At 34.0% G+C, this 56,777-nt stretch carries 55 protein-coding genes and 2 pseudogenes; 24 read left to right on the top strand and 33 right to left on the bottom strand.

Features of this window, described 5'->3' with window-relative positions; genetic code table 11:
* Nucleotides 1-130: 130 nt before the first annotated feature.
* Nucleotides 131-298, top strand: a pseudogene (locus tag BAQ44_RS31905) (hypothetical protein); the annotation flags it as partial.
* Nucleotides 299-327: 29 nt separating this feature from the next.
* On the opposite strand, the gene BAQ44_RS01285 reads toward BAQ44_RS31905, so the two are convergent.
* Complete coding sequence (locus BAQ44_RS01285) at nucleotides 328-609, bottom strand: hypothetical protein (RefSeq protein ID WP_071720387.1); 282 nt, start codon at nucleotides 607-609, stop codon at nucleotides 328-330.
* Between the two features lie 133 nt (nucleotides 610-742).
* On the opposite strand from BAQ44_RS01285, the gene BAQ44_RS01280 reads away from it, so the two are divergent.
* Together BAQ44_RS01280 and BAQ44_RS01275 are read left to right on the top strand one after the other, a co-directional pair.
* Complete coding sequence (locus BAQ44_RS01280; protein ID WP_071720385.1) at nucleotides 743-937, top strand: hypothetical protein; 195 nt, start codon at nucleotides 743-745, stop codon at nucleotides 935-937.
* A 110-nt stretch (nucleotides 938-1,047) separates the two neighbouring features.
* Nucleotides 1,048-2,085, top strand: a complete 1,038-nt coding sequence (locus BAQ44_RS01275; RefSeq protein WP_071720383.1) for a serine hydrolase domain-containing protein — start codon at nucleotides 1,048-1,050, stop codon at nucleotides 2,083-2,085.
* 36 nt (nucleotides 2,086-2,121) lie between these two features.
* Here the strand turns inward: BAQ44_RS01275 and BAQ44_RS01270 are convergent, their stop codons facing one another.
* The 3 genes from BAQ44_RS01270 to yeiL form a co-directional block, all read right to left on the bottom strand.
* Nucleotides 2,122-2,370, bottom strand: a complete 249-nt coding sequence (locus tag BAQ44_RS01270; RefSeq protein WP_061677634.1) for a hypothetical protein — start codon at nucleotides 2,368-2,370, stop codon at nucleotides 2,122-2,124.
* A 490-nt stretch (nucleotides 2,371-2,860) separates the two neighbouring features.
* Nucleotides 2,861-3,214, bottom strand: coding sequence for a glyoxalase superfamily protein (locus BAQ44_RS01265; protein WP_071720381.1), 354 nt, complete (start codon nucleotides 3,212-3,214; stop codon nucleotides 2,861-2,863).
* Nucleotides 3,215-3,227: 13 nt separating this feature from the next.
* On the bottom strand, nucleotides 3,228-3,920 hold the full coding sequence (gene yeiL, locus BAQ44_RS01260; protein ID WP_071720379.1) for a transcriptional regulator YeiL: 693 nt from the start codon (nucleotides 3,918-3,920) through the stop codon (nucleotides 3,228-3,230).
* 109 nt (nucleotides 3,921-4,029) lie between these two features.
* Here yeiL and BAQ44_RS01255 point away from each other — a divergent pair, with 109 nt between their 5' ends.
* The 3 genes from BAQ44_RS01255 (at nucleotide 4,030) to BAQ44_RS01245 (ending at nucleotide 5,538) form a co-directional block, all read left to right on the top strand.
* Complete coding sequence (locus BAQ44_RS01255) at nucleotides 4,030-4,476, top strand: DMT family transporter (protein ID WP_061677643.1); 447 nt, start codon at nucleotides 4,030-4,032, stop codon at nucleotides 4,474-4,476.
* A 13-nt stretch (nucleotides 4,477-4,489) separates the two neighbouring features.
* The gene (locus BAQ44_RS01250; protein WP_071720378.1) at nucleotides 4,490-4,954 is read left to right on the top strand and encodes a DMT family transporter; all 465 of its coding nucleotides are present in this window, start codon (nucleotides 4,490-4,492) and stop codon (nucleotides 4,952-4,954) included.
* An 89-nt stretch (nucleotides 4,955-5,043) separates the two neighbouring features.
* Nucleotides 5,044-5,538, top strand: coding sequence for a hypothetical protein (locus BAQ44_RS01245; RefSeq protein ID WP_073515767.1), 495 nt, complete (start codon nucleotides 5,044-5,046; stop codon nucleotides 5,536-5,538).
* A gap of 17 nt (nucleotides 5,539-5,555) precedes the next feature.
* Here the strand turns inward: BAQ44_RS01245 and BAQ44_RS01240 are convergent, their stop codons facing one another.
* The gene (locus tag BAQ44_RS01240) at nucleotides 5,556-5,774 is read right to left on the bottom strand and encodes a hypothetical protein (RefSeq protein WP_071720374.1); all 219 of its coding nucleotides are present in this window, start codon (nucleotides 5,772-5,774) and stop codon (nucleotides 5,556-5,558) included.
* Nucleotides 5,775-5,942: 168 nt separating this feature from the next.
* Between BAQ44_RS01240 and BAQ44_RS01235 the strand changes: the two genes are divergently transcribed.
* Nucleotides 5,943-6,962, top strand: a complete 1,020-nt coding sequence (locus tag BAQ44_RS01235; RefSeq protein ID WP_071720372.1) for a zinc-binding alcohol dehydrogenase family protein — start codon at nucleotides 5,943-5,945, stop codon at nucleotides 6,960-6,962.
* Between the two features lie 49 nt (nucleotides 6,963-7,011).
* Here BAQ44_RS01235 and BAQ44_RS01230 read toward each other — a convergent pair whose 3' ends face one another.
* Both BAQ44_RS01230 and BAQ44_RS01225 read right to left on the bottom strand, forming a co-directional pair.
* On the bottom strand, nucleotides 7,012-8,403 hold the full coding sequence (locus tag BAQ44_RS01230) for an amino acid permease (protein ID WP_071720370.1): 1,392 nt from the start codon (nucleotides 8,401-8,403) through the stop codon (nucleotides 7,012-7,014).
* A gap of 630 nt (nucleotides 8,404-9,033) precedes the next feature.
* Nucleotides 9,034-10,233, bottom strand: a complete 1,200-nt coding sequence (locus BAQ44_RS01225; protein ID WP_071720368.1) for a multidrug effflux MFS transporter — start codon at nucleotides 10,231-10,233, stop codon at nucleotides 9,034-9,036.
* 409 nt (nucleotides 10,234-10,642) lie between these two features.
* Here BAQ44_RS01225 and BAQ44_RS01220 point away from each other — a divergent pair, with 409 nt between their 5' ends.
* Nucleotides 10,643-11,071 (top strand): cytidine deaminase, encoded by a 429-nt coding sequence (locus BAQ44_RS01220; protein WP_063262568.1) that lies wholly within the window; start codon nucleotides 10,643-10,645, stop codon nucleotides 11,069-11,071.
* A 112-nt stretch (nucleotides 11,072-11,183) separates the two neighbouring features.
* Here BAQ44_RS01220 and bshB2 read toward each other — a convergent pair whose 3' ends face one another.
* Nucleotides 11,184-11,846: a bacillithiol biosynthesis deacetylase BshB2 gene (bshB2, locus tag BAQ44_RS01215; RefSeq protein WP_063262567.1), complete on the bottom strand. Its 663-nt coding sequence runs from the start codon at nucleotides 11,844-11,846 to the stop codon at nucleotides 11,184-11,186.
* A 15-nt stretch (nucleotides 11,847-11,861) separates the two neighbouring features.
* Complete coding sequence (locus BAQ44_RS01210) at nucleotides 11,862-12,212, bottom strand: YojF family protein (RefSeq protein ID WP_000407039.1); 351 nt, start codon at nucleotides 12,210-12,212, stop codon at nucleotides 11,862-11,864.
* Between the two features lie 262 nt (nucleotides 12,213-12,474).
* On the opposite strand from BAQ44_RS01210, the gene BAQ44_RS01205 reads away from it, so the two are divergent.
* A complete protein-coding gene (locus tag BAQ44_RS01205; RefSeq protein ID WP_071720366.1) occupies nucleotides 12,475-13,800 on the top strand; it encodes an ArsB/NhaD family transporter in 1,326 nt (441 codons plus the stop codon).
* A gap of 171 nt (nucleotides 13,801-13,971) precedes the next feature.
* On the opposite strand, the gene BAQ44_RS01195 is transcribed toward BAQ44_RS01205, so the two are convergent.
* Complete coding sequence (locus tag BAQ44_RS01195) at nucleotides 13,972-14,199, bottom strand: coiled-coil domain-containing protein (protein WP_001047303.1); 228 nt, start codon at nucleotides 14,197-14,199, stop codon at nucleotides 13,972-13,974.
* 230 nt (nucleotides 14,200-14,429) lie between these two features.
* Here BAQ44_RS01195 and BAQ44_RS01190 point away from each other — a divergent pair, with 230 nt between their 5' ends.
* The 3 genes from BAQ44_RS01190 to BAQ44_RS30740 all read left to right on the top strand — a co-directional run bounded on the left by BAQ44_RS01190 (nucleotide 14,430) and on the right by BAQ44_RS30740 (nucleotide 17,711).
* Nucleotides 14,430-15,317, top strand: a complete 888-nt coding sequence (locus BAQ44_RS01190) for an ABC transporter ATP-binding protein (protein WP_071720361.1) — start codon at nucleotides 14,430-14,432, stop codon at nucleotides 15,315-15,317.
* Between the two features lie 125 nt (nucleotides 15,318-15,442).
* Nucleotides 15,443-16,411, top strand: coding sequence for an ABC transporter permease (locus tag BAQ44_RS01185; protein ID WP_249024714.1), 969 nt, complete (start codon nucleotides 15,443-15,445; stop codon nucleotides 16,409-16,411).
* 1 nt (nucleotide 16,412) lies between these two features.
* Nucleotides 16,413-17,711 carry an ABC transporter permease subunit gene (locus tag BAQ44_RS30740; protein ID WP_161491741.1) on the top strand — a complete coding sequence of 433 codons (1,299 nt, stop codon included), beginning with the start codon at nucleotides 16,413-16,415 and terminating at the stop codon, nucleotides 17,709-17,711.
* Nucleotides 17,712-17,803: 92 nt separating this feature from the next.
* Here the strand turns inward: BAQ44_RS30740 and BAQ44_RS01180 are convergent, their stop codons facing one another.
* A complete protein-coding gene (locus BAQ44_RS01180) occupies nucleotides 17,804-18,355 on the bottom strand; it encodes a GNAT family N-acetyltransferase (protein WP_071720357.1) in 552 nt (183 codons plus the stop codon).
* A 259-nt stretch (nucleotides 18,356-18,614) separates the two neighbouring features.
* Here BAQ44_RS01180 and BAQ44_RS01175 point away from each other — a divergent pair, with 259 nt between their 5' ends.
* Entirely contained in the window at nucleotides 18,615-19,379 is a 765-nt protein-coding gene (locus BAQ44_RS01175) for a DUF817 domain-containing protein (RefSeq protein WP_071720356.1), read from the top strand.
* A gap of 83 nt (nucleotides 19,380-19,462) precedes the next feature.
* On the opposite strand, the gene BAQ44_RS01170 is transcribed toward BAQ44_RS01175, so the two are convergent.
* A complete protein-coding gene (locus tag BAQ44_RS01170; protein ID WP_116758346.1) occupies nucleotides 19,463-20,500 on the bottom strand; it encodes a DUF4003 domain-containing protein in 1,038 nt (345 codons plus the stop codon).
* Between the two features lie 240 nt (nucleotides 20,501-20,740).
* Nucleotides 20,741-21,217 carry a DinB family protein gene (locus tag BAQ44_RS01165; protein ID WP_116758345.1) on the bottom strand — a complete coding sequence of 159 codons (477 nt, stop codon included), beginning with the start codon at nucleotides 21,215-21,217 and terminating at the stop codon, nucleotides 20,741-20,743.
* Nucleotides 21,218-21,400: 183 nt separating this feature from the next.
* Here BAQ44_RS01165 and BAQ44_RS01160 point away from each other — a divergent pair, with 183 nt between their 5' ends.
* Nucleotides 21,401-21,889 carry a DinB family protein gene (locus BAQ44_RS01160; RefSeq protein ID WP_071720350.1) on the top strand — a complete coding sequence of 163 codons (489 nt, stop codon included), beginning with the start codon at nucleotides 21,401-21,403 and terminating at the stop codon, nucleotides 21,887-21,889.
* A gap of 215 nt (nucleotides 21,890-22,104) precedes the next feature.
* On the opposite strand, the gene BAQ44_RS01155 is transcribed toward BAQ44_RS01160, so the two are convergent.
* Entirely contained in the window at nucleotides 22,105-22,866 is a 762-nt protein-coding gene (locus BAQ44_RS01155; protein WP_071720348.1) for a CPBP family intramembrane glutamic endopeptidase, read from the bottom strand.
* Between the two features lie 553 nt (nucleotides 22,867-23,419).
* Here BAQ44_RS01155 and BAQ44_RS01150 point away from each other — a divergent pair.
* Nucleotides 23,420-23,956: a GNAT family N-acetyltransferase gene (locus BAQ44_RS01150; RefSeq protein WP_071720346.1), complete on the top strand. Its 537-nt coding sequence runs from the start codon at nucleotides 23,420-23,422 to the stop codon at nucleotides 23,954-23,956.
* 135 nt (nucleotides 23,957-24,091) lie between these two features.
* Here BAQ44_RS01150 and BAQ44_RS01145 read toward each other — a convergent pair whose 3' ends face one another.
* Nucleotides 24,092-24,985 (bottom strand): LysR family transcriptional regulator, encoded by an 894-nt coding sequence (locus BAQ44_RS01145; protein ID WP_071720344.1) that lies wholly within the window; start codon nucleotides 24,983-24,985, stop codon nucleotides 24,092-24,094.
* 123 nt (nucleotides 24,986-25,108) lie between these two features.
* Between BAQ44_RS01145 and BAQ44_RS01140 the strand changes: the two genes are divergently transcribed.
* On the top strand, nucleotides 25,109-26,074 hold the full coding sequence (locus BAQ44_RS01140; protein ID WP_071720340.1) for a quinone oxidoreductase family protein: 966 nt from the start codon (nucleotides 25,109-25,111) through the stop codon (nucleotides 26,072-26,074).
* 165 nt (nucleotides 26,075-26,239) lie between these two features.
* On the opposite strand, the gene BAQ44_RS01135 is transcribed toward BAQ44_RS01140, so the two are convergent.
* The 5 genes from BAQ44_RS01135 to BAQ44_RS01115 form a co-directional block, all read right to left on the bottom strand.
* Complete coding sequence (locus BAQ44_RS01135; RefSeq protein WP_071720338.1) at nucleotides 26,240-27,022, bottom strand: putative protein N(5)-glutamine methyltransferase; 783 nt, start codon at nucleotides 27,020-27,022, stop codon at nucleotides 26,240-26,242.
* Nucleotides 27,023-27,293: 271 nt separating this feature from the next.
* Nucleotides 27,294-28,004 (bottom strand): histidine phosphatase family protein, encoded by a 711-nt coding sequence (locus tag BAQ44_RS01130; protein ID WP_071720337.1) that lies wholly within the window; start codon nucleotides 28,002-28,004, stop codon nucleotides 27,294-27,296.
* Between the two features lie 160 nt (nucleotides 28,005-28,164).
* Complete coding sequence (locus BAQ44_RS01125) at nucleotides 28,165-28,689, bottom strand: GNAT family N-acetyltransferase (protein WP_071720335.1); 525 nt, start codon at nucleotides 28,687-28,689, stop codon at nucleotides 28,165-28,167.
* Between the two features lie 6 nt (nucleotides 28,690-28,695).
* Nucleotides 28,696-30,597: an endonuclease MutS2 gene (locus BAQ44_RS01120; protein WP_071720333.1), complete on the bottom strand. Its 1,902-nt coding sequence runs from the start codon at nucleotides 30,595-30,597 to the stop codon at nucleotides 28,696-28,698.
* A gap of 452 nt (nucleotides 30,598-31,049) precedes the next feature.
* The gene (locus tag BAQ44_RS01115; protein WP_071720331.1) at nucleotides 31,050-31,769 is read right to left on the bottom strand and encodes a hypothetical protein; all 720 of its coding nucleotides are present in this window, start codon (nucleotides 31,767-31,769) and stop codon (nucleotides 31,050-31,052) included.
* A 378-nt stretch (nucleotides 31,770-32,147) separates the two neighbouring features.
* On the opposite strand from BAQ44_RS01115, the gene BAQ44_RS01110 reads away from it, so the two are divergent.
* Nucleotides 32,148-32,903 carry an exosporium leader peptide-containing protein gene (locus tag BAQ44_RS01110; RefSeq protein WP_071720329.1) on the top strand — a complete coding sequence of 252 codons (756 nt, stop codon included), beginning with the start codon at nucleotides 32,148-32,150 and terminating at the stop codon, nucleotides 32,901-32,903.
* A gap of 94 nt (nucleotides 32,904-32,997) precedes the next feature.
* On the opposite strand, the gene amyS is transcribed toward BAQ44_RS01110, so the two are convergent.
* Complete coding sequence (amyS, locus tag BAQ44_RS01105; protein WP_071720328.1) at nucleotides 32,998-34,539, bottom strand: alpha-amylase; 1,542 nt, start codon at nucleotides 34,537-34,539, stop codon at nucleotides 32,998-33,000.
* 216 nt (nucleotides 34,540-34,755) lie between these two features.
* Between amyS and BAQ44_RS01100 the strand changes: the two genes are divergently transcribed.
* Both BAQ44_RS01100 and pepF read left to right on the top strand, forming a co-directional pair.
* Complete coding sequence (locus BAQ44_RS01100) at nucleotides 34,756-35,547, top strand: arylamine N-acetyltransferase family protein (RefSeq protein WP_071720327.1); 792 nt, start codon at nucleotides 34,756-34,758, stop codon at nucleotides 35,545-35,547.
* Nucleotides 35,548-35,663: 116 nt separating this feature from the next.
* Nucleotides 35,664-37,451: an oligoendopeptidase F gene (gene pepF, locus BAQ44_RS01095; protein WP_071720326.1), complete on the top strand. Its 1,788-nt coding sequence runs from the start codon at nucleotides 35,664-35,666 to the stop codon at nucleotides 37,449-37,451.
* A gap of 48 nt (nucleotides 37,452-37,499) precedes the next feature.
* Here the strand turns inward: pepF and BAQ44_RS01090 are convergent, their stop codons facing one another.
* From BAQ44_RS01090 to BAQ44_RS01065, 6 genes are all read right to left on the bottom strand, one after another.
* Complete coding sequence (locus tag BAQ44_RS01090; RefSeq protein ID WP_071720324.1) at nucleotides 37,500-38,546, bottom strand: agmatine deiminase family protein; 1,047 nt, start codon at nucleotides 38,544-38,546, stop codon at nucleotides 37,500-37,502.
* A gap of 84 nt (nucleotides 38,547-38,630) precedes the next feature.
* Nucleotides 38,631-40,370: an amidohydrolase gene (locus tag BAQ44_RS01085; protein WP_071720322.1), complete on the bottom strand. Its 1,740-nt coding sequence runs from the start codon at nucleotides 40,368-40,370 to the stop codon at nucleotides 38,631-38,633.
* Nucleotides 40,371-40,451: 81 nt separating this feature from the next.
* A complete protein-coding gene (locus BAQ44_RS01080) occupies nucleotides 40,452-41,273 on the bottom strand; it encodes a MerR family transcriptional regulator (RefSeq protein ID WP_071720320.1) in 822 nt (273 codons plus the stop codon).
* Between the two features lie 38 nt (nucleotides 41,274-41,311).
* Entirely contained in the window at nucleotides 41,312-42,289 is a 978-nt protein-coding gene (locus tag BAQ44_RS01075; protein WP_071720391.1) for an agmatine deiminase family protein, read from the bottom strand.
* A gap of 380 nt (nucleotides 42,290-42,669) precedes the next feature.
* Nucleotides 42,670-43,827, bottom strand: coding sequence for an agmatine deiminase family protein (locus tag BAQ44_RS01070; RefSeq protein ID WP_071720318.1), 1,158 nt, complete (start codon nucleotides 43,825-43,827; stop codon nucleotides 42,670-42,672).
* Between the two features lie 226 nt (nucleotides 43,828-44,053).
* Nucleotides 44,054-45,184, bottom strand: a complete 1,131-nt coding sequence (locus tag BAQ44_RS01065; protein ID WP_071720316.1) for a serine hydrolase domain-containing protein — start codon at nucleotides 45,182-45,184, stop codon at nucleotides 44,054-44,056.
* 261 nt (nucleotides 45,185-45,445) lie between these two features.
* Between BAQ44_RS01065 and BAQ44_RS01060 the strand changes: the two genes are divergently transcribed.
* A complete protein-coding gene (locus BAQ44_RS01060) occupies nucleotides 45,446-45,676 on the top strand; it encodes a hypothetical protein (protein WP_071720315.1) in 231 nt (76 codons plus the stop codon).
* A gap of 99 nt (nucleotides 45,677-45,775) precedes the next feature.
* Here the strand turns inward: BAQ44_RS01060 and BAQ44_RS01055 are convergent, their stop codons facing one another.
* A complete protein-coding gene (locus BAQ44_RS01055; protein ID WP_071720312.1) occupies nucleotides 45,776-46,996 on the bottom strand; it encodes an MFS transporter in 1,221 nt (406 codons plus the stop codon).
* Nucleotides 46,997-47,103: 107 nt separating this feature from the next.
* On the opposite strand from BAQ44_RS01055, the gene BAQ44_RS01050 reads away from it, so the two are divergent.
* The 3 genes from BAQ44_RS01050 (at nucleotide 47,104) to BAQ44_RS01040 (ending at nucleotide 49,229) form a co-directional block, all read left to right on the top strand.
* Nucleotides 47,104-47,946 carry a LysR family transcriptional regulator gene (locus tag BAQ44_RS01050; RefSeq protein ID WP_071720310.1) on the top strand — a complete coding sequence of 281 codons (843 nt, stop codon included), beginning with the start codon at nucleotides 47,104-47,106 and terminating at the stop codon, nucleotides 47,944-47,946.
* Nucleotides 47,947-47,948: 2 nt separating this feature from the next.
* The gene (locus BAQ44_RS01045; protein ID WP_071720308.1) at nucleotides 47,949-48,458 is read left to right on the top strand and encodes a DUF3916 domain-containing protein; all 510 of its coding nucleotides are present in this window, start codon (nucleotides 47,949-47,951) and stop codon (nucleotides 48,456-48,458) included.
* Between the two features lie 93 nt (nucleotides 48,459-48,551).
* The gene (locus tag BAQ44_RS01040) at nucleotides 48,552-49,229 is read left to right on the top strand and encodes a YdcF family protein (RefSeq protein ID WP_071720306.1); all 678 of its coding nucleotides are present in this window, start codon (nucleotides 48,552-48,554) and stop codon (nucleotides 49,227-49,229) included.
* A gap of 43 nt (nucleotides 49,230-49,272) precedes the next feature.
* On the opposite strand, the pseudogene BAQ44_RS01035 reads toward BAQ44_RS01040, so the two are convergent.
* From BAQ44_RS01035 to BAQ44_RS01015, 5 genes and pseudogenes are all read right to left on the bottom strand, one after another.
* A pseudogene (locus tag BAQ44_RS01035) lies at nucleotides 49,273-50,230 on the bottom strand (glycerophosphodiester phosphodiesterase).
* Between the two features lie 349 nt (nucleotides 50,231-50,579).
* Nucleotides 50,580-51,176, bottom strand: coding sequence for a hypothetical protein (locus BAQ44_RS01030; protein WP_071720304.1), 597 nt, complete (start codon nucleotides 51,174-51,176; stop codon nucleotides 50,580-50,582).
* Nucleotides 51,177-53,483 (bottom strand): RNA polymerase recycling motor HelD, encoded by a 2,307-nt coding sequence (gene helD / locus BAQ44_RS01025; protein ID WP_071720302.1) that lies wholly within the window; start codon nucleotides 53,481-53,483, stop codon nucleotides 51,177-51,179.
* 51 nt (nucleotides 53,484-53,534) lie between these two features.
* Nucleotides 53,535-54,119 carry a TetR/AcrR family transcriptional regulator gene (locus BAQ44_RS01020; protein WP_071720300.1) on the bottom strand — a complete coding sequence of 195 codons (585 nt, stop codon included), beginning with the start codon at nucleotides 54,117-54,119 and terminating at the stop codon, nucleotides 53,535-53,537.
* A gap of 206 nt (nucleotides 54,120-54,325) precedes the next feature.
* Entirely contained in the window at nucleotides 54,326-55,945 is a 1,620-nt protein-coding gene (locus tag BAQ44_RS01015; protein WP_071720298.1) for an FAD-dependent oxidoreductase, read from the bottom strand.
* A 504-nt stretch (nucleotides 55,946-56,449) separates the two neighbouring features.
* Here BAQ44_RS01015 and BAQ44_RS01010 point away from each other — a divergent pair.
* On the top strand, nucleotides 56,450-56,777 hold a 328-nt coding region (locus tag BAQ44_RS01010; protein ID WP_071720297.1), incomplete at its 3' end, for an ArsR/SmtB family transcription factor.

The following is a 56,777-nucleotide window of genomic DNA, read 5'->3' as shown; positions in this document are numbered from 1 at the left end:
TGGGGGTTTTCTTCATCCCCCACTGATTATTAGTTGAACCAATCGGACTTTTATGGGCAGTTGATCCCTCACCTAACTTCTTTGCTTTCGCTGAATTTTAAGGTGGGGGGCTTACTGCTCATTAAAGCGGGATAAAGTTAAGTTATCAAAAATAGTGGGTCTTTATAATTTAATTGCTGGTGCTATTGCCACAATTGGCAGTGTCTTCACTACTCCTAATGGAAAAATCTTATTTCCTATCATTATAATTGGCCATGTTATAATCGCTGCCTATGTAAATACACGCATGGTACAATGAAAAAAGATCACCCAAATGGATGATCTTTTTTATAATTTATCAACATATTGCTTCGCTTCTACTAAGGAAAAACCAAAAGCCTCTCTTACTCTCTTAACTGCTGTAACTGTTTTTCCTTCTTCCATAAGCTGGCGCAACTCTTTATTAATTTCAGGTTCTCTATCTACAATTCCCATTTCTTTCGAAATTAGCTGTAATTTATCTTCCATTCTCTTTAAACGTGCATCCGTTTTCTTTTCGATTTTATTTAATTTTTCAGCAATATAAATAAACCCAAAGACCGCTATCGGTATGATCATCCAAAATTCCATGACTATTCCTCCTCATTAGCTTTCATTTGTTTTATTTCACTAACTTATGTAAATTTTACCACAAGACACATTTAATGTATAATAGTAATATACAACACTGTTGATACAACCTTTTATTTTAGGGGGACACATTATGAAAAGATTTTTTAAGACATTACTACAATTTGTAGTTCTTTCAATTGCACTACATTTATTATTTGATATCGTTGGCTGGCTTGTTTTCAATGCGCCAATTCAAAACAAACAAGTTATCATTTCCTTACTAACAACTTCATGGTTAATGTACATGTACCGAGACAAATTTTTTAAAACAATCACTTCAAATTAACTAAAAAACTTCATCGATAAAAGATGAAGTTTTTTCTTTTTCTCTCATTCTCTCTATTAACTACTGTATAATAGAACTAACATTCTGTCTTTTCGAAGAAAGGAGTCACTATGAACTTAAAAAGTAACAATATATACGAAAAAATGAACCAATATTCCGTTGCAGGTTTAAGCCTTGCCGTTATACGTGACGGCACACTAGACGAAGTCGCTACTTTCGGAACACTTGAATCTGGAACAACTAGAACTGTCACTACGGATTCCATATTCAATTCTTGTTCAATTAGTAAATTCTTCACTACAATGCTTGTATTAACGTTATCAGATCAAGAAATCGTGCATTTAGACGAAGACGTAAATGTTAAACTCACATCTTGGAACATACCTACCAATCTATTTACCTCCCATAAAAAAGTCACATTGCGAAATTTATTAAGTCACCAATCTGGAATTATTGATCCTCCTAATAGTTTTGAACATTATACACTTGTACAAGGGCGACCAAACATGTCTGAAATCCTTGTTGGTAAAACATCCTATTGCCCAGTACCGATAGAGATAACTTATAAACCAGAAAGTGAATTTCACTACTCTGATGCAAACTTTTGTATTATCGAACTACTACTTGAAGATATAACCGGAAAACCATTCAACCTTTTACTTGAAGAATATATCTTTCAGCCACTGCAGCTGAAGAATAGTAGAGTATTCTCTACTGAAGATATAAAAAAAATGGAGGCCTTTGCTTGTGGGCATAATAAAGATGGCACCGTTACAAATGAGAAGTATCCATTTTATCCATTCGCAGCTGCTTCAGGTATTTGGACAACACCAACAGACTTATCAACTTTAGTAATTGAAATCATTCATTCCTTGCAAGGACAGGGCAGACTAAAACTTTCTCAAAGATTAATACAAGATATGATTTCTCCTCAAGGTTGCTCAAAATGGACTGGGTTAGGGGTTTTTCTAGATGATTCGAATGAAGACTTACAAATGTATTCACTTGGATGGGGCGTTGGATTTCAATGTATGATGATATGCTATCCATACCGAGGTAATGGTGCTGTTATTATGACGAATGCTGACTTAGGTGTTCATCAAATGGAAGGGATTATTGGTGACGTCTTAAAAACGTTATCCTTATAATGAAAAGAAAGAAGCTGTTCCTTCCAGCTTCTTTCTTTATATTATATTTTTCGCAACAATTTTTATATGTTCTGGTGCGATAATCTCCGTTATACTTTCTTGGAAATCTTCCTGCAACATTTCTTCAACATGTTCTAACTGCACTTCAACATGTGTGCATTCTAAATTATGTATATTTAATAATGCATAATGATCTTTTTTCTTAATTACTAAATATTGATTTTCCTCTGTTACAAGTACAGAACCTAATCGTACTCCTAGTAGGCGTTGATCATCAAACTTCACAACCATTCCCCCTTACTTTATATGTAATAAAATAACATTTAAGGTAATCTATTCTTTATAAACTATATCACACTTTATTAAAATATAAAGTGAAACTTTAATCAGCCCTCACCAATCGGGCTTTTATGGGCAGCCCGACCCCCACCTAACTTCTTTGCTTTCGCTGGATTTTGAGGTAGGGGTCTTACTGCACGTTAATGCGGGATAAATATCATATTCCTTTTTACTAAAAATCCCTATTCTTTCATATATTTCGATACAAAAAACTTTCTCAACATAAAATTAGAATTTTCAGTTTTTATTCTTATGAAAATCAATTATAATAAAGTTAATAAATGTTTGACCTCTCCTAATTCATGTACATATGGATGATCAGTAGTCGCTGCTACTGATCTATTTTTTTGCTCCATATCTTCAATGATAGTTCTTTATTTTATTCGCCAAGCCATTAACGCAACAATCCAATCTAATAAAGGATTGCTTGGTAAGCCTAAGCCCTCTCCTCATAAAATATAATTCTATTTGAAAACGGATCGATCACAGTTAATTCCATTGTATCCCACGGTGTTCTCTCTATATCAGGTTTTGCATAAGCATAATCTTTACTTGATAAAATAATATAATAACCTTTTAAATCCTCTATTTTCACACGAATCGCACTACCTGGCGAAGCATCCCCATGATGCTCTGATAAATGTATTACAGCATCATGTAACGAAATTTGCATATATAATGGCATATGTTCCTCATACCGATGTTCCCAATCCATTTTAAATCCTAAAAAATCTATGTAAAATAGCTTTGCTTTTTCAATATCAAAAATTCTAAATATAGGTGTAATCATTTATAATCCCCTCCTATTTATAAACATCTGCCGCTAGTTCCCTCAAAACATCCACATTCACTACTTCAAAGCAACCATTGTTCTTTTTTATAATCTCTTTATCACAAAAAATATTTAATGTACGTAGTAGATGCCGATAACTCGTTCCTAACAATTCAGCTGTTTCCGTTAAATTCCCACTAAATACAATTCTATTTCCATGCTGCACCGCTCGTTCTCCTGCCGCTAACATGTAACTCGCAAGTCTGTTTTCAAGTGGATATAATAAATTAATTGTACTATTTTTTGAAAGTCGATTTAACTTATGTGCTAACGATCCGCAAATACATCGTAAAAATTTCGCATCATGAAATAGTTGATTTCTCACCTTGCCTAAAGGTAAACCAACACAATATGAATCTGCCATCACTTGTACGTTTGAAGCTGTCTTTTGAGAATGAATTAACTCCACATCTCCTAACAGCTGCAAACTATCATAAAAGCATAATAATACAGATTTACCGTTACTTAATGTATTAAACGCTTTCGCTTTTCCCTCAACGAAGAAAAATAAATAATCTATCTCTTCATTTTCTCTACAAATAAACTCGTTCTTTTTAAAAAATATGAGTTCCATATATGGTTTCATATCATTACTAAAAAAGGAGTCAATATTATTTTGTTTCATATACTCTGTTAATTTAATAGAATTACATACTTTCTTCATAGTTCTCCCACCTTTACAACTACTCCCCATTGTAATCAAAATTTTCTTCTTTCACTATGACATATGTCATAGTAATACACAATTTCAGCATGATACAGTCATTACAAATATGAAAATTAAAGGGGATATTACATTGTATAACTTTCTTTCTGTCTTTATTGGTGTGCTCATCGCCGTTATGCTGCCATTGAATGGGATTTTATCTGAGTTAATTGGCAAGTATACAGCGAGCGTTGTCATTCACCTTGTCGGTTTAATTGCAGTTATTTTCGTTTTAATTATAAACAAAAATAAAATCCGTTTTGATAAAAGCATTCCACTTTTTCTATATAGTGCTGGAGCGATTGGGGTATTCACTGTTCTTTTTAATAATATAAGTTTCTCCGTCCTTGGTGCCTCTATTACGATCGCATTAAGTTTACTTGGTCAATCCATTGCTTCCATCGTTATTGATCATTTCGGCTTATTAGGAATGAAAGTTGCAAAGTTTGAAAAGAAAAAACTAATTGGATTATGTTTCATCTCTTCCGGAATTATAATCATGACAATTTATTAATGGAGGCAGAAAAATGTTATATATTACGATCGCTGTTTTAGCTGGTGTTTCTATCGTTGTTGCTAGAATTATTAACGCGAATTTAGCAGCGAAAATTGGAAATTGGGAAGGCACGTTTTTTAACTATATTACTGGATTATTTTTCTCTATGTTATTTTTAATTTTTAGTTCAGATTCAATGTACATTCCTGTTCATACGTTACAATCTATTCCTATCGCTGTGTACTTAGGCGGATTAGTAGGCGTTATCGTTATTTCATTATCCAACTATATTACTCCTAAAATATCAGCATTTTATTTAACGTTACTCATCTTTATTGGACAATTATTTGCGGGGACTATCATTGATTTCATCCTGTCACACGAACTCTCAATGGGCAAAGTCGTCGGTGGCATTTTCGTACTAATCGGGCTCACTTACAATTTACTCGTCGATCGTCCGATAAAAACTGTGAAGCATAACCAAGTTCAACTATAATACTTTACGCTTACCTATCATATATTAATAGAAACACTCTTCATACGAAGTAATAGAGAGGAGAATATTCTATTAAGAAAATCATTTTACTGCTCGGTAGCGCATTGATTATTTTTGGGATCGTATGGTTTTTCAACTCGGGAAAATCTATTCAAGACTTCTATACAGCAAATAAACCAAAGAAGAAAGCTACTATCATTTCAACGCAAAGAGACCCAAATGAGCCCCCTGTCTTTTTAGGAAAACAGGAAATAAAAGATATACATGTCGAGTCAATTAAAACAAAAAAGGATATCTTTCTCACAAAAACAGATGAATTAAAAGCATTCATTAACAGTATGGATACTGCAAAAAAAGGAAAATTAACATTAGATGAAGAAGGATCGGATTTAATAGATTGTGATATGTGGATTACTTTCGAAGATGGAACTTATAAAAAATATTTCATATGGGTAGTTGACCATCACAACAACGAAGTGATGATTGCTCAGCAAGATACTCCTGATGATGTAAACCTTACGTATTATCAATTAAATGAAGATAGTTCCAAAAAAGTTTATAACTTATTTAAAAAAATCATTTAAACGAAAAAGTCATGAGCTCATTCGCTCATGACTTTTTTCAATTTGCGAATCGTAAAATATGCGAAAACAATCGAAATATAACATATAGCAATCCCTAAGAAACTAACGCTAAAACCATCTTTATGAATGGTCATAAGTTTTAAAACATCAATATCCAATAAGTGACCGATGAAAAGGTACATCATAATAATTCCCGTTACTACAAAATAGTCGCTTCTTCTTAACTGCATTGTCATTAGCCATTCACCTCGCAATGTTTTCTATCTAAAACATACCATATATACGTAATATTTAAAATAATTTCCAAGTTCATAAAAATAATTTGAGTGTACTTTTTTACATACCTACCTTTCCCCCCTATAATAAAAGAGAAAAAGACTCTTACTTTAATGGAGGGAATACAAATGAAAGCAATTGGTTTACATGAATACTTACCTATTGAAGAAGAAAATAGTTTAATTGATATCGAAGTTGAAAGACCTGTTGCTACAGGAAGAGATATACTCGTTAAAATTAACGCTATTTCCGTTAATCCAGTTGATACAAAAGTTCGCTCTCCGAAAGATAAAAAAGAAGATGTAGCGAAAATACTTGGCTGGGATGCTACTGGTGTTGTCGTGCAAACGGGCGAAAGTTGTACGTTATTTAAAGAAGGCGACGAAGTGTTTTACGCTGGAAGCATTACGAGACAAGGTACATATAGTGAATATCATTTAGTTGATGAAAGAATCGTCGGTAAGAAACCAAAAACGTTAAGTGATGCTGAATCTGCAGCACTTCCTTTAACAGCTATTACAGCTTGGGAAGGTTTATTTGAACGTTTAGGTATTGATTACAATAAGAGAGATGAGAATACATTTAAAAACATTTTAATTATTGGCGGTGCTGGTGGTGTAGGTTCAATTGCCATTCAACTTGCGAAATGGGCTGGACTGAATGTCATCACAACTGCATCCCGCACTGAAACGATACACTGGGTTGAAAAATTCGGTGCCGATTATATTATTAACCATCACCAACCTTTACAAGATCAAATATTAGAGTTTGGACTAAAAGATGTAGATTATATTTTCTGCTTAAACAATACAGATCAACATTGGCAAGCAATATGTGAGCTTATTAAACCACAAGGAAAAATTTGCTCTATCGTAGAAAATGAACACCCTCTTGAGATGGGCATTTTAAAAAGTAAAAGTGCTACATTCGTTTGGGAATTTATGTTTACAAAAGCGATGTATGAAACTGGCGATATGATTACGCAGCACGAACTATTAAATAAAGTAACCGAACTATTAGATGAAGGTATTTTAAAGACTACTTTAAATGAAACACTAACACCAATTAACGCTGAAAATGTAAAGAAAGCACATGCGCTACTTGAAAGCGGCAGTACAATCGGGAAAATCGTTTTAGAAAAGTTTTAATAACAAAAAGTCCGATTTCCAAATGAGAAATCGGACTTTTTTACTATCTTTATTTACTTGAGATCTCTTGATCATTTGGAACATCTAACGGAGGTCGTTTTCCTATTCCGAAAGCATAGAAACTAATTGTTACGATAGCTAAGAAGACAATGCCTACAACTAGTGAAATGCGCGTATCATCGTTAAACCACATTCCGATTAATACCATAATTAAAAAGGCAATTGTTAAATAGTTTGTAACAGGAGCAAATGGCATTTTGAACGGATGATCTTTCATCTCTGCCCCTTTTTCTTTTCTAAAATTAATTTGACTAATTAAAATGACGAACCATGGTACCATACCAGGAAGTACGCTCGCACTATATACATATACAAATAAGTTTTTCGGAGCAATATAACTTAATACAACACCAACCGCTAAACCGATAAGTACGCCAACTGTACCGAATAAAGGTACACCATTTCCAGAAAGTTTCGTGAAATATTTCGGTGCTTGTCCATTTACACCTAACGTGTAAAGCATACGACCCGCACTATAAATACCACTATTACAACCAGACATCGCCGCTGTAATAACAACAAAGTTAATAAGTCCAGCTGCTGCCGTAATACCAACCTTCGCGAAAGTTGCTACGAACGGACTACCAATTGTACTTAATTGATCCCACGGATACACAGTTACAATAACGAAAATAGCACCAATATAGAATATTAAAATACGCCAAATTGTACTTTGAATCGCTCTTGTAAGTGTCTTCTTCGGATTCTTCGCTTCACCAGCAGTAATACCGATTAATTCCACCCCTTGGTATGCACCAACTACAAGTGATAATGCAAAGAAGAATCCTGAAAAACCACCTGTAAAGAAACCACCATTTGACCAAAGATTAGATATGCCAATCGCTTCTCCGCCGTTACCAATTCCAAAGAAAATAAGTCCAAATCCCGCAATAATCATTAATAGAATCGTAACGATTTTAATCATCGCAAACCAAAATTCAAATTCACCAAATGACTTAACAGAAATTAAGTTAGCTGCGCCAAGAATAACCATCGCGATTACACCCGGTACCCAAGCTGGTAATTCCGGGAACCAATATTGCATATATGCTCCAACCGCAATAATTTCTGACATCCCAACGATAACCCACTGGAACCAGTTACTCCACGCTGTCATATAACCAGCTAACGGATGAATATACTTATGACCGAACGTCGCAAATGAACCTGTACTCGGCTCCATATACAACATTTCACCCATCGCACGCATAATGAAGAAGATAAAAATACCTGCAATTGCATAAGCAAGCATTACTGACGGACCTGTCCATTTAATCGTGCTGGCCGACCCCATAAACAAACCAACACCAATTGTTCCGCCTAAAGCGATCATTTGAATATGACGTGCTTCTAAGCCTCTTTTCAATTCTTTGTTTGCCACTTCACTTCCCCCTCTTAGATGATTCATAGCCGCATTTTAAAACAAGATGCTTTCCCCTAATTCCTTTCGGCCCTGAAAATGATGAAGCAAACGTCATTTTACACTAGCTTTAAAGCTATCCTAAAATCGTTCCTTGCCTCTCACAAAATTTTCAAAACCTTTCATCTTCCAATATTCTATAAATCTTAAAATTACTTACCTTATATTAATTCATTAGTCTGAAAAATTCAATTATTTTTTCAGTAAATCATTATACATAAATCTGATTAATTTTTAACTAAATTAACAATAAAATACATCTATTCAATATGATTCCGGCATGAATATTATTACAATATAAATAACCGAGGAGAGTATTTCTTCCTTGGTTTCATACTGCATATACTTCACTAATTATAGTTTGTACTATAATTGCTTACACATACAATTAACACATCACGTATAAATTTAATATATTAGTAAACTACAAAGTCACTAACTTCTGTATCTCCATCCCCTACTTTAAGAAAAATATAATTACACTTAAATCTACCAACAATCCCTTTAATTTTTGTTCGTATATCCACTAATCATTTTCATAAAATATAAAAGAGTCTCATTAAAAAATGAGACCCTTTTACCATTTCATATTTAAATCATTTTTGAAGTTTGTTTACCTAAAATAAACACCCTAGTAAACACCATCATGATAACTACTATCGCCAGAAAATAAAGTGGCATCACGAGTAACGAGCCTGTATGCAGCTGGCTCATTCCCCAAATTGTCATCGTTACAATTACATAGTAGCCTAAGCTAAACAATGCTCCTGCTGTACCAATAACATCTTGAAAATCTACTAACGCTAAACTTAAACAGTTAGGTAACGCTATTCCAATCCCTAATAGCAATATAAACATCGCTATTAAAAATCCAATCATATATATTATGTTTGGATTTGATCCAACAAACGTAATAACAGATAAAAGGATAGCTCCCCCTGTCATTACAAGACAACCGATATATATAATCTTCTCTGGTTTATATGTGGCAAGCAATCGTTTCGAAACTTTCGCTCCAATAATTGAAGCGGAAGCAACAACAATTCCTAAAAATCCATACATACTAGGCGATAATTGAAAGTATTCAATAAAGATAAACGGCGCTTCTGCATAATAGCTAAATAAAACACCATTCGCTCCTCCAATTAATAACCCATATGTTACTACTTTCGGATTTGTAATCAATCGTTTTAAAACAGAAAACACATTTATTTTATTCGTTACTGAGTCCGTCTTTGTTTCTGGAAGAGAAACAAACGTATACAGAAAAATTCCGACACTCATAACTACTAAACTTAAAAATACAATTTTAAATCCAAACATTTGATCAAGAAAGCCTCCAATTAACGGTCCTATCGCTGGTGTAAAAGCAATGACTGCCGAGATTTGAGCAAACATAACATGCCTCTTATGCCCTTCTACACTTTCACGAAGAATCGTTTGTGTCACAACTGATCCAGCACTTGCTCCAAACGCTTGAATAAAACGACTTACCAATAAAACTTCAATGGAATTTGCAATAAAGCATAAGAAACTCCCTACGCCATATACAACAATTCCAAGTAACATTGCCGGGCGACGGCCAATTATATCCGATAACCATCCAATAAAAAATACACCTAAAGCAAATCCAGCAAAATACACACTAAGCGTTAACTGTACCTCATTATTACTTACATGTAACGCCTTTGAAATGTCAGGTAAAGACGGTGTGTAAATCGTTTCACTAATTTGCGGAAATGCGACAAGTATAATCATTAACAAAAGTGATGGTACTGAGACTTTTTTCATATTTCATACCCTCCTATAACTATGAAAATCTCAAAAATAAAAAGACTTTCCTAAGCTACGGAACAGGAGGGGCCATTATAGAAATACGGTCATAAAACAACAAAGAAAACACCTCAATTACGTATGTTAATACTTATAGGAGGGTAATATTAACATTGATTTTTTAAATATACTTTTTCAATTATATTACATATTGCGTTTCTTTTTCTAGTATTGAGCCTTGAAGGATTCCTTGATACCAATACCTTTTTATGAAATAATTAAGAATAGTTGAAATTAATAAACGCAAATAAAGAGTACTTCTTACATTCGTTGTGTGAAATTAGATGTCTATTGTTTTTTAGCGGTATTACTAAAAAAACAATAACAATCATTGAATCAAAAATCACCTAGAAATGAGGAACTACAATTGAGCATTGAACAACAATTATATGATGCAGTGAAAAGTTTAATTGACCAAAGATACCCACATGGTTGGGGCGGAGCTGCAGCAATTCGTGTAGAAGATGGATCCATTTATACAAGTGTGGCCCCTGACGTAATAAACGCTTCAACAGAACTTTGTATGGAAACAGGTGCTATTTTAGAGGCCCATAAATTTCATAAGAAAGTTACACATTCGATTTGTCTTGCAAGGGAAAATGAGCATTCTGAGTTAAAAGTATTATCTCCTTGTGGTGTATGCCAAGAACGTTTATTTTATTGGGGACCAGAAGTACTATGCGCCATTACAAATTCTAAACAAGATATTATTTTCAAACCGTTAAAAGAATTGCAGCCATACCATTGGAGCGAAGCATATCATGATGAATTCACAAAAGAATGGAGTACAAGATAAAGTAAAATCTGCTCGCAAATAGCGAGAGAATAAAAATGATTCACTAAAAAAGCACCGTCACAAATGACGATGCTTTTTCTATGTAAGAGCTACTAGAAGGTTTCCTTCTAGCCTACTCCCATTTATAAGTCCAAAATTGTTCAAGTTGCAGCCATTTTAATGTTGCTGCATCTTTATTTTTGATTTTTGCATGTGTGTCTTCCAGCATTGCTTCTGTTTGGGAACGATGCGCGCCTAGTGCAGCTAATTTATGATCAAACACTTCACTAATATTATTTACAACATCCGGCTCACCTAATACAGCTTCGCGATTTTTCGTAATCGCGACTGCATGAATGACTGGACGTTCTTCTTTTGACATACGTGATACAGCGCGAACGACTGCGCGGCCAAATGCATCATGATCTGGATGTACGCCGTGCTCTGGATAAAATGTAATAATTCGAGATGGATTTACTTCTTGAATGATTGCTTCAATTTTATCTGCAACGAAATCAACATCTTCAAATTCTAACGTTTTATCATGGAAACCAAGCATTCTTAAATCTTGAATTCCCATCGCTTCACATGCATCTTTTAATTCTTTTTCACGGATATTTGGAATCGTTTCACGGTTAGCAAATACATTTTTCCCCATGTTACGTCCCATTTGTCCTAAAGTACCGCACGCATACGTTACAGGTACTCCTTGATCTGTTAATAAGCGAATTGTTCCTCCCGCAGCAAATGCTTCATCATCTGGATGCGGAAATACAACAAGTACATGTCTCTCCATAAGTTTCCCTCCTTCTTACTTAAATGGTGTTAAGCTTAACTCAAGTGCAACTGCTAAGCGACCTTGATTATCATGCCCTGCAAGTAATAAACGCTCTTTATCGTCTACTTCCCAGTGCGTAATACCTTCTGCATATACCCAACCATGATCCATTTTCAAACCAACTCGGTATGGATTCGTTCCAGTAATCTTCCCGCGTTCAAAGCGAATAATTGCATTTCGAATGAATGCTCCAACTGTCATCATCTTTTCATTAAAGTGTGACGCATACGCTCCGTTCGTTGTTTCTAAATGAATATATACATCTTTATTTACAAAACGTTCAATTTCATTTTGAATAAGAGAACTATCTTTTACTATTTCCATCGGAATTCACCTCTTTAAACCATTTTACGCAAAAATAATGTAAATTGCTATCTCTATATTAGAGGACAGCGCCCACTTTTCCTAATAATTTGCACTGTGTTTCTTTATTTTTTTATATCATATGTAAAATCATCATTTTTTCCTTCACTTTGTTAAATAGTTTTCTTTCTTTTTTGAATTTGCTACAATATATTTTATCCCGTATGAATACAGCGAGATACATTTTGACAATTGAATACATACTTTAAAGAAGGTGACATGATTGGAACAATCAGCACATGAAGTAGCAAATTGGCAATATTATTTTGCAATTGCCGTATTTTTAATCACGTATGGATTTATTATTTCTGAGAAATTGAATCGTGCTGTAATCGCACTATTCGGTGCTGCTATTATGATGATTTTTGGAGTTGTAGATTTACATACCGCTTTCACATCACATATTCAATGGGAAACGATCACCCTTTTAATTGGGATGATGATTCTCGTACATATTACGAGTCAATCAGGCGTATTTGAATTTGTAGCCATTAAAGCGGCAAAAGCAGCTGGTGGAAAACCCATCCGCATTTTATTATTGCTATCCCTATTAACTGCTGTCGGATCAGCATTTTTGGACAACGTAACAACCGTGTTATTAATCGTACCTGTTACACTATCCATTACACGTATTTTAAAAGTAAACCCTGTTCCTTATTTGATTTCAGAAGTACTATTTTCAAATATAGGCGGAACAGCAACATTAATCGGTGACCCACCGAACATTATGATTGGATCAGCAAACAAGCATTTAGATTTTAATGCCTTTTTACTAAACTTAGCTCCAATCGTAATCATTATTTCTATCGTTACACTTGGCATTATTTACTTTATGTATCGCAACAAACTAAAAACAACACCTGAGCAAATCGAAAAACTTATGGTATTAAACGAAAAAGATTACATTAAAGATCAAAGCCTCCTTTTAAAATCAATTACGATTTTGGGACTAACTATTTTAGGCTTTATCCTCCATTCTGTTATTCATGTAGACGCTGCCGTTGTCGCGATGACAGGCGCTACACTTCTTATGCTAATTGGAGTAAAGGAACATGATATTGAAGATGTATTTGCCCACGTTGAATGGGTGACCATTTTCTTCTTCGCCGGACTATTCGTTCTCGTTGGCGGGTTAATTGATATCGGACTTATTTCTTCACTTGCAAAAGAAGTACTCGACGTAACAAATGGCGATATCGGTTTCGCTGCGATACTTATCTTGTGGGTATCAGGCATCGCATCTGCGACAATTGACAATATCCCCTTTGTCGCAACGATGATCCCGCTTATTCAAGATTTAGCTACAGGGCTCGGATTATCTGTCGACTCTCCGCAAATCGAAGTACTATGGTGGGCGCTTTCACTTGGAGCTTGCTTAGGCGGAAACGGAACATTAATCGGAGCATCCGCAAACGTAGTCGTTGCTGGTATTGCAAAACGTGAAGGACATGCTTTCTCTTATATGGACTTCTTAAAAATTGGCTTACCCTTAACTATCATTGCATTACTATTATCACACGCTTATATTTATTTACGTTATTTAATCTAAAAGTTATAGTGCGTGAAATTATATCGACTATTTTTAAAATATATCAATCGTTTCTTCGAATATATCAACGATTTTCTAATTATATCGACGATTCGACAGAGAATATCGACTTACCGACAAATAACGACAATAAAAAAGGTATGCAACTCTAAATTGCATACCTTTTTTCGTTCACCAAAATATACCGATAATTGCTAACCCACCTAATATCATACCGCCAATTTGTCCGATGATTGTTGGTGATAATTGAACACCCTTTCGCACTTCAACAACCGGTCTTTCGTGCCTTAGTTGCTGCACTTCACTTTGCAGTTGATGTACACTTCCGTGCAATTCTTTAATTAGTTCCTTTAATTCAGCGACTTCTTCATTTACTGGTTTTGCTTTTTCTAAATTCATTTTGCATAACTCCTTTTTCTCTAATCCACACATTGTAAAAATTCTCCAACAAGTGCTCTTTTTCCTTTCTTCACAGTCTCATTTCTAAATTATTCACATAATAGATTTCAGAATGCGATTTAGAAAAAGCTTAAATTTATATCTATACCTCTTTATAAATCTGAATTTTCAGTTATAATTAATTACACAATTACATTTTATACCAATTTATTAAAAAGGAGGAATTCTAGTTGACTATTCTATCTATCAATAATTTATCAAAAAATTACAAACATAAAAAAATATTAGATGGCATTAACCTCACCATCAACTCCCCAGGAATTTGGGCTTTAGTTGGTCCTAACGGTGTTGGTAAAACTACTTTTTTAAATGTAGTTACTAACCTTTTGCCAGCTACATCTGGAAATATTGAATTGATCGGGAAATCTAACAAAGATGTTTCTGTGTTTACAGACGTTTCTTTTTTACAGGACAATTCTGTACTATATGACTATTTAAACGGCTATGACCATCTTGCATTCATTTGTGATGTGCAAAAAATTTCAAAAGAACGCATGAATGAAGTTGTAAAATATGTAGGAATGGGAAATTATGCGAAGAAGAAAATTAAAGAGTACTCCTTAGGTATGAAACAGCACCTTCTCTTAGCGATGGCAATCTTAAACAAACCAAAGCTTATGTTCCTTGATGAACCTCTAAATGGTTTGGATCCAACTAGTGCGATACTGATGAGAAATATTTTATTACGCTTAGTAGAAGAAAGTACAACAATCATTCTTTCTTCTCATAATTTATCTGAAATTGACCGTGTTACAAAGAAGATTCTTTTTTTAAAAGATGGAAAATTAATAGAAGAGGATATGACAAAGTATGAAAAAATTTATTATTACTTCTTCTTTTCAGATTTAAAACACGCACAACACGTTTTATTACAAGAAAACGTACAAGCAGTGTTAACTAAGAAAAGCCTTCGAATTCAATTAGAACACCACACCATCCAAGACCTTATTAATCTATTTCATTCTCATAACATTAATATTATTGATATTCAAAAAGAAGTTATCGGTTCTGAAAAAAGATATGAAGAAGTATTTCATGTATGTGGTGATACGACATGAAAATATTTCTATTCGAACTAAAAAAAATGCTCTACTCTAACATTCTCTTTACTTTAATCATCGCTACTATACTAATCATCTGCGGGTTATTTCTTCATAATGCACTAAAACAAGACATAGTCCAAATGAAAAAAATCGAATTTTTTTCCAAATACGAAACAGAAGTTTTTAATCAAGTTACAGGAGATCAAGATTCATTAAAAAAAGGACCTAACGCAAAAATTGAATCTCGATTAGAGATTGGACTTCCGCTATTAAAACATTTAAATCAACTTATACAAGAAGTAAAAGATAACAAGTGGAAAAATGAATTACAGACTGAAATGAAAGTGTATGACTTAGCTATGCGCTTTCAACAAGTAGAAGGAGGTTTCTCAGCTAGCGAAAAAGATATGAAAAAAGCAATTCAACTGAATGAAAACTTATTACAACAAGGTTTGCCAAAAGAAGACCTTGACCTTTCCATTCAACCATCTCTATTTATGAAAAAAGTAATTTCACTACTACTCAATGCCCCAGGATTCTTTATTTTACTATTCTTACTAGGTACAGTCATTACGAAAGAATTTGAAGACCATACGATTAAGTTAGCCTATACTTTACCTATTTCTCGTAGTCACTATGTCTTAATAAAATTTTTCAGTTTACTTGTTGTTAGTCTCCTATGGATTTTACTAGTATTTTCACTGTCTTATATACTACCGACAATATTCGGAAAATCTACCGGTAATATTTTTAATTACCCGCTTTTCACAAAAACAGAAACTATTACTAGTTCAGGTACATACTTAAAAACAGCTCTCACTTACAGTCTATTTTATTCCACTGTAGCTATTTCCTTATTAGTACTCATTGGATTTTGGATAAGAAATACTCTTGTTACATATTTAATTCTCACTTTTATTTTGAGCATTGGTTTCATTTTATCAAAAATCGGCTTTAATCCGTTTCTATCCCCCCTTTCCTATCAACAAATAGATCGCGTCATTTTAGATAATAATGGATATTATCCATTAGGTGCAGTGGTGTTAATTGGAAGTACATTTTTGCTCTTACTATGTGCCATATGCATGAATCGAAAGCGAGGTGTGTAATATGAAGCAACTCTTCCAATTTGAATTCAAAAAATCTTTCAAGAAAAAAACAACATGGATTGCTTTATTAACTTCTATTCTTTTCGTTAGTAGTTTATATTTCTTAAATTATTCTGTCGCGAAAGATATCCAGCGTGGAAATTTATCATTTGCACAATATAGCGTTAACATTTCGCAACAGGCTTTAAAAGAACTAGAACTGCAAAAGATTGAAGCTGAACAGAATGGCGATGTTGAAAAAATCACAGAAAGTAAATTAGCTATTCAAGAATATCAGCAATCTCTTTCCAAGAAGAACAAATGGATCACGAACTATTCTCAAGGTAATTGGCAAGACATATATGAAGAAAATATAAATCAGTTACAATTTATGTTTAAGAGCTCAAAAGGCACTAACTCTTTCCCTCTCGTCATTGAGAAACAAAATATTTCCTTATTTACAGCACGAGCAACGTTGGAAGAATTATTATTACTGAAAAAAAATACAGTTGAACCATTTATTCAAAATACTACTTATACCCCCTTCCTATTTACAATTTACGATCAATTTACAGGTAGTGCCTTAGATCAATGGAAAAAGAGCACTATGCGTTATGGTACAACTGGCTCATTATTTTTATATCAAATAATCCAGTACTACTATATACCAGTACTCATTTTATTGGGGTGCTTTATTTTCGGAAATAATATTTCTTCTGAAATGAATAATAAGAAGCGTGGTTTGCATTTTTACTATACTTTGCCTATTAAACGAAAATCATTATTTCTAACGAAGTATTTTAGTGGATTCCTTTCTACACTTGTTTTCGTTTTACTAATGCTACTCATTCCTTTGTTATGTAGCTATTTTACGAAAGGAGTCGGGAGCTTCAATTATCCAGTCCTTGTATACGAAGGATCAGAGCCTAATCCATTTGGCAGTGAATACAATAGTTTAAATCCCATTAAAGATCAATTTCACTTTATCACTTTGAAAAATTACTTCGGACAAGTATTATTACTAACTGTTGTACTCACATTTTTTCTATATTCTTTTTACTATATTTCATCGCTTTTACTAAAAAGCCTAAGTATTACAACGTCTTTTGTAGGTATTATAGCTTTTATTGGAATGAAGAGTTTCTCTTCTCCTTACAATCCATTTACTTACGTGAATATTCACAGTGTTCTAACTGGCGAAACAGCGACTTTAGTTTTTAATCCTTCTATTAATCTTTCAACTGGAGTAATATTAACATTCGCTTTAGGCTGTACCCTTTTATTCACAGGATACAAACTATTCATAAGAACATATAATTAGTACCAAAAATAAAAAGGAAAACTAGTACCTACCTAGTTTTCCTTTTCAGTTAATTATTCATAGTATGAATAATTAACTTGTTACCACCATTTTTATTTTTGCAGCTCTATCCACTCATCTCGCAATATCCCCATAATGATACGATCAAAACACTTCCCATCCCTTTGAACTGCTTCTCTCATACAGCCTTCTATCTGAAAATCCATTTTTTTATACAACTCAATAGCAGCTTTATTATAAGAAATAACATCGAGGCCAACGCGGTGTAAATTCATTTCATAGAAAGCATATTTTAAGATAAGATGGATCGCTTCTCTTCCATATCCTTTCCCTCTATCATTTGCATCTCCTATACCAATTGCTAATAAACCCGTTCTGTTATTCCACTCTATGCCATGAATTGCAACAAAACCAATTAAGCGATCTTCTTGAACTGTCCTTACCATGAAAGCAACACTATTCGATCTTCGCCCCTTTAATAGCCCATCACTCGCTATTTCTTGTATCGATTGCGGAAATGCTACATCTGTATCTACATTCCTTACATACTCACTATCTTCTTGCCACATAGCCATTACTTCAGCATCTGCTTCTCTCATAGCTGTTAATTTCATTGTTTTATTTTGAAAAAGATTCACTGTCATTTCAAACTCCCCCTTTTTTAATAACGGGGATACTTATTTTAACCTATTTATCCCCTTATTCCATAAACTGCTTTATAAACGGGATACTTACAATAAGCGCCGACATTGGCACATCTCCTCTACATTGAATTAACTTCATTTTACATTTTTTTATTTTTTCAAACAAACTAATTATAGTTCTCTATCATTTAGAACTATAGTATACTAAATTATTCTTCAGATTATTCAATCAAAACAAGAACTCATAGAAGGTGAAAACATGTTTTATGTAAAACAACTACTCTATTTTACTTATGAACAAGCATTATCCTGTTTATTCCCAGTCGTTATTTTCTTAACACTAGCCCTTTCAAAAATCATTTCGATTCCAGGGTTATACCGCTACGATTTCATACTCATTGTATGTCTTCTTATGCAGTGGATTATGTACAAAACTGGACTTGAAACGAAAGACGAACTAAAAGTAATTACTGTCTTCCACTTCATCGGCCTTCTACTAGAAATATATAAAGTACATTTCGGTTCATGGAGTTATCCTGAAGAGGCATTTTCAAAAGTTTTTGGAGTTCCGCTTTACAGTGGCTTTATGTATGCAAGTGTTGCCAGTTACATATGCCAAGCGTGGAGAAGATTGCATTTACAAATGCACCATTGGCCGAGGGCTATTTTTGCCGTACCGCTAGGAGCAATGATTTACTTTAATTTTTTCACACATCATTTTCTATATGACTTTAGATGGGTATTAACTTTACTATTATTCATCGTTTTCTTTCGGACATTTGTAGAATTTTCATTACGAGGCGTTACATATACAATGCCACTCGTTCTCTCCTTTTTCCTTATTGGTTTCTTTATTTGGATTGCGGAAAACATCGCAACATTTTTCGGAGCATGGCAATATCCAAATCAACGGGAAGCGTGGAATTTCGTTCACTTAAGCAAAATTAGTTCATGGTTTTTACTCGTTGTTATTAGCATTATGATTGTTACACAACTTAAACATTTGAAGGCGTCGAAAAGATAATACTGATTATGTAAAAATAGTTAGCCCATCACTCATGAGAAAGTGATGGGCTTTTTTATCTTACTTATTAAAGGAGTTACACATTATGAACTACTACTAGCTGAAGAGGTTGCTACAGATGAAGCGGCAATCGTTGCCATCATAGCTGCTTGTTGTGCTTGTATGAGGACTTCTATCATTGTTTGTAAACCTGTGTTGGTAGCTTTACTTTCCTCACCTTTCTGACTTACGAACAGTTGAATGGCAATAAGAATATTCGCATCTGTCTGCCAACGGAATAATTTCTCCCCCTGTAGTTTTTCAATCAACGCTTTAATAGCATGAATCTCTTTTTCTCCATCTTCAAGTAACGCTAGTAGCCCGATTGCTGGATAATGCATCTGTTTCACTTTTACTTTTTCTTGTTTTAACAAATTCCATATATTTGTACATGTTGCAACTAACATTTCTTCACGGGCATCTTTCTTTAGTGAAAGAATATGACTTAAAAATTGAAGGTCATTCCCCTTACGCAAACCCGCTTCCGCTAGTTTCTGATAAAGACGTTCTACACGGTCCATAAGTGTTTCTACATTCTCTGATTGTCCTGCTAGTAAAACCGCGAGTGGGTAATCGTTTGCACTTGTAAGAAAAAGGTGATCCTCTTTCATACGTTTATATACTTGCATCGAAAGCTGAATGTGCGTGCCATGCTGTTCATTCTCTTCTGTTAAAAGCACAGCTGCTGCGAGATAAGTAAATATACTTCGGCTAAAACCACCAGCAACCAATTGTTCATATAAGTCTAAAAACTTCCGAAAAGCTTTCTTATAATCTGTAAAGTGAATATCTAATGTTGCGGCCACCACAAAGCGATGATAAGACTTTAAGTATGAAAACATCCCTACTTGATTTTTAATATAACTACTAATTTCTAAAAAACGTCCAAGATCAAACAATTTATCACTACCTGTATACATAGCAGCAATCATCATTCCAGTTCGAGAATCACTCGTTTTCCATTTTAGCTCTCCCTTTAACTGTCCATATGTATGTGTGTATTGCTCCAACTTTTGTTCTAATGTAATCATAGTATTCACCCCTATTTCTAGTTCTTCTCTACTATTATACTTATATTTCATATAGATTTCGCAACCTTATTTCTGTATTTCCTTCAATATTTTTCTATTATGCAAACCAAAAAGTAATAACTATTCCTACTCATAATCCTTCAAGAAACTCAACGACAAAAAGGATAGATAATAAATTATCTATCCTTTTTGTCTATTTATACACCTGTATTGTCAAAAATAAGATTGTAACTACTTACACCTCATTTTTGACAAACCATCTGTGATCTCGTTTTCTATATGCAATTTAAACTAAAGAGCTTTAATCATACGTTCCATCGCCTTCATTTGTCCAATATGATCAGCTTCATGATAAAGCATCATGCCGTAAAGCTCCCCTACTGTTTCCAATCCTAGGAATGGCTCTTGCAGTTTATTTTCAAACGCTTCTGCTGGAATTTCGTTAATACGTTTTGCTTGTTCTTTTAATTGAGCCGCTAACACTTCCAATGACGGCCCCTCTGTTTTCCATTTAGATGGTCTTGATCCATACCCAAACATACCTGGATATTCAGTTGGTAATTGTTTGAATTCTTTTCCAAACATGAAAACTTCTGCTGCCGTTAACACATGACCAATATGCCAACGAATTGTATTATTAAATCCCTCTGGCTGTGTATCCACAGTTTTATCATCTAACGTTTCCATAAATTTAAGTAATGCCCCACGCGTTATTTCAAATTGTTTTAAACCAATTATTCTATTCATTTTATCGTTCCCCTTCTCCATGTACCATTTATTATGAACTAAGAATGTTCAACTTATTAAAGTTTCATCTTGTTTAATCTATCAGAAACAATGAAGAAATACATCTAATATGCTTTGTAAAAACATTTAAAAGGTTCACCCCTAATAAATATAGAATTACTTACTACACAAATAGTTTAATAAATAAAAGAGGAGTGTAATTACATGTTACATATTTTAAAACAACAATATCATCTTATTAGCTCTACAAGAGAAACCCTATTTTCGTTTTTGGAAGAAATCCCATTAGAAAAATTACATAGCACTGTTCCGAATTTCGGGGGCGGTAGCATTATAAAGACACATATTCATGTAGCCGATTGCTATCGATACTGGCTTGGATCATTCGCATTCAATCAAAAACGAGCAGATTTTTCATTCGCTAGTGATGATGAAATTGAGCATGCAGATGTCGCCAAAGTCCGTGATAGATTTAAGTTAGTAGAGGCGACTGTACAACGTTTTTTAGATGAATACAATGACCGCTGGCTCGAAAATATAGCAAATGAAGTGAAATGGCAAAAAGAACCTTGGAGCACAACACCACTATGGCTTTTAACTCATACAGAGACACATGAATTTCATCATAAAGGACAAATTGTATCAATGGCTCGTCACCTTGGGTACAATCCTCCGGATACGGACCTTAGTTAATTCGGTTGTTTTAGCAAATGAACTACTATAACTATCGTTAACATTGTATATGTATACGGAAAGGCTCTTCATTCTTTTTGACGCTGTTTATAGTTTTACAATTTTTTTGCGGCACAAACCTGTATTATTTTTTAATTATGTTTGTGTCGTGTTCTTATTAATTAGTTTCATATCCATAATAAAATATATTAATATGTTTCCTTTTATTATTTCAGTTACCTAATCAATAAGAGATTCTTTCTTTTTATTACGACTTTATACACAATAAACACGAAAATCCCGAAAATAAAAGTTGAAAATGCTGGTAACACTTTATCATTTGGCACATACACACTCCAAAAAGAATTAAGAAGCGCATGGAAAGTTAGACACATAAAAATACTTTTAGTTGCGTTAAAAATTGTAGTTAATAAGAACGATATGGCAATTGTCGTAATTATAAAAGCTATAAAATCCCTTTGAGTTTGATTCGTGCCCGGAATAAACCATAACGGCCAGTGCCAAATAGCCCATATAAAGCTCACAATAATCGTACTAAAAAATGCCGAAAACCTTTTCTGAAGGGCAGGCTGTAAGAATCCTCTCCATCCGATTTCTTCAAGACCACCACCAACGATCATTATTGGAAAACTAAGCAATGCCACGTATAATGGTTTTTGCATCGTTGCTCCACCAAATATTATTGGCAGATAACAACTAATAAAAGCCAAAACAACGATTAGAATATACCATAAAAAATGATACTTAGGATTAACAACATTTTTTATAAACACTCTGAAATCTTCTTTTGATCCATATTTTTTCTTTAAGCTAATTGCAACGATTGCCGGCATGATTCCCCCAAAAACAAATACTATCATCGCTAGCGGTGTACCAAATGTCGTAATGTTAAATTTTATTAAGTTAATTAGTAGCCCCCATAGTATCCATGTAAATATCAAAGTGCACATTACATACCGTTTAATTTCTTTCCCCATTTACTTGCCTCCTTTGTTTTAATTACAGCATAAATTTGGATGAAAGAAAACATATTATGTTAAATTATTCCAAAATACTAAAGAAACATCCATACTCTATCCAGCTTTTATGAGTGGACAAACTTCCCCCTACCTACTTTGCTTCATTCGCGACTCGAATATGGTGTCTTACTATCCGTTAATCGGGAATAAACAAAAAGAAAGGGCTTATTTTGAAAAATAATCAAAACACGCTCTTTTAAAGTGTCGATAAAATTATTTAGTTCTTGTTGAACTACGATGCAGATTAGTGGTACATACTTATTTTCTACTTAAACTATCTAGAAAAAACTCATGTTCATTTAAAAGTGGAATGAAAAACAATAATAATGATAATAACAAATAGTTTAATGATATATTTTGTTGTGTATAAAACTTTTATCATTTATTTTAGGTATACCATATCATTATAAAATTCATGTAACATTAAAGTAAGACTCATACTTTTCAAACAATACAACTCTTATCAAAAACATTTAGATACTCTATCACCAACCTTAAGGAGAAATTTATAATGAGATTAGAGAGTGACAGAATTTATTTAAGACCTCTTTGTCAGCTAGATGCGCCTATTATATTAGAAAGTACAATGGATGATGAAATAAGATATATGACTGGAACCAAGTCTACTTTTTCATTTGAGCAAATTAAAGCACATATAGATCATATAAATAATGATTCAAGTCGCTATGATTTCGCTATTTGTTTAAAAAGCACTAACGAAATGATTGGAGAGTTGTCGATTTTAAATATCGATGAGGAGAACAAAAGAGCAGTATTCAGAATATCAATGCTTTCCATAGCATTAACAGGAAAAGGCTATGGAACTGAAGCAATTACAATTGTTTTAAGGTTTGTTTTTGAAAACCTATCATTAAATCGGTTACAGTTAGAAGTTTTTAGCCATAATTTACGCGGAATTAAAGCTTATGAAAAGGTTGGGTTTGTAAAAGAAGGCACCTTACGCCAATCTTTATTTTATAACGATACGTACTCGGATGAAATTATTATGGCGATACTTAAAAGTGATTATAAAGATATGTCCTTGTAAATAACTGTTCTTAAACTATTAACAACTTGAAAGAACCTTACCACAATAAAATGCAGTAAGGCTCTTTCACTTTTATATCAAAATCAAATAACACTCCGAACACTTTTATACTAATATTAATACCAATTTCTCCACTTAATCCGTCGTAAAAAACTCCCTCGTCACATCAATAAATTGTTGTAACGGAGCTGTCATCCACTTATCTTTATGCCAAGCAATTTGTGTATAAATCGGTGAAATTACATTTTCTACATGTAACTGTTTTATAGTCCCCTCTCGTATATTTTTTTCTACTACTATCGCTGGTAAAACGGCTATACCTAAATCTGCAATAACACATTGTTTAATTGCCTCGACACTAACGAACTCAATTTTATTTGCTGGATACACATCTTCTGTACGAAATAGCTCTTCAAATAAAGTTCGGTACGAGCAACCAAGTTCTGTTAACAAAAGTGTTTCCCTTTCTAAATCTTTTATAGAAACGGAAGTTTGCTCGAGTAAATAATGCCCTGAAGCAGCTACTACTTTTAATTCTTCTTTCATAAGCGGCTCCACATGTAAAGCATCTTCTGTTTTACATTCGTCCAAAATAAAAGCAAGATCGACTTTACCCTCCATCAATTGTTCCTTCGCATCTTTATTGGAATGTGCTGGTTTAAATATAAGCTTTATTTGAGGAAATTGTGCTTTAAACCTCTTTAATATAGATGGCAGCCTATATGTACATTGACTCTCTTGCGCACCGATTATTAACGTACCTGCTATTTCCTCATCATCTTTCACAGCCATTTTCGCTTCGTTACTGAGTGCAATCATCTTGTCGGCATATAATTGAAACTTTCTGCCTGCTTCAGTTAAAAAAAGACGTTTCCCTAATCTTTCAAATAACGGCGTACCTAACTCAGCTTCTAACGTTTTAATTTGCGCCGTTACGCTCGATTGAGCAAAGTTTAATTTCTTCGCAGTTTGTGTAAAATTCAAAGTATGTGCCGCTATTTTAAATGTAATTAACTGTTTTATCTCCATTTATCATCCCTCTTTTCAATCGATATTTCCGATTGATTTCATCGAAATAATCCTCTTTGTCTATTGATATATGTATTGTATGATAAAGAGCATCGACAAACAATACAAATGGAGGTATTCCATATGAAAGCACTTTGTTTCGAACAGTTCGGAAATCCGGATGTACTACAATATAAAGAACTAAATGATCCAATCATAAATCCAAATGCAATTCTTGTCCGCACGAAAGCAATCGGTTTAAATTTCGCCGATATTTATAGACGCCGCGGTGATTATCATCTCGCTGGCAATCCGCCTTATGTATTAGGTTATGAAGGCGCTGGTATTGTTGAAAAAGTAGGAGCTGACGTTACGAATATTAATCCTGGAGACCGCATTGCATTTGCTGATGTCCCATTTGCAAATGCAGAGCTAGTTGCTGTTCCGTCTGAGAAAGCAATTAAGCTTCCAGATTCTATTTCTTTTGAAACAGCCGCTTCTGTCTTATTGCAAGGTCTAACAGCACATTATTTAACGAACGATAGCTATCAAATAAAACAAGGTGATATAGCTTTAGTACATGCTGCCGCTGGTGGTGTTGGGCAACTTCTTATTCAAATAATTAAACTACTAGGCGGAAAAGTAATCGGCCTCACATCATCAAAAGAAAAAGCACAAATAGCTACATTAGCTGGTGCTGATCATGTATTTTTATATACGGAATCATGGCCTGCGAAAGTACTTGAAATAACAAACGGTGATGGAGTAAATGTTGTATATGAATCAGTAGGTTCTACATTAGAGGAAAGTTTTAGCACAACTAAAACTGGTGGTACTGTCGTATTTTACGGAATGGCCGGCGGTAATCCTGCGCCCGTTGATCCGCGTATGCTTATGGATACTTCGAAAACTTTAACTGGCGGAGACCTTTGGAACGTGCTTACATCTTATGAAGAGAGAAAAGAACGCTCCTCTCAATTATTCGAATGGATTATGGCCGAGAAAGTAAAAATTGCAAATCCTACTACATTCTCTTTAGAAGACGGTGCCCGTGCCCATGAATTATTAGAGAGCAGAAAAAGTACAGGGAAGATTTTATTAATCCCTTAATCGTTACCACTTAAAAAGGAAGTTAAATTCGATTTTATCAAGACCTGAATTGAAAACAGTTAATAAATGAAAGGACATAACATATGTTATGTCCTTTCTTCTTCAAATAACGGGTCCGTGTAAATTTTGTGCTCATTTGTAAATAAAACTACGTACTAATTTATGCTAAAAACGAGAATTCACTCCTATAACGACAGTAGCGTCTAGTTCCTCATCTCTAACCAATTTCGGAGTAAGCCCAGCATCAGCAAAAATTGCAAAGGTCTGAGTTGCCTGCATTTCACTCGTCTCTATTAAAAGATGACCTCCCGGTGCTAGCCAGAGAAATGCTTCTTTTGCTACTCTTCGCTGAATGTGAAGTCCATCCTCTCCCCCGTCAAGCGCTATCTTTGGTTCATGTAGGCGAGCTTCCTGTGGGAGTAGCTTTATTGCCTTGGTAGGAACATATGGTACGTTTGCAACTAAGGTATTCACACGACCTTTAAGTGAATGAGGCAAAGCATTATACAAGTCACCTTCAAAAACATGTCCACCGAAATTTGTTACGTTGCGGCTTGCACATCGTACTGCGACAGGGTCAATATCAACAGAATACAACTCAACTTGTCCTAAAGCTTCCACCAGAGCTACACCCACAGCCCCTGACCCGCAACATAGATCAACGACGATATCATCAAAACATGACAGAGCTTTTGCCTGGTGAACAAGAAACTCTGTACGTTGACGAGGCACGAAAACACCTCGGTCCACTTCTATCCGCAATCCACAGAATGCTGCGTATCCAACAACATATTCAAGTGGTAAACCATGGGCCCGCATTTCCACCATTTTCTTTAAATCCTCTGGGGTTTCTGCCTCTGACATAAGTAACCGGGTCTCATCTTCTGCGAAAACACACCCCGCGCTCCGAAGCCTGTTAATGATACATTTCTCCGTTTTATTTTCCAAAAAGAAATTAAATTCTCTCCCTATTTATCTCACCACTTTTTCTTATTTATAACCCTGTATTCGTTAAAAATTGGAGATATCCTTTTCAGCAAAATGGCCTTATTCAAAAAGCTACACCTTTATTCAATTAAATGATCCAACTGTTGAACAAAGAAATACTCTACATAATGGATATTTTCACTAAAATACCCCAACCTAATTTTATAAATAGAAATAAGAAAAGGAAGCTAGATTTTCTAGCCTCCTTTTCTTATTTCTATTTGAGATTTAATTATATTTCCACACTTTCTTTCCCTTTTGCAACATAGCTCATATCTCCAACCGACTCGACTGTGTATGTTCCATTTTGATATATAATCTTCGTCACACTAGCATTCTCTACTCCAAGTTTTGTTTGGCTACTGTCTAACATTTCGATTAATGTAGTAATCAAAAGCCCATGAACGACAACTAAAACGTTGCCACCTCCATTTGCAGCAGATTCTTCACTAATTTTATCAATCTCTTCTTTTATACGAGTAGAAAATAATTCCCAATCTTCCGCCTGTTTCGTAGGATCTGCTGCTCTAATGAGATTAATCACTTCTTGAATAGAAAACTTCATGAGTTCTTCAGGTGATGTAACACCCGCAGCTTTTCCAACCACATCCCACATATTTTCAAGTTTTTCACCTTCAAAAATACCAAAATTTAATTCTCGTAAATGTTTTCTTTGCTCTAGTTTCAATTTTGTTTGCTCACTATATTTTAATACTAAATTAGCAGTTTCAATCGCTCGGCCGCTATCACTACTATACGCATTCGCAAAATGAACATCTTTTAATCCTGTTCCTAAATTAGAGGCAACTTCCACACCTTTTTCTACTAATGGAGAGTCTGCCCAACCTTGCGCGCGATGATTCGTATTTAATATCGTTTTACCGTGTCTTGTAACATATAACGTAACTACATTCTCATTGCTATCTGTTTCTCGATTCTTCATCATATTCTCTCCCTTTACATTTCTATATCAATTTTACCACCTTAATTATTCATTGAGCAAAATATACGCAAGTGAATTTGTTTAATAAAAAAAGCTATCTTTCTGTATATCTCTACAAAAAGATAGCATCTTTTATGATTACATTTCTTAACTGATATTCCTACTGAGCAAATGCACTCGAGTACTGAACAACTCCTTCTACACCTTCAAGAGCATTCTCCCTTAATTCCACCACCATAAACACCTCTTCAGGCACTTCAAACGGTGCTTTTATATTCCACTCACTTGCTTTCTTAAAACCAAATTTCGGATAGTACTCTGGATGTCCTAATACTACAACTGCCCCGTATCCAAGTTCTTTCGCTTTTTCTAACGCAGCTACAATAAGCTTCCCACCGATTCCTTTTTTCTGATGCTTCCTAGCAACTGATACCGGTGCAAGCGCTAATGATTCTACAGAAGTTGCACCTTGTTCTATCGTAATTTTAGATAACATAATGTGACCAACGATTTCCTCATCTACTGCAACGATTGATAATTCAGGAATAAACGCGTCACATTCTCTAATACGTTTTACAAGTTCATGTTCTGTTTTATCACTAAATTCTTCATGGAAAAATGCTTGTTGTACCACTTCTTCTGTTTTTCTATAATCGTTTTTTTGCTCTTGTCTAATCGTTACCATTCTATATTATCCTCTATTCTTTCTTATTTCTTTTTGGATTTTACGAAGCGCTTTTTTCGATCCGCGCTCTATATCATGTTGCATTTTTCTTTCTTTATAATCGACAAATAGTGTATTTAAGTCGTACCCCTCTGGATATAATTCCTTCGCCGCTACCTCTAACGTTATACGTTTTACATTCACTTCAACAAATTCACCGTTATAATATACAACGACGTTATAGAAATTATCTATTTCCTTATAGATAATACCAAAATCATCATAATCTAATACATTTACACGATCGCCGATTTTATACTCGTAATGATTTTCTCTTTTTTCTTGCACGAATTTCGGTTTTCTAATTTTGCTTTCATTCAATTTCTCTAAAGCATATTCTTTATTTTCCATGTACTCTTTCGCTCTTTGTAGTACACGCTCTGTTACGTTCATTTTATTCGCAATCCAAAGCGCATTACTTTCACCTGATTTACCGATTACTAATTTATAAAGCGGTTCTAGTGTCTCACTATTAAATTGCATCGCTGCGTTCATAAAATCATCGTGCATTTCTGAGAAGCGTTTAATTTCACCATAATGCGTACTCGCAACTGTAATACATCCTGCAAGATAAAGCTCCTCTAAAATAGAAATTGCAAGTGCTGCTCCTTCATTCGGTTCAGTCCCACTTCCTATTTCATCAAATAGTAACAACGTATTATTATTTGACATCCTCATAATCTCAGATAAGTTTTTCATATGAGATGAAAATGTACTTAGTGCGTTTTCGATACTTTGATTATCACCAATATCTACAAATACATTTTCAAAAATAGCAATTTCTGTTTCTTTATCTCCAGCAATATGCAAGCCTGACATTGTTGCTAATGTTAGTAGCCCAATTGTCTTTAATACGATTGTCTTTCCGCCCGCATTTGGCCCTGTAATAATTAAACTACGATAACTTTGACCGATTTCAAAATTTAACGGTACTACTTTCCCATTTAAAAGCGGATGCTTACAATTCACTAAATGAATGTAGCCATGATCATTTAACTTCGGCTCTATTCCATCGATTGATTTACTAAACTTTGCTTTCGCAAATACCATATCATACTGACTAATTAATTCCATATTAATTTTTATATGATAAATATTTTCTACTACCATCCCTGATAAAGTCGCTAAAATTTGATACTCTTCCATCGCTTCTTCTGCTTTCAAACCTGTAAGTTCCGCATTTAACTTTGTAACCGTATGCGGTTCTATAAATACAGTAGAACCTTTAGCGGACGCTTCAACTATACTTCCCGCAACTTGATTTTTATAAGAAGATTTAATTGGAATCGTATACCTATCATCTTTCTTACTAATAAAGAATTCTTGAATATACTTCTTATTTGCACTACTATTTAAAAACTTCGTTAAGCGCTCTTTTATTTTTCCGTCTACAGAATCAATGTTATTTCGAATTCGTTTTAACTCTTTACTCGCAGCTGCATCAATACTATTGCCTTTAATGGAAAAGTTAATTTCCTCTTCAATACTTTTATATTCAGTCATTGAATTCCCATAAGAAGCTAATACTGGCGCAAAAAATTCTTTATCTAACATAAACTTTTTAATCTTTCTACAACCACGTAAAAAGTCTGAAACACTTACTAACTCTTCAGGATCTAAAATCATCCCTTTTTCTAATTTTTGAATTGTACTAGCAATATTTGAAATGCCGAAGAAAGGAACATGCCCTTCTGCATCTACTATAGCTCGTGCTTCTGTCGTTTCATTTAAGCGATTCCTCACTACTTTTATACTCGTACTCGGTTCTAATTTATTTAATAATTCTTTACCTAACCCACTTACACAATAAGATTTCACTATATCCTTTAATTCGTTATATTGTAACTTTTCAAAAGTCATCGTATTCATTTTGTTTCTCCTCACTATGATTGATTTTTATCATAAATGAAGATACCTACTCATTAGATTCCAATGAGCCCTACATGATTCAATTACCATTTTTATACATTAAAAACATATACAAAAAAGCTGCGGGGATACCGCAGCTTTTACATTTACAAGGCATGAGTAATAACATATGAGGAAATAAGCCATAAAAACGGATGGCAATCCCCTTATTACACGCTTTATAAAGTATTGTAGGTATCTTCATAGGTATCGAAATAAATCCATGACAAAATTAGGGGTATGATATACATAAAAATCCCCTGGTCTTATCCGATTTATTTCATTAAATTTTTCCTATTTAGTACCTACCGCACTCACAAAAAGCACCTCTCATTAATTTATATTATAGTCATTGAAATCTAATTTACTGAAATCATCATACTATATGTTTTGTGAGAAGTAAAGGTGTCAGACTATTCCCTTGCAGATTGTAAAGCTTTCATATAATCAACCTTTTTCTCAAGAGTCTTTTTCGCATCTTCAGCCGTTACTATATAATCTACCGCAATATGCAGTAATACATCCTTATTAGCATTTGGCAACTGAATCGTTATATCATCCACACTACTTTTACTATCTTCAATCGTTTTATTAAATTCCTGAATACTTCTTGCAACCTCAGCTAATGTCTCCATATGTGCACGGTTGTTTACATCCAAAAAGATATTACTTCTGAAAACTGCCGTAACATAATGCTTCGGATGTTTCTTCGCTATTTTTTTCTCTTCATTCTTACCGAAAATAGTATCCCCTGTCTGCATTTTCTCGAAAGTAAGTATAGTATTATTCCTTTTTTCTTCATAATATGTATTGAACCTTTCTCGTAAATCATTCGCTTCTTTTTTTATTTTATAGTTATCATTATTTACCTTTGGAGAGCTTCGTCCATCGAAGGATATTTGAAATTGCAAATATGGTTCATCTACTTGCTGTACATAAGCTGTCCGTTTGTTTGGACCTAAAAAATCCTTACCTTGTTCGGGTATTTCAATTCGATCTAGTTTCACAGAAATACCATGCTCCGATTTTGTATAACTTTGTGCTTTTCGTTCAATTTCTTCATCCGATATATCACATGATGTTAATAGTAATAAACTAAACATTATGCTATATTTCATTATTATTCTTTTCATATTGCCTCTCCTTTTGCTACTACTGCCTATACAGAAATGTCCTTATGGATTTTAAATTACGATTTATATAAAGAACTTCTTCTCACAACCCAAAGTGTAAAAACACTCATTTATTATCATTTTACACTTACAGTGTAATTTTACACTATAATCATTTTATCGTAAAGCAAATATAATATCTATGAAAATCACGTTAAAAACATACTAATATTTAGTTCTATAGCAATCACAATACAGTTTTTTATTGTATCGAACTCTAAAGTAATAACTTTAATTTCACTGCAAAAAAATTAAATAAGCGCCTCCGCTATTGCGAATGTCATTTACTTTCTCTAATACATTTAATAATTATGACAAGCAATCATAGGAGGTTACTATATGAGCGAACAATATATTATTTTACATGGACCTGCTCTTGAACCAGGTTTAATCGGTCCCACACTACCACCAATTCCACCATTTACATTTCCGACCGGACCTACTGGAATCACAGGACCTACCGGTGCGACAGGTTTTACTGGAATTGGAATAACTGGTCCTACTGGGGGTACAGGGCCTACCGGAATTGGAACTACTGGTCCCACTGGGATTACAGGACCTACTGGAATTGGAACTACTGGTCCTACTGGGGGTACAGGACCTACCGGAATTGGAATAACTGGTCCTACTGGGGGTACAGGACCTACTGGAATTGGAATAACTGGTCCTACTGGAGCAACTGGTTTAGGGATCCTCCCCGTATTTGGAACAATAACTTCTGAAGTAGGTATCGGTTTTTCAGCAGTGGTTAATACAAATGTTAACTTTACCATTCCAGGACCTGTTAGTGGAACTACTCTAAATCCAGTAGACCACTCCATTACAATTAATACCACTGGTGTATACGCTGTATCCTTTTCAATCGTATTTGCGATACAAGCTATTTCATCTAGCATATTAAATCTTACAATAAACGATTCGATTCAATTCGGAATTGAATCACGAGTTGGTGGTGGTTCTGGGGTAAGAGCTACATCCGCCAGAACTGATTTATTACCTTTAACCCAAGGAGACGTTCTTCGAGTCCTAATAAGAGAAGCTACAGGTGATATTATTTATTCCAACGCATCTCTCGTTGTTTTAAAAGTCGACTAATTCATTTATGAAAATAAAAATTTAGAAATGATAACAATATAAAAAGAAGAGGATGACTTATATTTCATTCTTCCTCTTCTTTTTTATCACCAATTCACTGCTGAACATATATGGAAACTGATCCTCCACTTACATGGAACTGCCCCCACCCGTCCTTATTAATTGTTACAGTATTTGTTTGATTACCCGTCATATCGTACCATACTTCCCCTGCGTTATTCTTTCCAACTTCCATCCACTTTGATCCTCCTGGTCCATCTGAGATTAATGTTGCTAGACCGGAATCCGTATGTACACCATCACCTTCTCTTGTCCATCCAATTACATCTGGATGGTCTAAATAATCACGCTGCGTACCATATGCAAAGTTTTTTCGTGCCGTCAAAATTGGATCAATTTTATCTTTTAACGCTGGAATTTCATAACTACTATTTCCGTTTGTCCCATAGTAATCACCATAGAAAACTGAAGGATAGCCCTCTGCACGAGTTAAAATAAATGCATATGCCAACGGTTTAAACCACGGACTTACTACAGATTCCAATGACTGTCCAGGCTGAGAATCATGATTCTCAACGAGAGTAACTGCGAGTGCAGGGTGATTTTGCATTACTGTTCCATTTAAAATATTTCTCATATCATAATTCCCATTTCCTTTTGAAGCATAATGAAAATTGTAATGCAGTGGTGCATCAAATACAGATTGATTATAATTGACCTTCGCTAAATAATTATTTAAAGTTTGAATATCATTTTGCCAATATTCAGCCACCGTAAACATTTCTTTCCCTGTTTGCTGTCTGACATGATTTACCCAATCGCGTAAATATTCATGATCAATATGTTTAACAGCATCTAAACGAAAGCCATCTAAATTTAATTCATTCGCATACCACGTCCCCCAATTTTTCATCTCATTCGCAACATCTGGATGATCAAAATCAAGATCTGCATACATTAAATAATCATAATTTCCATTCTCGCTAGACACTTCCCAGTCCCACGCTTTACCTATACCCCTAAATTTATAAATTCGATTTAATTTCCTTCCTTCATCCCAATCCGTTCCGTCAAAATGATACCATTTCCATTTGAAATTAGAATAAGTATCTCCGCGCCCAGGAAAGTTAAACCCCGTCCATGCATTAATTTCATAATCACCTGATACCTCAACATTTCGATTGTTACGGTCTACCTCAACAGCCGTTACATTTTCAGTATAATCTGCTCCACCTTTATGATTCATAACTACATCGCCGTATACATCGATGTTTTGCTTATGTAAAGCTTCGATTGCAGATTTCAATTGTGCTTTCGTCCCATATTTTGTTCGTACCGTTTCTTTTTGATTGAATTCCCCTAAGTCATATAAATCATATGCTCCATATCCTACGTCATTTTGCGTAGTTCCTTTATATGCAGGCGGTATCCAAACAGATGTAATTCCTTTCTGAGCTAAATTTCCAGCATCTGAATGCAAGCGGTTCCAATGATTCCCATCATTTGGAGCATACCACTCAAAATATTGCATTAACGTTCCATTGTTAACCTTATCTGCATACACTTTACTTCCTCCATGTATACTAGGTAAAAACAAAACAACCGATAAGCCGACTACTGTTATTTTTTTTAACATATTTACAACATCCCCTCCCAAGAAAACGTTTGCATAGTTTATCGAAATTATTATAATATTCGTTCTACAATTAGTAAAGTAGCAATCTCTCACTCTCCCACATTATTTTTTAGACTAACTTCACATATTCACCAAATACTACACCATAGTTTTTATTTCACATCTTATTCAAGATTGTTTACAATTTATCTATAAAAGCATAACGGAGGGGTTTCTATGACGGACTTTCAAAAACAATTTTTTTCAAGATTACATATAGAAGAAAAACACAACGTTTCATTTGAAGATTTACCTAACATTATGTACGCGATGGCGCAAACTGTCCCTTTTGAAAACTTAAATATACTCGAAAACAACTTTACAGAAATATCAAAAGAAAATCTAAAAGAAAAAATTTTAGTAAACAACCGGGGCGGTCTTTGTTATGAACTCAATCCTACTATGTATTACTTCCTTAAAGACGTTGGATTTGATGTTTATCTCGTTTCAGGAACAGTGTACAATGCTGCAAATTCTATATGGGCTGTTGATTCTAGTCATATCGCAACTGTTTTAACACACCATAATAAACTTTATTTAATTGAAGTAGGATTCGGATCATACTTACCTCTTGCACCTGTCCCTTTCTCAGGTGAAGTCATTCACTCCGTCACAGGAGATTATCGTATTCGTAAAGAAATGACCGAAAAGGGAAACTATATTTTAGAGATGCGTAAAAACAATGAGTTTTTGGATCAATCTTCTGCTGATGATTGGACGTTAGGCTATGCATTTTATATAGAAGAAGTGAATGAAGAAAAAGCAAATGCAGCACAAAAAATTATCGTTGAACATGAGGGCTCACCATTTAACAAAGTACCTCTTATTGTAAAACTAACTGAAGATGGGCATGCATCTTTAACAAAGGATAGTCTGACAATAGCGAAAAACGGTAAAAAAACGAAAGAAAACGTTACAGATGTGCAATATAAAAATCTTTTACATTCAAAATTCGGAATTGCATTATAATTTTTTAAGCCTTGCCATTTAGCAAGGCTTTTTAATTTTCAGCAGGGATTTTTTGCAATTTGTTGTATTTCATAGTTATATAGGAATATAACTACATATTTAGAAAGGAAATGATTATGACTGAACTTAAAGATCGACTACAAGTAGATGATAAAGAGAAATGGGATTTAACGGATATTTATCATACAATCGAAGATTGGGAAAGCGATTTTCATAAAATTGAAGTATTAACGAAAGAATTACACGAGTTTAATGGAAACATTCAGGATGGCAATAGTTTATTAGCCTATTTAACAAAGAGCGAAGAAACTTCTAGCATAATATCTTTAATGTTTGCTTATGCACGATTACAATCTGATCTTGATACGCGCAATACTGACGCTCAATCTCTTGTCGATAAAGTATCACAATTACATGTGAAAGTAAGTGCGGCTAAATCTTTCTTTTCCCCATTCTTACTTAGCATAGATGAAGACACATTACATTCTTACATAGAAGAAGCAGAAGGTTTACAATACTATAAAGAAGACTTATTTGAATTGTACCGTTATAAAAAACACGTATTAAATAAGGATCAAGAAGAGATTTTATCACAAATGGGCGAAGCACTTTCCTCCCCTCAACATACATACGGCATGTTAAATAATGCAGATATACTATTTGGTGAAGTGACGACTGATGAAGGAGAAAAAGTTACTTTAACGCGCGGAATGTATGCAAAGTTAATAGAAGATGAAAATCGTGAGAAACGTAAAGAAGCCTATAAAGCTTATTACAAACCGTACGTTCAATTAAAGAATTCTATCGCTTCCACTTTATCTGCTGCTATTAAAAATAATGTTACTGTTTCAAAGCTAAGAAAATATCCATCAGCTTTAGAAAAGTCATTATTTGGCGACATGGTTCCGAAAGAAGTATATGAAAATCTAATTGAGACGACGAAAAAAAATATTCAATCACTACATACTTATAATGAACTTCGAAAAGAAAAATTAAATGTAGACGAACTACGTCAATACGACTTAGGCGTTGATTTAGTAGCGGGTGTAAAACAAGACATTCCATATGACAAAGCATTTGACATGATGATCGAATCACTAGCTCCTTTAGGTGAAGAATATATTGAAACATTAAAAACCTTTAAAGATAAACGCTATATAGATGTGAGAGAAACACCTGGAAAACGTTCCGGCGCTTATAACTTTGGTGTATACGGTGTTCATCCTTTCATACTTTTAAATCATCACGATGATTTAAATAGCCTTTTCACTCTTACTCATGAATGTGGACACGGCATGCATACACATTACTCTCACGGATACCAACCAAGAATTTCTGCACACTATACTATTTTCGTCGCAGAAGTCGCATCTACAGTAAATGAAGTGCTATTAATTCATCATTTATTAAAAGAAGCAAAAGATGCTGCTGTACGCAATCATTTAGTAAACCATTTCATTGAGAAATTTAAAGGCACTTTCTTTACACAAATCATGTTCGCTGAGTTTGAAAAAATCACACATTCAATGGCTGAGCAAGGTAAACCATTAAATGCCCAAGTCTTTAGCGAAGTTTATGAAAACTTATTTAGAGAGTATAATGGCGACTCCCTCGTATTTGACGAAGAAGTAAAATACGGATGGGCTAGAATACCACATTTCTATCGTCCATTTTACGTGTACAAATATGCAACTGGATTCGCTTCTGCAATCCAAATTGCTGATAAGTTATTGAGTGGCGATCCAAATGCTCAAAAACATTATATTGAATTCCTTAAAGGCGGAAGTTCTGACTATCCATTAAACTTACTGAAAAAAGCTGGAGTTGATTTAACTACGCCAGAACCGATTGAAAGTGCACTAAATCGTTTTAGCTCACTTGTTGAAGAGTTTTCAGCATTATAAAAAGCATGCAGAGTATATGCTCTGCATGCTTTTTTCATTTCAGTTACTTTATGCTAAATGTTGCTGCGTTACACAGTGAATCATGCCGCCATACGCAAACAATTCGTTTACATAAATACCAACAATTCTTCTTCCCGGAAACTGCCCTTCCATCATTTGAAGCGCTAACTTGTCATGTTCATCACCATATATAGGAACTAATACAACTTCATTTCCAATATAAAAGTTCAAATATGAGCCCTTACAGTCTGCTTCTTTTACCATTTTTCTTGTCACCGGTACTGGTATGAGCTGAAATGGTTTTCCATCTATATTTCTTGCTTGTCGCAATTCTTGATAATGTTTTTCGTACGCCTCCAAAAGGTAGGATTCACTTTCCCCGAAAGGATCATATTCATAAAGAATTGTATTTTCATTTACAAAACGTGCTGCCCCATCAATATGGTAATCTGTATCTTCATCATAATTATCCTCACCGCGAATGCCCGTTATCCATATAAAATTCGCTACCCCTAAATGCTTCGTTAACTCTATTTCAATCTCTTCCTGACTTAATGTAGGATTTCGATTTTCATTTATAATAGAAGTTTTTGCCGCCATTAAGGTTCCATTTCCGTTTATCTCTATTCCCCCGCCCTCTAGACAGACACTAGAATTAACTTTTGGAATGCTATACGTTTCACTTATTTTTGCCGGAACAACAGCATCATTTTCATACGGATATTTCTCACCCCAGCCATTAAAAATCCAGTGCGTTAAGCAGAGATTGCCTTCCTTATCTTTTACAAAAATCGGTCCATTATCTCTTATCCAAATATCATCCGTTTTTTCAATTAAAAAATCAATTTTATCCATGTCCACTTTCTCTTCCATTAACTTCGTTTGGACATGTACTTTTTCTTCCTCATCATATACAACAATATGCACATTTTCTCCGTAATGAAGCTCCTTTGCCATCGTTACCCAAATATCATCTAGCTTAGTTCTGTAACCTTCACCCCTATGAGCTTTATCATGAGGCCATTGGAGCCATGTCCCCTCATGCTTTTCCCACTCAGCTGGCATATAAAACAAACTATTTTCTATATTTCTCATACGTGTTCATCCTTTCTTCGAATGTAAGTTTAGTCTAAACTTTGACATCGTGTTAAGGTCAACAGAAATATACTAACTAATTCTTCATTCTCCCTTGTGATACACTACTTCTCCTTGTAAAACCGTCACTAAAACTTTCGCATCTGGAATCTTATCGAAACTCATTTTAGTAATATCTTCATTTAGTAATATCATATCGGCTGATTTACCTACTTCAATTGAACCAGTAATATTATCAAGACCTAATGCTTTGGCGGGCTTAATCGTATAAGCATCAATAGCTGCATATATATCAGATAAGCCTTTCTCTTCAATACTTAGCGCATTCGAAATCGTCACAAGTGGATTTAGTTCATTTACATCCCAATCACTACTAAGTGATACGTTTGCTCCTGTCTTCCAAATGCGTCCTAACGGCATAATTCGTTCCATCTGTTGATTTGAAAAATACGTACTTGCCCAGCTTTGTTTAGGATCTTCTGCAAAATCATGACCTACTTGGAAATCAGCGCTAATACCTAACTTAGCAAAACGATTTATATCACTATCTTCTACCATTTCAACATGCGTAAGCGTATAAGGCTGATTCGCCCCTTCTTTTTTCGCAGCTTCAATTGCATTTAAACTCTCTCTTACCCCGCCATCTCCAATCGTATGAATGAGTGCACCGTAACCAAGTTTATTGAGTTCCGTCAACCACCATTTCATTTTTTCTTCTGGAATATAGTTCAAACCGTACGGTGTTCCTTTAAACCACTCAAATTTATATTTTTCTAGTATTTTAGCAGTACTGTTAATGCTAATTCCATCACTATACATCTTCACTTGATTAATAAGCATTCGAGATGATACATCATCACGCTTAATTTTTTTGAAATACTCAATTTGTTCTGTTTCATTTAAGTTCGGATATACCCACGGACGCAGTACTACTCGTGACGTTAACTTTTTCTCATCGTTAACTTTATTCCAAACATCTAACCAGCCTCGTTTCCAGTAGAGACGTCCATCGCCGACTGTAGTAATACCATTCTTCGCAACCTCATCTAAACCGTCTAACAAACCTTCATAATTTTTTTCAAAGAGTTTAGGCTGAGAATTCCATGCTTTTTCCATTACGATATCCCCTGCTGTATCATACAGAAGCCCGAAAGGTTCTCCTGTTTCTGGATCCCGGATAATTCTTCCGCCTTGCGGATCTTTCGTATCTTTATTTATTCCCGCTACTTCCAATGCTTTTGAGTTAACCCATACAGAATGAGAAGTTCTTTCCATAATTAATACCGGGTTATTAGGAAATAACTCATCAAGAACTTGTAATGGCGTTTGTTGTTCTGACTTTTCGTCCATGTCTTTTAACAACTCTTCCAAACTAAATCCTGTTCCACTTACCCATTCGCCATCTTTCATATCTTTTTTACAAGCCCTTAAATACGAGCGTTGTTCTTGCAACGAAGCATCTGGTGAGACACTACAATTCCCTGCTGCTGGTGATCTCGCCTCAAATATATGATTATGATTGTCCACAAAACCAGGAAGAATAAAACGCCCTTGTAAATCCACCACTTTCGTATCTTCATTTATAAATTTTTCTACATCTTTGTTTGAACCAACAAATGTAATTTTCCCTTCTTTAACGGCTACAGCCTCTACAATGTCTTGCTTTCCATTTGAAGTATAGATTGTACCATTTTTAAACACTACATTTTTAGGCAATTCCTTAGGTAGAACAAAGCTACCATTCTCACCTTCTCCTCCAGGAGTACATGCTGAAACCAATGTCATACTTAGAATCAGACAAATAATCATGATTGTTTTTTTCATATTCTTTCTCCTTTTTATTATGATGAATTACTTACATAAATAGAATAAGGATTGACATAATGTTAATGTCAATCCTTATCTTCAGTCTATTTTCATAACTACAAAACAAATTTGTGTCACATACTCCTCTACTAAACAATCACATTCAGGTCCTTTTACGTAAACCTCATATGGTGAATCCTCTATTACATAACCATTTCTTTCAATCCATTTTTCTAATGCTATATAAGCGTAACCTATATAGTCATAACTTCCATAATGCATAGTAGTAACGATTTGATGCGGATTTAGTTTTTTTATTTCATATTCTTGTACTACATCTGTATTGTTCCCATGCATTACCGGAATTCTTAATTCAATATCACTCTTATTTGGAATATACTCTTCATCATAAAAAACTGTAGAAGGCGAGCCGACTATTTGGAAGTTATTCTTGTGTACTATTTCATATAAGTCATAAAAATAATCATCCATATCATCTATATTTATTTGTAACCTTTGAGAAATTACTGTTATTTCATTTCTCATCCCAATTAATATATCGTAATTTCTATGGCAAGCAGTATTTAAAGCAGAATTCATATTTACCATTTCATTCATTTCTGAAATAACCTGTAAATTTTGTTTTACTTCATGAGATAACTCTATAATTTGTGCTTGCATATGTTTAATAAATGAATCTTGATCTGACGACTGAAGAATGATTTTAATTTTCGGTAGAGGGAATTTATACTCCCTTAACTTTTTTATTTTCAATGCTATTTCTAACTGCCCTTGCTCATAATATCTATACCCATTTTCCGGGTTCACGTATGCTGGTTTTAATATACCCTCTTTGTCATAATGCCTTAGCATCCGTGTACTCATTTTACAAATCCGCGAAAACTCAGTAATTGTATACATATACTTACCCCTTGAATACATTTTCTTATACGCTTATTTTAAAGCCAATCAAAAATTTTCCTAACTGAAAATTCTTCATTCTGATTGTTCAATCTTTTCATTTTTGAAGGTAACAAATGCGAAGGACAATACCACGTTAAACAATTGATTGCGCCTCCCATTGTCGATATTTCTCCTACATGAATTTGAATAGCTTGTTTCTCCGTATGCTGTTGAATATATCGTAACACTTCCTGATCTTTAGCTAATCCAAATTTAGGCACGTAAATCGTATCACATGTTTCTAACATATTTATATACAATCCTTTTGCCGACGCTATTTCTTGATCATATTGCCCTTTCTCTGTATATGACGATGGCACAACTATAAATTTAGCTTCTGGCATTTGCTCTTGAATAATCTCCTGAACATTATATCTAAATTCATGGTCCCCTAAAAAATCACTAATAAACATCGTGTGTTCATCAATGAATTTAACCATTCCGTCTGCATGTGCAAGCACGTCCCCTTCTTCAGCAGGAATAATAATAACGCGGCTCACATCCAAATCCCATTCCAGTTGCTCTATAATTTCTTCTTCTGTCCAATCATAATTATCATCAAATATACGTTCCGTTACTATAACAGTATCTTTTTTATTCCAAATAAGATTTCCACCGTCTAATATCAATGGAGATTTCACATATTCAAAGTCGTTCTTTTTCAACCATTTATTAAATTGTTGATCTAAATATCGCCATTGATCTTTCGGTAAGTAATTGGGTTGATATTTAAATTTAACTAAATGATTTGTGACGACTGGTGCAACATCTCTTAGCCAAATATCATCATACTCAAAAAAGCTTGTATGAAAATCTTGCTCTTCAACAGATAAAGAAACAAGTTGATCAGTAAATGATTTATTTTCATTTAAGTATTCATTAAAATAAATCAAATCCTCATAAAACGGACGATAATATCCATTTGATTTATCTGGAATTGCAGTGAAAATAATTCCATTTTGTTTTTGTTCCATATTATTTACCTCGCTTTTTAATAATGGTTCAATAACTAATTTCACTATGCCAACTACTTCTCTTTTCATAACAATTTTCGAAACGTGCACATTTCATGAATGGATTATAGCACGGAGAAATATTATATATTTATATTAAAAATATAAAGCTGTCATTAAGCCGTAAATTGACTCTTGACAGGATTTTAAAATACAAAAATAGAAATTTATATGAAAATATGAAATTGAATAATAGCATCATAAATCCTATCATTATGAAGCTAGTTAAGATTATTCCGTTCAATACCCTTACTCCCTTTTCACCAAAAATAAAACATGACAAAATAGGTAAAAAGTAACAATTCACTTATTTTGTCCGTAGGTTGCTACATTTCAATCGATTACTTCAATTGAATCGGTTGTTGCTGTGTCACACAATGAATCATACCGCCATTTTTATAAAGCTCTCTCACATCAATACCAACTACTTTACGATCTGGATATAACTTCTGAATCGTATCGTTTGCGATTTTATCATTCGGATCATTATAATTAGGCACCAATACCACTGTATTCCCAATATAATAATTAATATACGATCCCTTATAATCGAGAGCTTTTCCATTTTCTAAAGTAACTTTCTCTTTACTAAGAGGTAAATATTCATACTTATATTTCTGTCCTGACGCATTTTTTGCATCTAACAATGTGTCCATATCTTTGTTTGATAACCCCCATTCGGCTAGGTCATCTTCTTTCATCGTTACAATGGTAGATTTACCATGAAATTTAGCAAATCCATCGATATGGAAATCAGTAATATCTAAATTAGGTACTCCGTCTAACCAAATAAAGTTTGTTACTCCAAGGTCACTTATATATTTTTCAATTTCCTTTTCTGATAGATCCGGATTTCTATTTTTATTTGTTACTGCACTTCGAGTTAATAAAGCAGTCCCATTACTGTCTAATTCAATTGCGCCGCCTTCCAGGACAAATTTCCCCCAATCAATCCTTTCAATCCCCAATTGTTTACTAACATTTTCACGTATACGAGCATCATTTTTATAAGGAGTTTTCTTTCCCCAACCATTAAATGCCGGATCTAATATTTTGAGATTTTTATTATTGTCATAAACAAAAATCGGCCCACTATCTCTTGCCCATACATCATCAGTAGGAGCGATAAAGAAATCAATTTTATCCATATTCAGTCCTTTATCTATTAAAAGATTATTGATGCGCTCTTTCTCTTCCTCATCGTATGCAACAATATGGACTTTTTCACCCTCGGTTAAAGCACTTGCCATCTTAACCCAAATCGGTTCAACTTCCTGCTTATACTCTTCACCATATGTGTATTCATGAGGCCATTGCAACCATGTACCTTCATGCTTATCTTTTTCATCTGGCATCGTATATTTCCCAACTTTTTTCTGTACCGCTATTTTTTCATTCTCTTTCCCTTTTGCATTTTCATTACCACCTTCAAAAGAACAACCACTAATAATCGCCGTGGATAATGTAGCTATTAAGCAAAACTTTACTATTTTCTTCATTTTTTCAACCTCCTGTTCTTATCTCCAATAATATAAAGCTTCACATAGTGTGAAGCTCAAGCTTTTTCTCCAATGTAAAAATTCCCAATCACTCTTTACATTCCTATCATTTAACTACCAATATGTATTTATTCAACTATCTTCCTTACCTATTTGTTTAGCACGCTGAACTTTACGAAATAAAAAAATCGGTATTGATAATTACATATCAATACCGATTTTAAAATTATTCTTTTCCTTCTATTAAATCATTCGCCATTTTCCTAAACTCTTGGTTAAATGCATCACTCATACCATTTTGAACGTTAGAGAATAATATGACAAACGTTCTTTTATCCCAGTTAAAATTATTAAAAGTATTCCATCCTGATAATACGCCGTGGTTATGATAATAATCTGGATACGTATAGAAACTAAATCCATATTTTCTTGCAGGTGATGCAGTAAACATATCTAATACACTTTGTTTAGATAGCAGTTTTCCATCCATAATAGCCTCATCTAATCTTTTCATATCTTCAACAGTCGTATACATTTCACCACACCCATACAACCAGCTCATTTTTAAGCGGGGTGCAGCTATTAACTCATTATCTTTTCTCGTATAACCTTCTGCTAAAAAAATATCTTCTGGGAGAGTTGCACCCATTCCAGATTCATGCATTTCAACAGGGGTAAAAATATTTTCTTTCACATATTCAGCAAGTGGTTTATTTGCTATTTTTTCTACAATATACGCAAGTACCATATAATTATAATCTGTATATCGCCATCCTGTCCCTGCAGGGAATTGTAATTTTTGCGCCCCAATCCACGTTACTAACTTTAGTCGTGACGCCGCATCAACCCTACCTTGTCCCTGATCTGGTAACCCAGATGTATGTGTTAACAAATTTCGCAACGTAACGTTTTTATCTGCCGGAAACGATGGAATATACTTATTTACATTGTCTTCAATATTTAACTTCCCTTTTTCTTTTAGCTGCATAATTGATATTGCAACGACTGTTTTCGTAATAGAACCAATGCGATATTTCGTTCTTGGCGTTGTTACTACTTTATCTTCCACATTCGCATACCCATAACCTTTTCGTAAAATCACATGATCTTTACTAGCTACAAGAACACTCCCATTAAATCCTTTATCTTTTAAATATTGATCTAGCTTTCCAGCTGCAACTTCATAACGCTTTTTCTCATTTGCATCAACTTCCTGCATATTGCCCTTTTGCTTACTATTTACATTAGAAAATGCTTTTATATCATATTTCTTACCTTTATTTGCATGTATTAGTGCAACGACACTCCCACAAAAAATAGCAAAAATAAAGAAAACAATTAACCATTTCTTTAACATAATAGGAACCCTCTTTTATCTAGTTTCACTTAACGCGCATCCATTCTATTCTATATCTATTAATTTTCAGATACTTTATATTATTATCTATCTATTATTCACCTTATTAAACTAGATTCCTTTTTCTCATATTCAGTTTTTGACTACTCTCTATTGTATTTCTTTCTTGCAAAATTTCCACCTTACAATCGGATACACCCTACTATAATTTCAATATCTTATGTAACATTTGTTACACATTATCAAAAAGGAGTTATAAACATGAAAATTACTGATAAACGCAATCGTTTAGATGATATGATGTTTCATTACAGGGTAACAAAAAACAACATAGTTTTAATTGAATATTACAGGAAACAAATTATGATATTAAAAGGAAATGCTGCTGAAAAATTTTTAAACAAAATAAATCTTGCACATAACGATACAGAAAGACAACTCATTATGGCTAAAGTAACAGGCAATTTCAAAAGGGGCAATGAACCTCATTGAAAACGAATCTCATTTATATTTTGATTATACAACATATAAAAAAAGAAATGTCGCTCATTCGGCATTTCTTTAGACTTTCTTCATAAAAAATTTACATTGCTAACTTTCTTTTATTTTTTTATTTTTACTATATAAACTCACTACCGAGATACTTAATAATATCACTATACACAACCAAGCATACGTATACCCTTTCTTATCGACAATATAACCAAATAAAGCAGGTGCAACAATAATCGCTATTTGATTGAATGTAAGTGCCAAACTAACTGTTATTCCAACAGATTCTTCACTTGCCAATTCAGCAACTTCGACGATAAAAAGACTAAACCAACCAATTGAAAAGAAGCCTAACAATGCGCTTACACCATACAATACTCCACTCGTTACTGTATGTATGCTCATTACTAACAATAGAATCAAACCGATAGAAGCACAGACAGCTATAAATAAAGGCGTATGCCGATTCCCCTTATAAAACAAATCACTACTAGCTGCTAATACAACACGGCCAATCATTCCAGAAAAGAACATCACTGAAAATACTGTTCCAGCTACAATAGATGTAATGGATTCTTCCCTTACTATAAATTTCATGAAGTGCCCAACTAACACCATTTGCAATGAAATCATGCAAATACCCGTTATATATATTGGATACAATTCTTTTTTACATATCACTACTTTTAGCTCCATCCAAAAAGAAATTTTAATATGTTCTTTCCTTGCATCTTCTTGAACATATGGCTCTTTATAAAACATAAAAAATAATAATCCTCCCATTATACAAATGCATGCCATACTATTTATTGCGTAAGTTACATCATATTGTATCGTAAGAAAAGGGATTAACACTCCCGCTAACGCACCACCAATCGGTATACCAGCTTGCCTTATCCCCATTGCTAATCCTCGATTTTCTTTTGGGAACCATTTTAAAATTACTTTACTTCCTCCTGGCTGAGAAACACTATAAAACATTCCTACTAATAAAAGTACAAATAACAGACCATTAAATCCACTTACTATATTAGTTAGTAAAAACGAACCTCCTAGCAAAAATGAACTGATAGAAATTAATAATTTTTCATTATATTGATCCAGTAACCGCCCAACAAAAAGCATACAAAATAACGGTCCAATATTTACAACACTTACTAACAATCCACTCTCCATATTCGTAAGCCCATATTCTCCTTTCCAAAATAAAGCGAAAACTCCAACACCATAAGTTATAAGCGTCGCTGTTGTTTGAGCAATCGTCGCAACAATTAACATAACCCACTTATAAGCACTATTCATCCTTTCTTCGATTAACAAAATAATCCCTCCCCTCTTCCATTGTATGAAAGTTCTGATATCATATAAAATAAAGATATATCATATAATCCATCAAAAAAATTGATACCTTTTCGGAGGGAAGATGCATGGACATAAAAGATTTAACTGTATTTTACGAAGTTGCAAAGGAAAGTAATATTTCTCACGCAGCGAAAAATTTGAACTATGTACAATCAGGCGTAACAATGCGTATGAAACAACTAGAAAATGAATTAGGTGTGCCTTTATTTTATCGTAACGGAAAAGGTGTAACTTTAACTTCTAACGGTGAGATTTTATTAACATACGCTAAACAAATTATCCACTTAATGGATCAATCTATAAAAGCGGTTCAAAGTAATGGAACTGATCCTAAAGGCACTTTGAAAATCGGATGTACAGAATCTACAACCGCGGTAAGGCTACCATCTATATTAACGGCCTATTATGAGAAATATCCAGAAGTCGAATTAACTTTAGAAACAAATACGACCGAACAACTAATTAAGCTAGTGCTAGAACGAAAACTAGACGGAGCATTTATAGCAGGATCTACTCAGCATACTGAACTTCATACAAATGTATTTCGTGAAGAAGAATTAGTTCTCATTAGTAAAAAACCTTTATCCGCCCTTACAGACATAAAAAATATGAATTTACTCGCTTTTAGTCACGGTTGCTATTATAGAAGTTTATTAGAAGACTTGCTTCAAGAAGAAGGCATCTCGCCTAAACGAGTATTAGAGTTCGGAACAATTGAAGCAATACTCGCCTGTGTAAAATCAAATATGGGTGTAGCGATTATGATGAAATCAATTTTAAAGGGGCATGAACATAACTTATCATTCAATCCTTTACCAAATAAATTCAAAAAAGTTCCTACTACTTTTATTACTAGGAAAGATATATATCACTCAGCTGCATTACAAAAATTTATGGAGATGGTTTAACAATGCGTGAAAAGAAAATACGTGGGATGAAGCGTAAAACAAACACGATGATAAAGCGAATTGAAGAACATACAAAAACGTTCCCTTCTGCTTTCTATAACGATGAATATTGGTATATTCCTTTACCAGTTTCCCAAGCTTTTATCGATTCGTGTAAAACACCTAGAAAAGTAAAACGATTATGTATACAAACCTTATTAAATCAAGCAAACCATTTAATAAAAATAAAACCGATCGATACACATACATATCGAGTTGTTGTTTTGATTTCTATAGAAAGTTTGTGGGATTCACAAATCATAATATTTAAAAATGAAGACTACTTTCATAATTTCTTTAATAGAAATAGTGAATTTCAAAAATGGATTCCTCTTTTAAATGAGTTTGATTTTTGGGAGACATGGGGAATTTCAATTTGTTCTACTGTCCAAACCTTGCACTTCCAAGAGATCATTTATGATGAGGATACAATCGATAAAAAAGAAATTTGGTTTATTGGAGAGTTATCTTAAAAGGGGAACTTTCTAATTAGAAGCTTCCCTTTTTTCACTTAACAAAATCGCTATATAATGAATTTGTCATTTTACTATATAGGAGGTTTTCAAATGGTAATCCCTAAATATCCCGATGTCCCTACTCTTACGAAAAAACAAATCGATCAAATTACAGAAATCACTTTTCTAAAAGAAATTACACCACAAAAATGTGATGCCATTTTCGTTTTCGGCGGTTCTCATCCTGGTAATTGGCAAGCTCCTCTAAAAGCTTATCAACAAGGTTTAGGAAACCAAATTATCGTTACAGGTGGTACTAGTTTGCATGGCATGAAACATCCGAGCTGGAATTACGGGGATTTATCAGAAGCAGAAGTAATTGTAAATAAATTAATTGAACATGGCGTACCAAAAGACGCTATCCTATTCGAGACAAGCTCCCTCCATTCTATTGCTAATGTAATTGAAGCGAAAAAGATTTTTGATTTCACAAAAATTAATCGGTTACTCTTTGTATGCAAAAGTTTAGGAGCCGGTCGGCAATATAGAGTATTAAAAAAACATCTACCTAATACTGTTACTTGTATTCCATTTACATTTGATACAAGTTTCGATGGTGAGTTTATAATTAATAGATATAACTGGATGGAAAATGAAAAGAGTCGCTCCATGATTTTTGGAGAATACTTGAGAAATGTTTGCTACGGTAAAAAAGGCGGTATTGAACCACCTGAAAAAGAAGTTCAAGGTTTAGAGGAATATGTATCCTACTACTATAATCTAGCATAATAGAAAAGGTATACCTAAAACAACGGTATACCCTTTCTCCTATTTATTTTTCCTTTAACACACTATGTAATCGATCAGGATAATTTGTAAACATTCCTGTAGCACCCCATTTAATTAACAATCTCATATCTGGTTTCTCATTAATTGTATACAGGTGAATTAACAGTCCATTTTTCCTAGCCATTTTTCCTAGCCATTTTCATATATGACTCATCAATAATTAGTTCTCCGTTATCATTACGTAAGTTTGGCCCAATACCAACTGCATACTTTTTAATTTCTTGAAAATCATCATTCGTTACACTTTTCGGTTCATGTGTAATTCCAGACCATTCAACAATCTCATTGTTTTCATTTGGATAATACCAAAGTAGTTGAACTAACGGAATATTTTTATTCATACTATGAATCTTTGTTAAACTATCTTTACTAAATGATTGAATCATAACACGGCTAGAAGACATGTTTTGACCTACTAAATTATATTTATTTAACAACGCTAACAATTTTTCTTCCATTCCTGGATACACATCTGGTGATTTTGTTTCAATGTAATACTTCATGCTTCTTCCGTACTTTTGGAAGATTTCTTCAAGAGTCGGAACCTTTTGACCAACGTACTCTTGCTTAGCCTTTTCTGGATAAGCTTTATTGAACCAAGATCCTGCATCTAAGCTTTTTATTTCACTTAATGTTTTATCTCGTACTTCACCTGTTCCATTTGTAGTACGATCAACTGTTGTATCATGCATTGCAATTAATTGGCCGTCCTTAGTTAACTGAATATCTAACTCCAAATAATCCGCTTTCATTTTTTTCACAAGATCATAAGAAGCAAAAGTATGCTCAGGTGCATGTCCACTTGCTCCGCGATGTGCAATGTTTAAAAACTTATTCGTATTCCATTCATGCTTCCCTTCTGCTTTTGCATGAACAGCTCCCACAGCATAGATACTTCCCATCATAAAGAAAATAACTAACACGCTAATAATTTTTCTCATCCTTCTAACCCTTCCTACGTTGCAAATTTCAACAAGTTAATGAGATTTACACGGAATAGAAGATATACTTTCATTATTTTTATAAGCTTATATGAAAATCCCAATCTTACAAATACAATTCCCCTATGTTATTACTATACTATTTATTTTCCATACCCCTCCTATTCACATGTAACTCCTTATTGATTACAGTTCATCAATAAAAAAAGCCATAATTTATTTAGAGGACACTTCTGTATCCCTAAATAAATGTATGGCTTATCTCAAATATCTCCGGCCTCGATTAACTTGTCGAAATTAATCATACAAACCTATTAAACTTTGTGAATATTTTTTAAACAGATAGTTTCTATGCTAAAGCAGCTGGCAGCATTAATTGCGGACCTTTTCCCATACGTGCCAACACCCAGTCATCATAATACCACATTTCCGTTTGACGACGACTCATCATATAATCCCAGCGTACTTCACGCTCAAATTCGATGATTTGTCCGTCTCCTCCAATTGTCACCCAGTTAAAACTCCCATTATCATGCATCATTTTCACCCATAAAACAGGAAAAGTAACAATTTCTCCTTCATCTTTATACTGTCTCATTTGTTTTTCTATACGAAGTAAAGTTAAACCACTTGCATATTGTTGATCAACCTTTTCCATTACATCCATTGCTATTTGTTCAGCATTATCTTTATGAGGCAGTTTGTCTGAGTATATTGGCATCATATTCGTATAACTTAATAAACACTTATCATTTTGAGTAGTAATGGTTGTAATATGAGCACCACCGTAATGTAACAGCTCTTCTGCTTGATAGCGTTTGATGGAAACTTGTACACCGTCACGTAATTCTTCATGCTCCCGTACCAACTTTACATACTTCGGAAGTGGTAATAACATTGACACTTCTTTACTACAATTTTGAAAAGTATTATATTGATTCGCCATTTAACATCTCTCCCTTATATATAATTCTTCTGGAACATGTGTAAGAAATTCTGTTAGCTCCCCGGCATAATATACATATAATTCATGCATCGCCCTCGTACATGCTGTGTAAAACAAATTGCGTTCAGACTCCCTATTATAGCTGTCATTAGAAGCTTCAAATATAATTACCGCGTCAAATTCTATCCCTTTCGCCAAATAAGCAGGAATAATAACAACGCCGTTCTCATAAGGTGTATTCTCTTTTTGCATAAGGTGGACGTGTAATATATCTCCTATTAACTCCATCACTTTCATGCATTCTTCATTTGTTTTACAAATTACCGCAACTGTTTTATGGCCTTTTTCTTCTAACTCTTTCACCTTAAGAACTATATTCTCTACACGCTTTCGCTCATCACTTACTTTTATATAAACAGGCTTCTTACCATCCCTATTAAAAGCTTCAATCTCATTTCCATTTGGAATCATACACTTTGTAAATTCAATGATCGGTTTTGTCGATCGATAACTACGGTTAAGCTGGACTGTTTCCACTTTACGATTTACAAATAATGTGGAGATAATATTGTTTTCTCTATTTTGGTCATGCGAGAAAATATTTTGATTACGATCACCAAGTAACGTCCATTTCGCCTTCGGAAATAGTCGTTTTAGAAATGCTAATTGAAATGCTGTATAATCTTGCACTTCATCAATAAATACAAACTTCACAAGGTGATTCGTCTTAAATCCTTCAAGTAATTCTTTTAAAAACAAATACGGCGCTGCATCTTCATTTGTTAGCTGTTTATTCTTCAAATGCTTCACTGTCTGCTTACATATATCTCCCCAGCAATCTGGTACGAAAATATCTTTCTGCATGCTTTCAAATAACTGCTGAAAAATCGCAGGATGATTTACAAAAGCGAAATTTTTTACCCTTCTACGTAATGAACGAAAATGTTTCTTCACTACATATTTCGTTAATAACTCATGTTCCTTCTCATAATAATCAAATTGATTATCCTTCTCTAATTTTTCATATATTCGATTGTAATCTTCTTTATTTAAATACTGAACTTCTCGTTCCACCCAATCTTTTTTCAATTCTATCTTTTCAAATTCATGTAACTTCCGAAGAATCCATTCCATTGTAAGTTGCATTCGATTCGGTATAGCAATAAACATGTCTAGACTATAAAAATAAGCACATATTGATTTTGCCTCCATGAGCACTTCGCCTTTACATGTAACATCATGAAATTGTATACCTTTTTCACTTAAGCTTCGCGCGTATTTCTCAAGTAGTCCCATAAATTCAACCGAAGATTTATATTGAATGCCTTTCACTCTAGTTTCATACGTACTTTCATGCTTTTTCGTTAAAACGTATTCTAACTGCGCAAATGAATCTTCTACAGTAAAGCTTTTTCCAATCATATGTTCCACATACGTTTGAAAAGTCGTTTGTTGCATATTTTCTTCCCCAAGCTCTGGCAAAACGTTCGCAATATAACTATTAAACAACTCATTCGGAGAAAACAGTAACATTTGATCCGCATGAACCGTGCCGCGGTAACGATACAATAAATAAGCAATACGTTGCAGTGCTGCTGAAGTTTTCCCGCTCCCAGCAGTCCCTTGCACAATTAACACATCACTTTTATCGTTTCGAATAATTTGGTTTTGTTCCCTCTGTATCGTCGCTACAATACTTTTCATTTGCTCACTTGCATTTCTTCCAAGTACTTCTTGTAATAATTCATCACCTATCGTCACACCTGTATCAAACATACTTTGAATCGTCCCGTTTCGAATTATATATTGACGTTTTAAAAGTAAATCACCTGAAATCTTACCTATGGGCGCTTTATACTGTGCCCTCCCTAAAGTGTAATCATAATAAAGGCTCGAAATAGGTGCCCGCCAATCGTATACTAAAAACTCATCATTTTCTTTATCATAAAAAGAGCCGATACCGATATACATTTCATCGGTATCCGCTTCAGCATCTTCTTTAAAATCAATCCGCCCAAAATACGGCGTTTCTTTTATTTTCGTTAAAAGGTTATATTCATTTTTCGTATGACGATGTGTATGTTCTCTTTCAGCAAGAAGCTCTGCCTCTTGCCTAATACTCGCCGCCGTTTCAACCGCTTCTTTAATATTATCTATATTTACTTTTACATCTTCCCAAAAGTTTTTTCTAATACTTACAATTTCAGACTTCACTGAGCCAACTCGATCATCCAGCTCTTTCAGTTCCTCCTCTACTTTTTCAATAACTACATCTACACGTTGTTGCTCTTCTTTATAATGACTCATATAATCTCCCCTTCTCCTACTATTTGAAAGCCTTATATGATACGTAACTTTTTACTTTTGAAAAATGCCACAAGCAACAATCTCCCACGACTTTTGAAACTCTTCGTTTATCCTCTCTTCTTTCCACTTCTCAGAAAAAGCAGGGTGATAGAACGATGAAAGCAAACCAAATAACGTATACGCTAAAAACAAACTATCTTGTTTTTCAATCTCATTGCGCTCTATCCCACGATTTATCACGTTCTCCAGTTGTCCAACTAATCTTTCTTCGTGCTTTTGAATCACCTTATTCTTTTGCTGCACTAACGAACTATTCAATGTAAATAACTCTTCATTTTCAAGTAACTCTTTCTTTTTAAGCTGAAATAAACGAAAGAACCACTCTTGTAAAATGATTTCCGTCTCTCCATCTTTTCCCGCAATTTGTTCAAGCTGATCTGAGTACTTAAGCAGCCATCTTTCTAAAATAGCGTCGCGCAGTGTGGCCTTACTCCGAAAATAAGAATATAAAGCCGCATGACTAACATCAAGTGACTTCGCAATACTAACAAGTGTCGTCCTACTCCATCCATATTTCATTAACTCTTTTTCCGCTGCATCTAAAACAACATTCTTCGTTAACGCCTTCTCTGTCATTTTTCTCACCGTCCAATTTATTTACATAATACTATTATTCCAATAACAACTTACATTTTTTATTATTTGTAAGTTGAATGCAAAAAAATACGATTTCAATTAGGTTATAAGATTAACATATCCTTTTTCAACTTACAATATTTTTATTTTGTAAGTTGAAAAAGGATAAAAGAAGTGTCTTATATAAAACACTTCTTCCTAGTTTCTTAAAAATTACACAATAAATGATTCATTACCTCGTTAAGCACCGTACGTAGATTTGCTGTACCTTTTGCTGAACGCCACGCAATGAAGCTATCTGGTCTAATCACTACAGCTCCTTCATTCTCTAAACCATATAATTCACGAAAAACATTTTCTTGAGCAATAAAGTCTCCGGTTAAACCTACTCGATACACTTTTATATTTATTCCTAATTCAGCTGAAACATCTTGTGCACAATCGGCCCAAGCGCGATTTTCTGCTCCAATAAGTAACACAAAATCATTTCCTAATAAATCAAGTATAGAAATTTCTTTTCCATCATACGTTCCACAAAAGTGTGGTGCTCGCGTTCCAGGTCTTCCATTCAACTCTACGATATCCATTCTATGTGAAGTAGCTGAGTCATCTACTATCGCTTCAGAACAATAGTGATACCCAACAGTTACAGTTAAACCATCCATATTATTCAAACTGCCTTCTTCTCTATTCGCAGCACGGAACAATAAACTACTCGCATACTCCGTCGTTAATTTTGCCACAGGATATCTCTCTTCATAATATGTTTCTAACAATTTTGGATTTGCTTTCCCTTTTATAACAACCGCTAATTTCCAAGCTAAGTTATGTGCATCTTGTATGCCTGTATTTGAACCAAATCCTCCAGTTGGTGGCATAATATGGGCAGAATCACCAACTAAAAAAATGCGATTATCTTGAAATTTCACGGCTGTACTTTCAGTCGCTTCCCACGGTAAAACACTTACTATTTCTGGCTCAACATTTGTGCTTCCAATTGCTGTTTGAATGATTTGTTTACAACGTTCTATAGTGAAATCCTCTGGTCGCCCTCCTTTTAACGGATCGTAGGATACATGGTAAATCCATCTTCTTTCGTTATCAACTGGAATAAGTGCACCAAGAACTTCCGAATGAAGTACCATAGTAAAACCAAATGCATCTCCTTGTATAAACTCACTTAAATCCGCTTCAAAATAAATATTCATATAATAACCACCGATTGTACCTCGTCCCTCAGTACTTATCCCTAGCTGCTCACGTATTTTACTTTTTGCCCCGTCCGCTGCAATTACATAGTCACAATGAATAATACTTTCTTCTTCCGTTTCGCGATTCCGAATCGTTGCTATTACTCCGTGCTCATTTTGTTCATAAGAAACCAATTCATGATAAAAAGATAATCCTCCGCCTAATGTTCTCGCTTCTTGTAACATCATTTCTTCTAAAGTAATTTGATAACAAGCTGTTTGTTTTGATGGACTAATCTCTTCTATTTTTTGAAGTAACTTTTCATCGTTTCCATACTGAGTCGCCCTCATTTGTGCCAATTCTTCCTTATCCGCCTCAGCTATTGTATGAACTGCTATTCTTCCCCGACAATTTTCTAATGCTTTACCCGCTGATCTAATTCTTTGTTCTAAACCCAATTCTCGAAATAACTCCATCGTACGAAAAGTGATTCCACCTGCCTTTGGATGAATTGCAGTAGACTGATGCCTTTCAATCAGTAAATAATTTACGTTATGTTTTGCAAGGAATAGCGCAGACGCTAATCCTGATAATCCTCCTCCAACAATTAAAACTGATACGTAATTCGATTTCATAAATTTACCCTCCACATCATTGTTCTGAGCTCAATGACATAAATATAATCAAAAAAACAACAAAGATATAGACTTATATTTCATTTTAAATTATCATATAGATAGATTACGCCCCAAATTACTTTTTCTTTTTCATATATCTATAATCTGCTTGAATTATGCATGTATGAAAGAGTAAAACGAAACAACTCACTTTAGTAAACACCAACATAATAAGCGGTCGTAGCCCTGTAAAGTTAAAAGGGCTTACGACCGCTTATTTTTTTAAAATCCTTACCCTCTATCATTTATAAACAACGTATTATTCAATCACTTTTTCTTTTTAAAACTTCATCCATTTTAATATGCTATCCTTTTCTACCCCCTACCATTTTCAACACAAAAATTTCATTCGTCTCGATTTTCTTTCCCAATATTGCAGCTCATTCAACAATCATGTAGCATTACCGTATCGATGTAATGGTTCATCATCTTAAGCCTTTCGACTAATTTTTTGGAGGTAAAGTGATTGAAATGAATAAACAAGAACAATTAAATGTTATAAAAAAAGATTTTATTGATTCTCAAAAAGTATTATTGGCAATTGGCGATGAAACACGTCAAGCTATTTTGTTCGTTCTCATGGAAACGGAATGTCAAACCGGATTACGTGTAGGCGAAATTACGAAACAAACACACCTTTCTCGACCAGCGGTATCACATCATCTTAGAATTTTACGAGAAGCCGGTATTATTTTAATGCGAAAAGAAGGTACAAAAAACTTTTATTATATTGATATACGTACAAAATTAGGTTTATTAAAAAATCTTGTATTAGATATAGAAAAGCTAT

The sequence above is a fragment of the Bacillus mobilis genome (genome assembly GCF_001884045.1).
Classification (GTDB): Bacteria; Bacillota; Bacilli; order Bacillales; family Bacillaceae_G; genus Bacillus_A; species Bacillus_A mobilis.
Note: the sequence above shows the minus strand (reverse complement) of the source record. Positions and strands in the feature narration are given on the sequence as shown.

Excerpts from the sequence above, each read along its gene's own strand:
- helD (WP_071720302.1), bottom strand. The coding sequence starts at position 53,483 with ATGAGTCATTATAAAGAAGAGCAACAACGTGTAGATGTAGTTATTGAA.
- BAQ44_RS01210 (WP_000407039.1), bottom strand. The coding sequence starts at position 12,212 with ATGGAAATAGTAAAAGATAGTTCTCTTATTCAAAATGAAATTGAACGT.
- BAQ44_RS01075 (WP_071720391.1), bottom strand. The coding sequence starts at position 42,289 with ATGGAACAAAAACAAAATGGAATTATTTTCACTGCAATTCCAGATAAA.
- BAQ44_RS01275 (WP_071720383.1), top strand. The coding sequence starts at position 1,048 with ATGAACTTAAAAAGTAACAATATATACGAAAAAATGAACCAATATTCC.
- BAQ44_RS01050 (WP_071720310.1), top strand. The coding sequence starts at position 47,104 with ATGGACATAAAAGATTTAACTGTATTTTACGAAGTTGCAAAGGAAAGT.
- BAQ44_RS01160 (WP_071720350.1), top strand. The coding sequence starts at position 21,401 with ATGTTACATATTTTAAAACAACAATATCATCTTATTAGCTCTACAAGA.
- BAQ44_RS01080 (WP_071720320.1), bottom strand. The coding sequence starts at position 41,273 with ATGTATACAATTACTGAGTTTTCGCGGATTTGTAAAATGAGTACACGG.
- BAQ44_RS01185 (WP_249024714.1), top strand. The coding sequence starts at position 15,443 with ATGAAAAAAATCGAATTTTTTTCCAAATACGAAACAGAAGTTTTTAAT.
- BAQ44_RS01030 (WP_071720304.1), bottom strand. The coding sequence starts at position 51,176 with ATGGCGAATCAATATAATACTTTTCAAAATTGTAGTAAAGAAGTGTCA.
- BAQ44_RS01060 (WP_071720315.1), top strand. The coding sequence starts at position 45,446 with ATGAAAATTACTGATAAACGCAATCGTTTAGATGATATGATGTTTCAT.
- BAQ44_RS01285 (WP_071720387.1), bottom strand. The coding sequence starts at position 609 with ATGGAATTTTGGATGATCATACCGATAGCGGTCTTTGGGTTTATTTAT.
- BAQ44_RS01195 (WP_001047303.1), bottom strand. The coding sequence starts at position 14,199 with ATGAATTTAGAAAAAGCAAAACCAGTAAATGAAGAAGTCGCTGAATTA.
- BAQ44_RS01240 (WP_071720374.1), bottom strand. The coding sequence starts at position 5,774 with ATGACAATGCAGTTAAGAAGAAGCGACTATTTTGTAGTAACGGGAATT.
- BAQ44_RS01175 (WP_071720356.1), top strand. The coding sequence starts at position 18,615 with ATGTTTTATGTAAAACAACTACTCTATTTTACTTATGAACAAGCATTA.
- BAQ44_RS01115 (WP_071720331.1), bottom strand. The coding sequence starts at position 31,769 with ATGAAAAGAATAATAATGAAATATAGCATAATGTTTAGTTTATTACTA.
- BAQ44_RS01085 (WP_071720322.1), bottom strand. The coding sequence starts at position 40,370 with ATGAAAAAAACAATCATGATTATTTGTCTGATTCTAAGTATGACATTG.
- BAQ44_RS01110 (WP_071720329.1), top strand. The coding sequence starts at position 32,148 with ATGAGCGAACAATATATTATTTTACATGGACCTGCTCTTGAACCAGGT.
- BAQ44_RS01155 (WP_071720348.1), bottom strand. The coding sequence starts at position 22,866 with ATGGGGAAAGAAATTAAACGGTATGTAATGTGCACTTTGATATTTACA.
- pepF (WP_071720326.1), top strand. The coding sequence starts at position 35,664 with ATGACTGAACTTAAAGATCGACTACAAGTAGATGATAAAGAGAAATGG.
- BAQ44_RS01170 (WP_116758346.1), bottom strand. The coding sequence starts at position 20,500 with ATGAAATATAAGTATAATAGTAGAGAAGAACTAGAAATAGGGGTGAAT.
- BAQ44_RS01130 (WP_071720337.1), bottom strand. The coding sequence starts at position 28,004 with ATGAAGAATCGAGAAACAGATAGCAATGAGAATGTAGTTACGTTATAT.
- amyS (WP_071720328.1), bottom strand. The coding sequence starts at position 34,539 with ATGTTAAAAAAAATAACAGTAGTCGGCTTATCGGTTGTTTTGTTTTTA.
- BAQ44_RS01140 (WP_071720340.1), top strand. The coding sequence starts at position 25,109 with ATGAAAGCACTTTGTTTCGAACAGTTCGGAAATCCGGATGTACTACAA.
- BAQ44_RS01150 (WP_071720346.1), top strand. The coding sequence starts at position 23,420 with ATGAGATTAGAGAGTGACAGAATTTATTTAAGACCTCTTTGTCAGCTA.
- BAQ44_RS01265 (WP_071720381.1), bottom strand. The coding sequence starts at position 3,214 with ATGATTACACCTATATTTAGAATTTTTGATATTGAAAAAGCAAAGCTA.
- BAQ44_RS01280 (WP_071720385.1), top strand. The coding sequence starts at position 743 with ATGAAAAGATTTTTTAAGACATTACTACAATTTGTAGTTCTTTCAATT.
- yeiL (WP_071720379.1), bottom strand. The coding sequence starts at position 3,920 with ATGAAGAAAGTATGTAATTCTATTAAATTAACAGAGTATATGAAACAA.
- BAQ44_RS01015 (WP_071720298.1), bottom strand. The coding sequence starts at position 55,945 with ATGAAATCGAATTACGTATCAGTTTTAATTGTTGGAGGAGGATTATCA.
- BAQ44_RS30740 (WP_161491741.1), top strand. The coding sequence starts at position 16,413 with ATGAAGCAACTCTTCCAATTTGAATTCAAAAAATCTTTCAAGAAAAAA.
- BAQ44_RS01125 (WP_071720335.1), bottom strand. The coding sequence starts at position 28,689 with ATGGTAACGATTAGACAAGAGCAAAAAAACGATTATAGAAAAACAGAA.
- BAQ44_RS01235 (WP_071720372.1), top strand. The coding sequence starts at position 5,943 with ATGAAAGCAATTGGTTTACATGAATACTTACCTATTGAAGAAGAAAAT.
- BAQ44_RS01090 (WP_071720324.1), bottom strand. The coding sequence starts at position 38,546 with ATGAGAAATATAGAAAATAGTTTGTTTTATATGCCAGCTGAGTGGGAA.
- bshB2 (WP_063262567.1), bottom strand. The coding sequence starts at position 11,846 with ATGGAGAGACATGTACTTGTTGTATTTCCGCATCCAGATGATGAAGCA.
- BAQ44_RS01225 (WP_071720368.1), bottom strand. The coding sequence starts at position 10,233 with ATGAAAAAAGTCTCAGTACCATCACTTTTGTTAATGATTATACTTGTC.
- BAQ44_RS01250 (WP_071720378.1), top strand. The coding sequence starts at position 4,490 with ATGTTATATATTACGATCGCTGTTTTAGCTGGTGTTTCTATCGTTGTT.
- BAQ44_RS01040 (WP_071720306.1), top strand. The coding sequence starts at position 48,552 with ATGGTAATCCCTAAATATCCCGATGTCCCTACTCTTACGAAAAAACAA.
- BAQ44_RS01180 (WP_071720357.1), bottom strand. The coding sequence starts at position 18,355 with ATGACAGTGAATCTTTTTCAAAATAAAACAATGAAATTAACAGCTATG.
- BAQ44_RS01255 (WP_061677643.1), top strand. The coding sequence starts at position 4,030 with ATGAAAATTAAAGGGGATATTACATTGTATAACTTTCTTTCTGTCTTT.
- BAQ44_RS01045 (WP_071720308.1), top strand. The coding sequence starts at position 47,949 with ATGCGTGAAAAGAAAATACGTGGGATGAAGCGTAAAACAAACACGATG.
- BAQ44_RS01070 (WP_071720318.1), bottom strand. The coding sequence starts at position 43,827 with ATGAAGAAAATAGTAAAGTTTTGCTTAATAGCTACATTATCCACGGCG.
- BAQ44_RS01120 (WP_071720333.1), bottom strand. The coding sequence starts at position 30,597 with ATGAATACGATGACTTTTGAAAAGTTACAATATAACGAATTAAAGGAT.
- BAQ44_RS01065 (WP_071720316.1), bottom strand. The coding sequence starts at position 45,184 with ATGTTAAAGAAATGGTTAATTGTTTTCTTTATTTTTGCTATTTTTTGT.
- BAQ44_RS01145 (WP_071720344.1), bottom strand. The coding sequence starts at position 24,985 with ATGGAGATAAAACAGTTAATTACATTTAAAATAGCGGCACATACTTTG.
- BAQ44_RS01020 (WP_071720300.1), bottom strand. The coding sequence starts at position 54,119 with ATGACAGAGAAGGCGTTAACGAAGAATGTTGTTTTAGATGCAGCGGAA.
- BAQ44_RS01165 (WP_116758345.1), bottom strand. The coding sequence starts at position 21,217 with ATGGAGAAGGGGAACGATAAAATGAATAGAATAATTGGTTTAAAACAA.
- BAQ44_RS01100 (WP_071720327.1), top strand. The coding sequence starts at position 34,756 with ATGACGGACTTTCAAAAACAATTTTTTTCAAGATTACATATAGAAGAA.